Annotated in this window: 54 protein-coding genes and 1 riboswitch (1 of these 55 only partly in view); of the genes, 12 read left to right on the top strand and 42 right to left on the bottom strand. The window is 39.4% G+C overall.

What is annotated here, in order from left to right; genetic code table 11:
* Positions 1 to 68: 68 nt before the first annotated feature.
* Positions 69 to 701: a LysE family transporter gene (locus tag J7E81_RS27825; RefSeq protein ID WP_215047415.1), complete on the bottom strand. Its 633-nt coding sequence runs from the start codon at positions 699 to 701 to the stop codon at positions 69 to 71.
* 171 nt (positions 702 to 872) lie between these two features.
* Here J7E81_RS27825 and J7E81_RS27820 point away from each other — a divergent pair, with 171 nt between their 5' ends.
* Entirely contained in the window at positions 873 to 2,546 is a 1,674-nt protein-coding gene (locus tag J7E81_RS27820) for a ribonuclease J (RefSeq protein WP_215047414.1), read from the top strand.
* Between the two features lie 50 nt (positions 2,547 to 2,596).
* Here the strand turns inward: J7E81_RS27820 and J7E81_RS27815 are convergent, their stop codons facing one another.
* The 6 genes from J7E81_RS27815 to J7E81_RS27790 form a co-directional block, all read right to left on the bottom strand.
* Positions 2,597 to 3,451 carry a manganese catalase family protein gene (locus tag J7E81_RS27815; protein WP_215047413.1) on the bottom strand — a complete coding sequence of 285 codons (855 nt, stop codon included), beginning with the start codon at positions 3,449 to 3,451 and terminating at the stop codon, positions 2,597 to 2,599.
* Between the two features lie 125 nt (positions 3,452 to 3,576).
* On the bottom strand, positions 3,577 to 4,047 hold the full coding sequence (gene bcp / locus J7E81_RS27810; protein WP_215047412.1) for a thioredoxin-dependent thiol peroxidase: 471 nt from the start codon (positions 4,045 to 4,047) through the stop codon (positions 3,577 to 3,579).
* A gap of 112 nt (positions 4,048 to 4,159) precedes the next feature.
* Positions 4,160 to 4,549: an ion channel gene (locus J7E81_RS27805; protein WP_235742602.1), complete on the bottom strand. Its 390-nt coding sequence runs from the start codon at positions 4,547 to 4,549 to the stop codon at positions 4,160 to 4,162.
* 179 nt (positions 4,550 to 4,728) lie between these two features.
* Positions 4,729 to 5,514 (bottom strand): ABC transporter permease, encoded by a 786-nt coding sequence (locus J7E81_RS27800; protein WP_215047411.1) that lies wholly within the window; start codon positions 5,512 to 5,514, stop codon positions 4,729 to 4,731.
* A gap of 3 nt (positions 5,515 to 5,517) precedes the next feature.
* The gene (locus J7E81_RS27795; protein ID WP_215047410.1) at positions 5,518 to 6,309 is read right to left on the bottom strand and encodes an ABC transporter permease; all 792 of its coding nucleotides are present in this window, start codon (positions 6,307 to 6,309) and stop codon (positions 5,518 to 5,520) included.
* On the bottom strand, positions 6,302 to 7,318 hold the full coding sequence (locus J7E81_RS27790) for an ABC transporter ATP-binding protein (protein WP_215047409.1): 1,017 nt from the start codon (positions 7,316 to 7,318) through the stop codon (positions 6,302 to 6,304). Before J7E81_RS27790 ends, J7E81_RS27795 begins: the two co-directional genes overlap by 8 nt.
* A gap of 162 nt (positions 7,319 to 7,480) precedes the next feature.
* On the opposite strand from J7E81_RS27790, the gene J7E81_RS27785 reads away from it, so the two are divergent.
* The 3 genes from J7E81_RS27785 (at position 7,481) to J7E81_RS27775 (ending at position 14,822) form a co-directional block, all read left to right on the top strand.
* Entirely contained in the window at positions 7,481 to 8,776 is a 1,296-nt protein-coding gene (locus tag J7E81_RS27785; RefSeq protein WP_374104108.1) for a glutamate-1-semialdehyde 2,1-aminomutase, read from the top strand.
* A 314-nt stretch (positions 8,777 to 9,090) separates the two neighbouring features.
* Positions 9,091 to 13,560, top strand: coding sequence for a glutamate synthase-related protein (locus J7E81_RS27780; RefSeq protein WP_215047408.1), 4,470 nt, complete (start codon positions 9,091 to 9,093; stop codon positions 13,558 to 13,560).
* Between the two features lie 188 nt (positions 13,561 to 13,748).
* Positions 13,749 to 14,822, top strand: a complete 1,074-nt coding sequence (locus tag J7E81_RS27775) for an FUSC family protein (protein WP_215047407.1) — start codon at positions 13,749 to 13,751, stop codon at positions 14,820 to 14,822.
* Between the two features lie 38 nt (positions 14,823 to 14,860).
* Here J7E81_RS27775 and J7E81_RS27770 read toward each other — a convergent pair whose 3' ends face one another.
* The 5 genes from J7E81_RS27770 to fabL form a co-directional block, all read right to left on the bottom strand.
* Positions 14,861 to 16,651 carry an ABC transporter ATP-binding protein gene (locus J7E81_RS27770; RefSeq protein WP_251028923.1) on the bottom strand — a complete coding sequence of 597 codons (1,791 nt, stop codon included), beginning with the start codon at positions 16,649 to 16,651 and terminating at the stop codon, positions 14,861 to 14,863.
* A gap of 87 nt (positions 16,652 to 16,738) precedes the next feature.
* On the bottom strand, positions 16,739 to 17,269 hold the full coding sequence (gene ntdP, locus J7E81_RS27765; RefSeq protein WP_101647593.1) for a nucleoside tri-diphosphate phosphatase: 531 nt from the start codon (positions 17,267 to 17,269) through the stop codon (positions 16,739 to 16,741).
* A 191-nt stretch (positions 17,270 to 17,460) separates the two neighbouring features.
* On the bottom strand, positions 17,461 to 17,718 hold the full coding sequence (locus tag J7E81_RS27760; RefSeq protein WP_215047406.1) for a YgaB family protein: 258 nt from the start codon (positions 17,716 to 17,718) through the stop codon (positions 17,461 to 17,463).
* Between the two features lie 178 nt (positions 17,719 to 17,896).
* Entirely contained in the window at positions 17,897 to 18,214 is a 318-nt protein-coding gene (locus J7E81_RS27755) for a gamma-type small acid-soluble spore protein (RefSeq protein WP_215047405.1), read from the bottom strand.
* A gap of 82 nt (positions 18,215 to 18,296) precedes the next feature.
* Positions 18,297 to 19,046, bottom strand: a complete 750-nt coding sequence (gene fabL / locus J7E81_RS27750; protein ID WP_215047404.1) for an enoyl-[acyl-carrier-protein] reductase FabL — start codon at positions 19,044 to 19,046, stop codon at positions 18,297 to 18,299.
* A gap of 140 nt (positions 19,047 to 19,186) precedes the next feature.
* Here fabL and J7E81_RS27745 point away from each other — a divergent pair, with 140 nt between their 5' ends.
* Entirely contained in the window at positions 19,187 to 19,411 is a 225-nt protein-coding gene (locus J7E81_RS27745) for a hypothetical protein (RefSeq protein ID WP_215047403.1), read from the top strand.
* A 36-nt stretch (positions 19,412 to 19,447) separates the two neighbouring features.
* On the opposite strand, the gene mutY is transcribed toward J7E81_RS27745, so the two are convergent.
* Positions 19,448 to 20,548 (bottom strand): A/G-specific adenine glycosylase, encoded by a 1,101-nt coding sequence (mutY, locus tag J7E81_RS27740; protein ID WP_215047402.1) that lies wholly within the window; start codon positions 20,546 to 20,548, stop codon positions 19,448 to 19,450.
* 249 nt (positions 20,549 to 20,797) lie between these two features.
* Here mutY and J7E81_RS27735 point away from each other — a divergent pair, with 249 nt between their 5' ends.
* The gene (locus J7E81_RS27735; RefSeq protein WP_215047401.1) at positions 20,798 to 21,778 is read left to right on the top strand and encodes a metal-dependent hydrolase; all 981 of its coding nucleotides are present in this window, start codon (positions 20,798 to 20,800) and stop codon (positions 21,776 to 21,778) included.
* A gap of 27 nt (positions 21,779 to 21,805) precedes the next feature.
* Here the strand turns inward: J7E81_RS27735 and J7E81_RS27730 are convergent, their stop codons facing one another.
* A complete protein-coding gene (locus tag J7E81_RS27730) occupies positions 21,806 to 22,057 on the bottom strand; it encodes a YfhJ family protein (RefSeq protein WP_215047400.1) in 252 nt (83 codons plus the stop codon).
* Between the two features lie 128 nt (positions 22,058 to 22,185).
* Between J7E81_RS27730 and J7E81_RS27725 the strand changes: the two genes are divergently transcribed.
* Positions 22,186 to 22,365, top strand: coding sequence for a small, acid-soluble spore protein K (locus J7E81_RS27725; RefSeq protein WP_215047399.1), 180 nt, complete (start codon positions 22,186 to 22,188; stop codon positions 22,363 to 22,365).
* 175 nt (positions 22,366 to 22,540) lie between these two features.
* Here J7E81_RS27725 and J7E81_RS27720 read toward each other — a convergent pair whose 3' ends face one another.
* Positions 22,541 to 22,864 carry a YfhH family protein gene (locus J7E81_RS27720; RefSeq protein ID WP_215047398.1) on the bottom strand — a complete coding sequence of 108 codons (324 nt, stop codon included), beginning with the start codon at positions 22,862 to 22,864 and terminating at the stop codon, positions 22,541 to 22,543.
* A gap of 323 nt (positions 22,865 to 23,187) precedes the next feature.
* On the opposite strand from J7E81_RS27720, the gene J7E81_RS27715 reads away from it, so the two are divergent.
* A complete protein-coding gene (locus tag J7E81_RS27715) occupies positions 23,188 to 23,790 on the top strand; it encodes a hypothetical protein (protein ID WP_215047397.1) in 603 nt (200 codons plus the stop codon).
* 6 nt (positions 23,791 to 23,796) lie between these two features.
* Here J7E81_RS27715 and recX read toward each other — a convergent pair whose 3' ends face one another.
* Positions 23,797 to 24,615 carry a recombination regulator RecX gene (recX, locus tag J7E81_RS27710; protein WP_215047396.1) on the bottom strand — a complete coding sequence of 273 codons (819 nt, stop codon included), beginning with the start codon at positions 24,613 to 24,615 and terminating at the stop codon, positions 23,797 to 23,799.
* A gap of 175 nt (positions 24,616 to 24,790) precedes the next feature.
* On the opposite strand from recX, the gene J7E81_RS27705 reads away from it, so the two are divergent.
* Positions 24,791 to 24,928 carry a YfhE family protein gene (locus tag J7E81_RS27705; protein ID WP_098527985.1) on the top strand — a complete coding sequence of 46 codons (138 nt, stop codon included), beginning with the start codon at positions 24,791 to 24,793 and terminating at the stop codon, positions 24,926 to 24,928.
* Between the two features lie 121 nt (positions 24,929 to 25,049).
* Positions 25,050 to 25,229 (top strand): YfhD family protein, encoded by a 180-nt coding sequence (locus tag J7E81_RS27700; protein ID WP_215047395.1) that lies wholly within the window; start codon positions 25,050 to 25,052, stop codon positions 25,227 to 25,229.
* A gap of 66 nt (positions 25,230 to 25,295) precedes the next feature.
* Here the strand turns inward: J7E81_RS27700 and J7E81_RS27695 are convergent, their stop codons facing one another.
* From J7E81_RS27695 to J7E81_RS27605, 19 genes are all read right to left on the bottom strand, one after another.
* Complete coding sequence (locus tag J7E81_RS27695) at positions 25,296 to 26,516, bottom strand: homoserine dehydrogenase (RefSeq protein WP_215047394.1); 1,221 nt, start codon at positions 26,514 to 26,516, stop codon at positions 25,296 to 25,298.
* 91 nt (positions 26,517 to 26,607) lie between these two features.
* A riboswitch (SAM riboswitch) is annotated at positions 26,608 to 26,719 on the bottom strand.
* Positions 26,720 to 27,096: 377 nt separating this feature from the next.
* Positions 27,097 to 28,473, bottom strand: a complete 1,377-nt coding sequence (gene argH / locus J7E81_RS27690) for an argininosuccinate lyase (protein WP_215047393.1) — start codon at positions 28,471 to 28,473, stop codon at positions 27,097 to 27,099.
* A gap of 211 nt (positions 28,474 to 28,684) precedes the next feature.
* Positions 28,685 to 29,896, bottom strand: a complete 1,212-nt coding sequence (locus J7E81_RS27685; RefSeq protein WP_215047392.1) for an argininosuccinate synthase — start codon at positions 29,894 to 29,896, stop codon at positions 28,685 to 28,687.
* Between the two features lie 86 nt (positions 29,897 to 29,982).
* Entirely contained in the window at positions 29,983 to 30,957 is a 975-nt protein-coding gene (argF, locus tag J7E81_RS27680) for an ornithine carbamoyltransferase (protein WP_215047391.1), read from the bottom strand.
* Positions 30,941 to 34,177 carry a carbamoyl-phosphate synthase (glutamine-hydrolyzing) large subunit gene (gene carB, locus J7E81_RS27675; RefSeq protein WP_215047390.1) on the bottom strand — a complete coding sequence of 1,079 codons (3,237 nt, stop codon included), beginning with the start codon at positions 34,175 to 34,177 and terminating at the stop codon, positions 30,941 to 30,943. The genes argF and carB overlap by 17 nt, the downstream gene beginning before the upstream one ends.
* Positions 34,164 to 35,240: a carbamoyl phosphate synthase small subunit gene (locus J7E81_RS27670; RefSeq protein ID WP_215047389.1), complete on the bottom strand. Its 1,077-nt coding sequence runs from the start codon at positions 35,238 to 35,240 to the stop codon at positions 34,164 to 34,166. The genes carB and J7E81_RS27670 overlap by 14 nt, the downstream gene beginning before the upstream one ends.
* A gap of 5 nt (positions 35,241 to 35,245) precedes the next feature.
* Complete coding sequence (locus tag J7E81_RS27665; RefSeq protein WP_215047388.1) at positions 35,246 to 36,445, bottom strand: acetylornithine transaminase; 1,200 nt, start codon at positions 36,443 to 36,445, stop codon at positions 35,246 to 35,248.
* The gene (argB, locus tag J7E81_RS27660; RefSeq protein WP_215047387.1) at positions 36,445 to 37,242 is read right to left on the bottom strand and encodes an acetylglutamate kinase; all 798 of its coding nucleotides are present in this window, start codon (positions 37,240 to 37,242) and stop codon (positions 36,445 to 36,447) included. The genes J7E81_RS27665 and argB overlap by 1 nt, the downstream gene beginning before the upstream one ends.
* A 12-nt stretch (positions 37,243 to 37,254) precedes the next feature.
* Positions 37,255 to 38,484 carry a bifunctional glutamate N-acetyltransferase/amino-acid acetyltransferase ArgJ gene (gene argJ / locus J7E81_RS27655; protein WP_215047386.1) on the bottom strand — a complete coding sequence of 410 codons (1,230 nt, stop codon included), beginning with the start codon at positions 38,482 to 38,484 and terminating at the stop codon, positions 37,255 to 37,257.
* 70 nt (positions 38,485 to 38,554) lie between these two features.
* Positions 38,555 to 39,592: an N-acetyl-gamma-glutamyl-phosphate reductase gene (gene argC, locus J7E81_RS27650; protein ID WP_215047385.1), complete on the bottom strand. Its 1,038-nt coding sequence runs from the start codon at positions 39,590 to 39,592 to the stop codon at positions 38,555 to 38,557.
* Between the two features lie 220 nt (positions 39,593 to 39,812).
* Positions 39,813 to 40,589 (bottom strand): type I 3-dehydroquinate dehydratase, encoded by a 777-nt coding sequence (gene aroD / locus J7E81_RS27645; protein WP_251028922.1) that lies wholly within the window; start codon positions 40,587 to 40,589, stop codon positions 39,813 to 39,815.
* A complete protein-coding gene (locus J7E81_RS27640) occupies positions 40,586 to 41,080 on the bottom strand; it encodes a shikimate kinase (RefSeq protein ID WP_215047426.1) in 495 nt (164 codons plus the stop codon). The genes aroD and J7E81_RS27640 overlap by 4 nt, the downstream gene beginning before the upstream one ends.
* A gap of 272 nt (positions 41,081 to 41,352) precedes the next feature.
* Positions 41,353 to 42,222 carry an ABC transporter permease gene (locus tag J7E81_RS27635; RefSeq protein ID WP_215047424.1) on the bottom strand — a complete coding sequence of 290 codons (870 nt, stop codon included), beginning with the start codon at positions 42,220 to 42,222 and terminating at the stop codon, positions 41,353 to 41,355.
* 45 nt (positions 42,223 to 42,267) lie between these two features.
* Entirely contained in the window at positions 42,268 to 43,275 is a 1,008-nt protein-coding gene (locus J7E81_RS27630; protein WP_215047384.1) for an ABC transporter permease, read from the bottom strand.
* Positions 43,276 to 43,347: 72 nt separating this feature from the next.
* On the bottom strand, positions 43,348 to 44,964 hold the full coding sequence (locus J7E81_RS27625; RefSeq protein ID WP_215047383.1) for an ABC transporter substrate-binding protein: 1,617 nt from the start codon (positions 44,962 to 44,964) through the stop codon (positions 43,348 to 43,350).
* A gap of 46 nt (positions 44,965 to 45,010) precedes the next feature.
* Positions 45,011 to 45,979, bottom strand: a complete 969-nt coding sequence (locus J7E81_RS27620; protein ID WP_215047382.1) for an ABC transporter ATP-binding protein — start codon at positions 45,977 to 45,979, stop codon at positions 45,011 to 45,013.
* Positions 45,960 to 46,967 carry an ABC transporter ATP-binding protein gene (locus J7E81_RS27615; protein WP_215047381.1) on the bottom strand — a complete coding sequence of 336 codons (1,008 nt, stop codon included), beginning with the start codon at positions 46,965 to 46,967 and terminating at the stop codon, positions 45,960 to 45,962. The genes J7E81_RS27620 and J7E81_RS27615 overlap by 20 nt, the downstream gene beginning before the upstream one ends.
* Positions 46,968 to 47,196: 229 nt before the next feature.
* Positions 47,197 to 47,961, bottom strand: coding sequence for a MerR family transcriptional regulator (locus J7E81_RS27610; RefSeq protein ID WP_215047380.1), 765 nt, complete (start codon positions 47,959 to 47,961; stop codon positions 47,197 to 47,199).
* 118 nt (positions 47,962 to 48,079) lie between these two features.
* Complete coding sequence (locus tag J7E81_RS27605) at positions 48,080 to 49,009, bottom strand: sensor domain-containing protein (protein ID WP_215047379.1); 930 nt, start codon at positions 49,007 to 49,009, stop codon at positions 48,080 to 48,082.
* Positions 49,010 to 49,314: 305 nt separating this feature from the next.
* On the opposite strand from J7E81_RS27605, the gene J7E81_RS27600 reads away from it, so the two are divergent.
* Entirely contained in the window at positions 49,315 to 50,811 is a 1,497-nt protein-coding gene (locus J7E81_RS27600; protein ID WP_215047378.1) for a peptide MFS transporter, read from the top strand.
* Positions 50,812 to 50,874: 63 nt separating this feature from the next.
* On the opposite strand, the gene J7E81_RS27595 is transcribed toward J7E81_RS27600, so the two are convergent.
* Positions 50,875 to 51,105 carry a hypothetical protein gene (locus J7E81_RS27595; RefSeq protein ID WP_215047377.1) on the bottom strand — a complete coding sequence of 77 codons (231 nt, stop codon included), beginning with the start codon at positions 51,103 to 51,105 and terminating at the stop codon, positions 50,875 to 50,877.
* A gap of 178 nt (positions 51,106 to 51,283) precedes the next feature.
* On the opposite strand from J7E81_RS27595, the gene J7E81_RS27590 reads away from it, so the two are divergent.
* The gene (locus J7E81_RS27590; protein ID WP_215047376.1) at positions 51,284 to 52,111 is read left to right on the top strand and encodes a DegV family protein; all 828 of its coding nucleotides are present in this window, start codon (positions 51,284 to 51,286) and stop codon (positions 52,109 to 52,111) included.
* Positions 52,112 to 52,173: 62 nt separating this feature from the next.
* Here the strand turns inward: J7E81_RS27590 and J7E81_RS27585 are convergent, their stop codons facing one another.
* The 6 genes from J7E81_RS27585 to dmpG all read right to left on the bottom strand — a co-directional run.
* Positions 52,174 to 52,917, bottom strand: coding sequence for an amino acid ABC transporter ATP-binding protein (locus J7E81_RS27585; protein WP_251028927.1), 744 nt, complete (start codon positions 52,915 to 52,917; stop codon positions 52,174 to 52,176).
* Between the two features lie 15 nt (positions 52,918 to 52,932).
* Positions 52,933 to 53,592: an amino acid ABC transporter permease gene (locus tag J7E81_RS27580; protein ID WP_215047375.1), complete on the bottom strand. Its 660-nt coding sequence runs from the start codon at positions 53,590 to 53,592 to the stop codon at positions 52,933 to 52,935.
* 98 nt (positions 53,593 to 53,690) lie between these two features.
* A complete protein-coding gene (locus J7E81_RS27575) occupies positions 53,691 to 54,467 on the bottom strand; it encodes an amino acid ABC transporter substrate-binding protein (protein WP_215047374.1) in 777 nt (258 codons plus the stop codon).
* 288 nt (positions 54,468 to 54,755) lie between these two features.
* Entirely contained in the window at positions 54,756 to 55,670 is a 915-nt protein-coding gene (locus J7E81_RS27570) for a ketopantoate reductase family protein (RefSeq protein WP_215047373.1), read from the bottom strand.
* A 10-nt stretch (positions 55,671 to 55,680) separates the two neighbouring features.
* Complete coding sequence (locus J7E81_RS27565; RefSeq protein ID WP_215047372.1) at positions 55,681 to 56,751, bottom strand: branched-chain amino acid aminotransferase; 1,071 nt, start codon at positions 56,749 to 56,751, stop codon at positions 55,681 to 55,683.
* 367 nt (positions 56,752 to 57,118) lie between these two features.
* Positions 57,119 to 57,671: the 3' portion of a 4-hydroxy-2-oxovalerate aldolase gene (gene dmpG / locus J7E81_RS27560; protein WP_215047371.1), read on the bottom strand. 476 nt of this gene lie beyond the right edge of the window; 553 of the gene's 1,029 nt are visible here — the last part of the coding sequence; its start codon lies off the right edge, out of view — the gene reads right to left on this strand; its stop codon occupies positions 57,119 to 57,121.

Here is a 57,671-nt window from a genome sequence, read left to right as displayed (position 1 = left end):
ACGCTTTTATTGCATTGGACAAATGCCTTTTCTTGAGAAAATAGGCTTTCTTTCGAGTATGTAAATGATTATCCCCAAAGAGCATCGATTCCTTGATATCCGAAATAAATTCCAAAAATAACTAGCGATGCACCGGAAATAATGGATATGGCTATTAAGCTTTTAGAACTGAGAAGTTTTCGGAACCCTGTTGTTAGTGCCGCCACAAATAGATCCCAAAAGGTCAAGCCGAGAAAGATCATACTGCTATAGATTAAAAGTGACTCCGTACCGTTTGTTTGGGCTGTTTTCGCAAGAACAGATCCATAAATCCCAAGCCAAAATAGGATCGATAAGGGACTTGTAATCGATAACATAAACCCAGTCAAGAAACATTTGTATAGAGGCTCTTTATTCCGGCTATATGACAGTGTGATCGTATTGGCGTTTTTTATACTTTCAAATCCCGAGTAAATGAGAACAAAACCACCAAACAGCCATAGGAAAATTTGTACGATAGGGATGCCGAGAAACTGAACCATCCCAAGGTATACCAAAAGCATGAAAATTCCATCTGCCATCATGGAGCCCAACCCAACAATCCAAGCATGCCAAAATCCATTTTTTATTCCTTTATCCAGACGCGCTGAGTTAACCGGACCAATCGGAGCTGCTAAGGTAAATCCTAGAATGATATAACTGATTAGTATGTTAGCGCTCAATAAAACCACTCCACCCACTTTTTAATCAACTTGTACATATTATGTAAGAAGTTGCTAAGTCATGTCCAAAATAGATGTGCATAGGGTAAGAAATTACATACTCCTGCTCCTGCATCAAAATGATACAGAAAGGAATAATAAAAATATTTAGTTAGGATTGGAGGAAAAAAGATGGTATCCACTGAAAACGCGTTATCCATTTTTGCTCTTGGCGGAATTAATGAAATTGGAAAAAACATGTATGTTGTTCAGTATGAAGACGATATTTTTATTATTGATTGTGGTGGTAAATTCCCTGATGAAAGCTTACTGGGGATTGATTTAATTATTCCTGACATTACCTATTTAGAGGAGAATCAGGACAAAATTAGAGCCTTAATTGTAACTCATGGACACGAAGACCATATTGGCGGCATTCCCTACTTTTTAAGGAAATTAAAAGTTCCTATTTATGCAACTCAGTTTACACTTGGATTAATTGAGTTAAAAATTGATGAACATAGACTAAGAGGGGATTCCAAACTAATTACGATCGACTCCAATTCAAAACTGGAATTCGGAAAGGTTGAGATTTCCTTCTTTAAAGTAAGCCATAGCATACCCGACTGCCTCGGAATTGTCTTTCATACACCTGAAGGGAATGTGGTACACACAGGTGATTTCAAATTCGATTTAACACCTGCCAATAATCAATATTCCGATATACATAAAATGGCAGATATCGGTCAAAAAGGTGTTTTAGCTTTAATATCGGAAAGTACCAATGCAGAGAGGAAAGGATTAACCCCTTCTGAACAAATGGTTGGTTCCCATATGGATGAAGCCTTTATCAAGGCAAGAGGAAAAATTTTCATTTCAACTTTTGCATCGAATGTCAATCGGGTTCAGCAAGTAGTGGAATCAGCATTAAAAGTAAATCGGAAGCTGGCATTATTAGGCCGAAGTATGGTGAATGTTGTTAATGTAGCGATAGAACGGGGTTATTTAACTGTGCCCGAAGGAATGTTAATTGACGCAGGTGAGGTTGATAAACTTCCTGCCGAGAAGGTTGCCATTCTTTGTACTGGCAGTCAAGGCGAACCAATGGCCGCACTTTCTAGACTTGCAAGTGGAAATTACCGCGATGTTGCCATATATCCTGGCGATACGGTGGTTTTAGCAGCTTCCCCGATTCCAGGAAACGAAAAGGATGTTTCAAAAATTATCGATAATTTATTTCAGCTGGGTGCTAAGGTCATCTACGGTTCTGGCAGCACGACCGGAATGCATGTTTCAGGACATGGATATCAGGAAGACCTCAAGCTGATGCTCACATTAATGAAACCGACCTATTTCATTCCAATTCATGGTGAATATCGCATGCTTCATCATCACCGTATGTTAGCTGAATCGGTTGGAGTGGAAAAAGGCAATACCTTTATTATTAAAAATGGTGAGGTTGTCGATATTAAAAATGGTGTTGCCCGGCAGACACGATCCGTTCCAGCTGGAGATACTTACGTGGATGGAATTGGAGTAGGGGATGTTGGGGATATAGTTTTACGGGACAGAAAACAGTTATCTGAAGATGGAATGCTCGTTATTGTCATCACTATTAGCAAGGGAGACCGGAAAATTATTTCTGGACCAGATACGATTACTCGCGGGTTTGTTTATGCAAGAGACTCGGATGAACTGCTAAAAGAGGTAAACCGCCTTGTTAAAAAGACAGTAAATGATATGCAAGCCGGAAATATACGCCAATGGAATGTGATGAAACAAAACATTAAAAAGTCGGTTGGACAATATTTATTTACTCAGACCAAACGAAAGCCAATGATTCTTCCGATTATTATTGAAATCTAATGAGGGCACAAAAAAAGGATGATCACAGCTGTGACGCATCCTTTTTTCATTTAATTATTTAAATCATATAATCCCGGGCTATGTTCATTTGGCATTTCAGGCAGGACTGGAACTGGATACCCATTTGGAGGCGGTACAACTTGAAGGGTGCCATCATTCCTGCTTGGAGACTCACCTTGGAAGATTTGACCAATTTGTGTCTCATCCAATCTGAAATTGAATTGAGCATTATGGAAGCCCATTTCAACATATTTACGGCATTCTGGATACTTATTAATATCGTAATTAGGTACTGGAAAGACTTTTGCCCAATCAACACCTAATGTTTCTAATGCTTTCGCAAATGCATTTTGGTGTGCGTTATCTCTGACAATCAAGAAAGCTAAAGTTTCTCTAAATGTCTTATTAGAACTCATTTCATAAATGCGGGACTTTTGCAGAACCCCTGTAGACTCCAAGACTAGATTGTCCAATAAATCGCTAATTAAGTTTCCGTGACTATAAACATAATTTCCGTTCCACGGATTACCAGCAGCATCTACTGGCAAAGAGCTTTGTGCCCCCATAATAAAGTGATGTGGGTTCGCATGCTTAATAGCTTCCTCAAGTGGAGCGCCAGTACTTCCCCCTGCCCCTACAGCTTCTTCACCAGAACCGTTTAAGAGTTGATTGATGGTCGTTTGAACAAGCTCGACGTGGCTGATTTCCTCTAGGAAAACACCTCTAATTAGATCACGATATTGCTTTTGGTTTCCACGGAAATTCGAACTTTGGAAAAAGAATTGCATCATCGTCCGCATTTCCCCGAATCTTCCGCCCAAAGTTTCTTGAAGTACCTTTGCTGCGGATGGATCTGGTTTATCCGGGACGATCATGTTTATTAAATCTTCTTTATAAAAGTACAAAATAATACCCCCTAAATAGTTCATTCGAATACCTATTTAGCATTTCCTATCCATTACCACTTAACCAAACATTAAGGTGTTTTTTGTGTAAAATGCTGAAACGAATAAACTTTTAGGGGGAAGAATTAAATTAAATTTTCTTTTACATACTGCAAGGCTTCCTCTACATGTCCCTTAACCTTTACCTTGCGCCACTCTTTAACTAGCTTACCTTCCTTATCAATAACAAATGTCGACCGTTCAATTCCCATATATTCTTTTCCAAAGTTTTTCTTTAGCTTCCAAACTTCATACATTTCTGCTGCTTTATGTTCTTCATCAACTAAAAGCAGGAACGGCAGATTATATTTTTCAATAAATTTCTCATGCTTTTCTTGAGGGTCTGGGCTAATTCCAATAATCACGCAATCTAACTCGGAAAAGCTTTGATGGTAATCGCGAAAATCACATGCCTGTGTAGTGCAACCCGGCGTCATATCTTTCGGATAGAAATACAAGACTATGTTTTTCCCTCTAAAATCTGCTAAGCTCACTTTTTCTCCATTTGGATCTTTTAATTCAAAGTCTGGTGCTAGGTTGCCTATTTCAATCGTCATTTTTACCTCTTCCTTTGCTTAGTTATCGATTGTACTTTTGCGGTTTGGTACTATTGCTTATCCATAGCGTAACCAAACTCAACCAATAACACAATTACTACTAACAGAGCGGTTACTTTTCACTATTTAACACAACTCTAGCAACAAATGCCGCCGGTAAGGTATAGCCAATTAATGCCTCGATCACAGCAATCATTCTACCTAAACCTTGTGGAAGCACATCACCGTTTCCAACTGAAAAAAGCGTCATCGCACTAAAATAAAAGCTTGTTTCAAAAATATTATGATCAGGGTGATTCACCTCACGAAGCAGAGTAATACCAATTAAATTAAACAGGATGTAGATCATACCAAAACCTAGGATAATTGTTAAATAGACAGCTCCTAAATATAAAAAATTCTCAACCGAAGCAAATTTCCCTCGAAGCGTGTTCGGAATAAATAGGGTACGCAGACTCATGAAAATGCAAAATATGACAATCGGGAGCAAGAAATAGAACACAGAAACCACCCCTAATAGAAATACGCGTTATTCTATTCCTATGCAGGCTTGGACCATAAAATATCAAAAACCGGGCATAGGCCCGGTTAATAGAAAAACGGAAGCGCCTTGACCAGGGGCTTATGACCCCGAGCCCCTAGGCGCTGGAGCTGGACAATTATCAGTGTTGGATGCTTATTTTAATTCCCCGCACCCCGATATTTTTTTACTCCTTGATTCCAAAGGATAATTGAAAGAATAAAGAAAATAACTCCAATGACTGGGGTGAAAAATGAATACCAGTACCATTCTTGTTTTCCTAGAAAAAAAGCCGCAGGGTACACACCCACAAACGCAAACGGTAATATCCACGTTAAAACAAAGCGGATTAATTGATTATAAATATTTACCGGATATCTGCCGTAACTGCTGATATTATACATCATAGGCATCAGGGACGTCCTTGCATCAGCCCAAAAGCTAATACAGGCAAGCAAGATAAAGATGCCCCCATATACAAGTGCACCACCTATGACAAAAATAATAAACAAGATCGGGTCATACCAATCTATATCTAAATGAAGCCTGCTGCCGGCATAAAACATGATGACAAGTCCTGTTATTGCCCCTAACAGTGCTTCAAGTTCAAGCCGTTCCAATATAATTTGAAAGAGGCTGTGGATAGGCCTTGTTAAAATTCGGTCCAATTCTCCCTTTACAATGTAGCGCTCGTTAAAATCCCAAATATTAAAAAAGGCTGAAAAAACCGCATATGGGACTAAGAAAAAACCATAGATAAAAATAATTTCATCTCTTGTCCATCCATGCAGTAATTGAGTATGACCAAAGACAACTAAGATGAAGACAAGATTAATGGCTTGCGAAAGTAAATCGGAGAAAAATTCTACCAACACATCTGCACGGTATTGGAACCTTGTTTTTAGATATTGTGATAGGTATTGAAAAAACATAGATAGATAAAACACAGATTAACCCCCTTGAATAATCAACTGTTTTTTCGCTAGATGCCAAAGTAAATAAATTGGCAGCAGTAAGATGATTACCCAAATAAATTGCTGGCCGATAGCTGATATCGCCTGATCATGAGAAAAACCTTTAGTAAAAATCATACTCGGCGTATAACTAATTCCCTGAAATGGCAAAAAGCCCATTATGGTTTGTGCCCATCCCGGAAAAAAACTAATCGGCAGAAGAAGTCCTGAAAACAAATCAATCACAACTCGTTTTGCACGAATTAGACCGGCGTTATTATATAAGAAGAAAGTGGTTATTCCCGTTAATAAATTAAGTTCCGTATTTATAAAAAAACTCAATATAATAGAAATCGCGAATAATCCCCAAACACTTAAATCCCAAGTGAAATGAATCGGGAAAATAAAATAAACGATAATAAGCCCCGGAGCTGAAAAGAAGAACAGCCTAAAAATTCCTTCTCCCAAGCCCTGCATCGTTTTCATCCCTAAATAGTTGTAGGGTCTGATTAGTTCAATCGCTACTTTCCCTTCCATGATTTCCTGAGCCATTTCACGGTCAAGATTATTAAAATAAAAGGCCCTTGCCATCCAAGAAACAGCTACATACGTAGTCATTTGGATAACAGAAAGTCCTTGGATCTGTTCTTTCCCGCCATAAATAGCCGTCCATAGAAAATAATAAACCCCAATATTAATACTATAAATCAGAATACCCGTGTAATAATCTGACCGGTAGGCCATCATCATTAAAAAACGGATTCTAATCATCTCTAAGTATTTATCCAATTTCCACAGCACCCTTTTCATAGATTTTTCGAATGATTTCTTCTGTTGAAGTTTCGTTTATTTTTACATCTTTAATTTGAAATGAAGCCACGATTCGGGCGATTACCTGTGAAATTAATTCTTCTCGATCCTCTACTGTAGCAGTAAAAATTTGGTCTTTCTGATTTAGCTCCCATACCACCGGCAAGCCGCTGGTAATTTTTTGTACAGCAGGCATGTCGACTGCCTCAAGAAATTGGAATTGCAATTCTTTCTGATCGCCCCATTTTTCCTTCAGTTCCCTCAAGGCCCCATCATATATTACTTTTCCTTCATCAAGCATGACAACGCGCTCACACAATGCCTCAATATCAGATAGGTCATGAGTTGTCAGTAGAATGGTAGTATTATACTTTTCATTTATTTCCTTTAAGAATTCTCTGATTTTTAACTTTACCAGCACATCTAACCCGATGGTCGGTTCATCTAGAAATAGCAAGGGCGGATTATGAATTAAAGCAGCTGCAAGCTCACAGCGCATTCTTTGACCCAATGACAACTTTCGAACAGGCTTGTCCAAAAGTGGTTCAATATCCAAAGTTTTAATGACATGATTCATATGCTGATCATATTGTTCGTCAGATACTTTATAAACTTTTTTCAACAAGCGGAATGACTCTTGCACAGCAATATCCCACCATAATTGCGAGCGCTGCCCAAAAACAACGCCAATCGTTTGTACAAATCGTTCCCGCTCCTTATGAGGATTCATCCCATTCACTACGATTTCTCCGGATGTTGGCGTTAGTATTCCGGTCAGCATTTTAATTGTGGTCGATTTCCCTGCACCATTTTCGCCAATGTATCCCACCATCTCTCCTTTTTTAACTGAAAAATTAATATCATTTACAGCGGGGACCACTTTATAATTACGAGTAAATAAATCCCGGAACGCACCTTTCAAACCAGAACGGCTGGAATAGGCTTTAAACTCTTTTCGTAAATTTTTAACTTGTATGACATTTTCCATTATTCTTCCTCCTGAAACATTGCCCTAAATAATAAGTTTAGCCAAATATACTCATTTAAACAACTATCCTTAATTACAGCAAATTTCCGAAAATATAAAACAGATAGAAGTCACCTTAAAAAGTGTTAAAATAAAGAGATACGTAAATAAGGAGGAAAGATTGTGCGATTTATTAATTCAGAAAGATTACATAACGAAGCATTAGAACACATCGTAGGCGGAGTTAACAGCCCCTCAAGGTCTTACAAGGCAGTTGGCGGCGGTTCTCCTGTGGTAATGGAACGTGGACAGGGAGCTTATTTCTGGGACGTCGACGGAAACCAATATATCGATTTTCTCGCTGCTTATGGTCCAATTATCGCAGGACATGCCCATCCACATATTACCGAAGCGATTAAACGTGCCGCTGAGACCGGAGTCCTCTACGGAACTCCAACCCCTCATGAGGTAAAATTCGCCAAAATGCTAAAGGAAGCCATTCCATCCTTAGATAAGGTTCGATTTGTTAACTCCGGGACAGAAGCCGTAATGTCCACCATTCGTGTTGCCCGTGCCCATACCGGTCGTGATAAAATTATTAAATTTGCCGGCTGTTATCACGGACATTCAGACCTTGTTCTAGTTGCCGCAGGTTCAGGCCCATCAACGCTTGGGACTCCAGATTCAGCAGGTGTGCCAAAGAGCATTGCCCAAGAAGTCATCACTGTTCCATTCAATGATATCGAACCATTTAAACAGGCATTAGAAAAATGGGGCGATCAGGTTGCAGCTGTATTAGTAGAACCAATTGTTGGAAACTTCGGGATTGTTGAACCGAAACCAGGATTCTTACAGCAGGTGAATGACCTCACCCATGAAGCCGGTGCACTGGTTATCTATGATGAAGTCATAACAGCCTTTCGTTTTATGTATGGCGGTGCTCAGGATTTATTAGGGGTACAGCCGGATTTAACCGCGTTAGGTAAAATTATTGGCGGCGGACTCCCAATCGGGGCATATGGCGGCCGCAAAGAAATTATGGAAAAGGTTGCACCATTAGGAACTGCCTACCAGGCTGGTACAATGGCTGGGAACCCTGCCTCCATGCTTTCTGGAATTGCCTGCCTTGAAGTATTAAAGCAAGACGGAGTTTATGAGTACTTGGACCAGTTAGGAGCTATGCTTGAAGAAGGTATCATCGATGCTGCTAAGGAGAATGGAATTGAGATTACCATTAACCGTTTAAAAGGAGCTCTAACGGTTTATTTTACAAATGAAATAATTGAAAACTATGAGCAAGCAGAAAAAACGGATGGAGAAATGTTCGGGAAATTTTTCAAGCTTATGCTTCATCAAGGTATTAATCTTGCTCCATCAAAATATGAAGCTTGGTTTTTAACCATTGCTCATACAAAAGAAGACATTGAAGCTACACTACACGCGGTTAGAAATGCATTTTCTTCACTAAAATCCGAATAATTATGCATTTTTTATGCACCTAAGGGAGTGGGAAACACTCCCTTATATTTTTTAAATGTTGATGAAAACGGTTACATAAACATCTTTCTTCCTAAATTTGCATAATTTTTTGTACACTTTTTTATCCAAAATAATGTATATTTATTTGATTTCTGAAAATTCTTGTGATAATATAAGCTTATTATTTCTTTCTTGAATCTTTAACTTTCACCTAAATAAAAAGTTAATAAATTCATTCTGCAAGTAGACTCATAATCCAAAAGTTTCATAGGAGGTGAAACGGCTTTAACGGTGACCCGATGAAGCCAAGAATAATGTCACAAAACTGGACCCCTTCCCTATTTAAAGATTTCCATAAGCAAGAACATGATGCCTGTGGAATTGTTGCTTGTCTTGAAAAAAGCAAAATCCCAACAAGAAAAAATATTTTTGACTGTATAGAAGCCCTTGTTACAATGAACCATCGTGCTGGTTTTATTAACGGCGAAGGTGATGGTGTTGGGATCCATATGGATATTCCAACGAAGCTTTGGAAACAAAAACTCTCCGCAGCAGACATTGAGGCAAACCTTGTAGACCAAAAGAATTTTGCTGTTGGTCATGTTTTCATCAGCCAACAAGTTAACTGGGAGTCTACCAAACAAGAACTACAAAAAAAGCTAGAAAAATACGAGCTTACCTTAGTTTTTGAAACTGATAAAGTTACTGACTCTTCAGCACTTGGTCCAATTGCCATCCAAGAAAACCCTGTGTTCTGGCAATTCGCCTGTGTTTCTACAAAAGAAGGCCAAGAACTGACCAAGAACCTTTTTGATGCCCTTATTGACTTTGAGACAAACGAGAATGTTCATGTCGCATCACTTAGTCAAAATCATGTCGTTTATAAAGTAATGGGTGCAGGAGATATTTTGCCTCGTTACTATCATGACTTAGCGAATCCACTTGTCGCTTCAACTATGACACTAGGACATAATCGTTATTCAACTAATACGCTATCAAGCTTTTTCCGGGTGCAGCCATTTAGTGTACTAGGTCACAATGGCGAGATTAATACTATTGCCAAGCTTCGTGACGAAGCACGAATGATCGGAGTACCTTTAGTAAAAGACGGAAGTGACTCCCAAGATTTAAGCCGTACAATGGAAACCTTAATCTCTCGTCACGGATATTCTTTATTTGAAACAATGGATCTTTTGTTCCCGCCAATCATAAATGAAATTAAGGCATACCCTGAACATCTTCAGGATTTATATACGTATCTTCGTGAAGCATGGGGACATTTTGCTCAAGGACCTGCAGGCATTATCTCACGTTATGGCGATGAAGCAGTATTTAGTGTAGATGCTTTAGGATTACGGCCACTATGGATGCTGGAAACTGAAAGCTCTTATCTCTTCTCTTCTGAACCTGGGATTATTCCTTCAAGTGAATATGTGAATGACCCAAAACCGTTAGCCCCTGGTGAGAAGGTTGGATTTAAATGGAATGGTGATACATTAGACGTTTACGAGCAAAACCGTTACCAAAACGAAGTATACAACCGTTTCAATAACCGCTTAAGCTTAAGTGAATCAAGAGTAAGACTTCAGGCTCCAACATTAAATAAAACTGTTACAATGAGTTATCCAGATAAAATTCACAATGGACAATATAAAGCATTTGGCTGGGAACGTGATCATATTCAACTCATTGAACAAATGGCCGAAAAAGGTATAGAGCCTATTCGTTCACTTGGTCATGACGCACCGCTTGCAGCACTAAACCCTGAACGTGTTAATATCGCTGACTATATTAAAGAAAGTGTTGCCGTGGTAACGAACCCTGCTATTGACCGTGACCGTGAAACAGAGCACTTCTCTACCCGTGTTATCATTGGGAAACGGCCAGTTTTGTTTTCTGATGAGAAAGCAAATGCAGTTATTGAGCTTACGACTCCTTTATTATTGGAAGGAAAAGCTGGTTTCACCTGTGCAGAAGACCTAGGACAGCCTAGCTTTGATCAGTTAGTCCACTATTTCCAAGAACAGAAATTAGCTGCCTTTATTTCTACTACCTTTGCATCAAACGAAAAATTAGATGAGGCATTAGAAAGACTGGCAAATGAAGCGGTTCAAGCGGTTCAAGCTGGTAAAACACTGCTGATCCTTGATGATGCGAAAGCACACCAAGAAGATTCCTTCTGGATTGATTCACATTTAGTAACATCTGCAATTGATCAAGCATTAGTAAAAGCAGAGTTAAGAAGAGACTGTTCTTTACTACTACGTTCAGCATCGATTCGTTCGCTTCATGATGTTATTACAGTATTCGGTTTAGGAGCAGATTTGATTAGCCCATATTACATGTTCTTAACGGTTCAAGATGAAACAACTAAGCCGTTAATAAACCTTTATAGTGCTTTAACAAAAGGATTAGAAAAGGTTATTTCTACGATTGGGATTCACGAGCTGCGCGGATACGGCAGACTATACTCAAGTATTGGGTTACATGATGAAGTTGCCAAAGTATTAAACATCGTAAACTTCTTTGGATCAAATGAAATCAAAATGGATTTTGAAGCAATGAAGCAGGATGCTATCAAAAGAGCAGCAGATTACCAGAATGATAAAGAAAGAGTCGGCAAAACGTTCCACCTCTTCCCTCGTATTTGGAAAGCCATTGGGGAAGTTGCTTCTACCGGTGACTATAACGCATATCGCGATAAAATTACTGAGCAGGAAGAGCAAAACCCGACGACAATTCGTCATTTGGTGTCACTTAAAAAGAGTAACAAACAAGTATCACCAGAAGAAGTGGATCTTCGTGTTGGAGAACATGATTTACCATTCTTAATTTCTTCCATGTCATTTGGCTCACAAAACGAAATTGCCTTTAGAGCATATGCCGAAGGTGCTGATCGTTTGAATATGGTGAGTTTGAATGGTGAAGGCGGCGAAATTAAGGATATGCTGGGTAAATATCCTAAAACAAGAGGACAGCAAATTGCTTCCGGCCGTTTTGGAGTAAATGCGGAACTGTTAAATTCTTCAAATCTATTAGAAATTAAAATTGGTCAGGGTGCAAAGCCTGGTGAAGGCGGACACTTACCTGGATCTAAGGTTACAGCAAAGGTTGCAGCCGCACGTAACGCAACGCTTGGATCTGATTTAATCTCACCATCTAATAACCATGATATCTATTCGATTGAAGATTTGGCACAAATGATTTTAGAATTAAAAACAGCCAACGACCAAGCTAAAATTGCGGTTAAAGTACCTGTCGTACCTAATATCGGTACTATTGCAGTCGGTATTGCCAAAGCTGGTGCAGATATCATCACACTAAGCGGCTTTGATGGCGGTACAGGTGCAGCTAGAATCCATGCCCTTCAATATGTTGGTTTACCTGTTGAAATCGGGGTTAAAGCAGCTCACAATGCCCTATTAGAAAGCGGACTTCGCCAAAAAGTAGAAATTTGGGCAGATGGCGGTATGAAGAGTGCAAATGATGTTATCAAAATTATGCTTTTAGGCGCTAACCGTGTTGGATTCGGTACATTAGCGATGCTTTCAATTGGTTGTACAACTTGCCGCGGCTGTCATTTGGATACTTGCCATGTTGGTATTGCTACCCAGATTGAAACAGAAGCTCAGGCAAAAGACCATGGACTACGTCGTTTTGTTCCTAGACAATTCGATTTAGCTGTTCAAGGAATTATGAATCTCTTTACTGCATTTGGTTCCGAATTAAAAGCCCTTGCTGCTTCATTGGGAATTAAAAATTTACAAGATGCAGTTGGCCATTCAGAACTACTAGAACAGATTAAGGGAGATAATCAACTTGACCTTTCTTACCTGTTAAAATCACTTGAAATTGGTCAATTTGCAAAAGTTGAAGCTTCGAAATCAATGGAAGAAGTTCAAATGCAGGTGGCTGCAGGTGCGGAATATCTTGATGCAAGTGTAGATCAACTTCATTCATCACGTGAGTTCTTAAGTGTAACATCTGAACAAAGAGTATTAGGCAGCCGGGTATCCTGCCACCGCGTCCGCGGCAGATTAGATGGTTCCTATAAGCAGCTGGCACCTGTTCAGCTCAAGTATAAGGAAGGCTCTATCCCTGGTAACGGACTAGGTGCTTATAATAGTGAAGGAATTGAAATTACTGTCAATGGCGGAGGTCAAGATGGTGTCGGAAAAACTTCCTTCGGCGGTAATATTCATGTTCTTAAGTCTAAAGGTAAAAATGGCCGTTATCTCAATGGTTCAGTTGGTAAAGGGTTCGGTTACGGTGCTCAAAAAGGTCTTCTTGTTGCTCAAGGAAATGCTGATGCCCGAGCAGGAATCCGTCTCTCTGGAGCTGATTTAATTATTGGTGGTGCTCTAAAGAAGCCTCTTCCAGAGAAAGAAGCTGGAAATATTGGAGCAAATGCAAATATCAAAGGTTTTGCCTTTGAATATATGACAAATGGCCGCGGCCTTGTTCTCGGTGACCCAGGACCATGGATTTGCGCAGGTATGACTGGTGGAGTGGTATATGTCCGTCAACAGCCTGAAATGGGTCTAACCAAAGAGGCAATTCAACGCCGTGTTGCAAAAGGTGCCAAAGTTTCTGTAGTTAATTTAGACGGAAATGGCAAAAAAGATATTAATGAACTATTAGGTCAATATACTGCTCTACTGGCTCAAAATGGTCAAACTGAAGAGGCAGAACAGCTTAGAAACCTTCTAGTAAATCCAGAAAATCACTTTGTACAAATTCTTCCTGTAAAAGAGCAGGCCGATCCATCTGTTTCTACAGAATGATTTCTAATTAAGCAAAAAACGTCCGCTGATTCCCAGCGGACGTTTTTTTACGTTTTTTTACATTTTTTTAATATAAACTGAATATATAAATTGATATAATATCTCTTGATAATATGGGATAAACATTGTATAGTACATATTTGTTATCAATTGAACAGACAAACGAACATTTGAAAGGAACTAATTAAATGAAGTTAGGTGCCCGCATCTTAAAAACGGGAATAGCCATTGCATTATCCCTTTTCATCGGCCAGCTGCTGCATTCACCATCACCTGTCTTAGCCGGGATTTCTGCAATCTTTGCGATTCAACCAACTATATATCGCTCCTATTTGACGATTATTGAACAGATTCAAGGAAATATTATCGGGGCTTTGTGTGCTGTCATTTTTGTTCTACTATTAGGAAATCACTTTATTGTGGTTGGATTAGCCGCTATTATAGTCATCTTATTAATTCTTAAACTTAAATTAGAGAATACAATTGGCTTGTCACTGGTTACCTTAATTTCTATCATGGAATTGCAAAGCGGTAATTTTATTCAGTTTGCCGGTATCCGTTTCTCTACGATTATGATTGGGGTATTTTCAGCATTTTTGGTCAATTTAATCTTTATGCCGCCCAAGTATGAAAATAAACTTTATTCTAAAATTGTCAATACAACTGAGGAAATTATTAAATGGATTCGCTTAAGCACCAGACATGACTATGATCACCAATTACTTAAAGCAGATATTAAGACTTTTAAGGACAGCATCCAGTCCATGGAGCAGCTGTATACGATGTATAAAGAGGAGCGCAGTTATTTTAAAAAGGTGAAGCTTGAAAGGTCTCGAAAGCTGGTTATTTATCGACAATTAAATTTGACGGCAAAAAAAGCCTTGGATACTTTAAAAAGGCTGCATCGCTTTGAAAATGAACTTTTACAGCTTCCTGAGAACTTTAAACAGAGCATTCAAGATCAGTTAGACAGTTTAATCTATCATCATGAACAAGTTTTACTTCGCTTTATTGGTAAAGTCCCTATTCCTTCCTCATGTGACAAAGAAATAAATTACATCAATAAAAAAGAGTTATTCGATTTCTATATAAAGCATGTGAGAGAAAATGAAGATAATGATAGTCCGCACTTATATCATTCCATGCAAATAATCTCCACCATAATCGATTACGGAGAACATGTCGAGCATCTTGACACCTTAATAACGAGCTTTCATTCCTACCATCAAAACGAAGTGTCCGTTGAAGAGACACACGATTAAATCGAAAGAACCCAAGCATTTTCTGCTTGGGTTCTTTTTTAATTAGCTTGTCCTTGAAGCTCTTCACTCAGCGAGTTTTCTTTATTTTCAAGCTGTTGGACCTGAAATAACTTATAATAATTTCCTTGTTTAGTCATTAATTCTTCATGAGTACCAATCTCAACAATTTGACCATGCTCAATTAGGACGATCCGATTAGCATGGGTTATCGTCGATAAGCGGTGGGCGACAATAAAGGTGGTCCTATCCTTTGCAAGCTCCTCTAGGGCTCCCTGAATGAGATGTTCACTTTCTAGGTCTAAGGCTGATGTAGCTTCATCTAAAATTAAGATAGGAGGATTTTTTAAGAACACCCTTGCTATTGCAACACGCTGTTTTTGACCGCCTGAAAGCTTTACTCCCCGTTCCCCGACTTTAGTGTTATATCCTTCTGATAAGTTTAAGATAAACTCATGAGCGTTTGCGGCTATAGCAGCTTGATACACTTCTTCATCCGAAGCACCAGGCTTCCCTAATAAAATATTATCTTTAACGGATTCACTAAATAAGATATTATCTTGAAACACAACGCCTATGATGTCTCTAAGAGTTTGAACTTTAAATTCGCCGATATCCACTCCATCTAGAGTGATTCTCCCTTTTGTTACATCATAGAAACGAGGAATGAGACTAACAAGTGTTGACTTTCCTCCTCCGCTCATCCCAACTAGTGCAATGGTCTCCCCTTTTTTAACATGTAAGTGAATGTCCTTTAATACCATCTCATCCTCTTTATCGTAAGAAAAGAAAACATGTTCGAAAGATATATCACCTTTTACGTTAGCGCAGTCTCGTGCTCCAGGCTTATCGACTATGTCATATTTCTCGTCCAGAAATTCAAATACCCGGTCCATTGAGGCAAATGATTGAGTGATTGTAGTCGATGAATTCACAAGTCTTCTTAAGGGACTATATAATTTATCAATATAGGCAAAAAAAGCGACCATTGTTCCGAGTGACAATTGATGCTCAATTACTAGATAGGCCGAGTATCCAATTACAAGTAATGGTGCGATATCAGTAATTGTATTAACTACTGCAAATGACTTGGCGTTCCAGCTTGTGTGCTGTAAGGCTTTTTCTAAAAAGTTTTTATTCCGCTTATCAAACTGAGTTTGTTCAAACTTTTCGATTGCAAAGCTCTTAATCACTGGCATTCCCTGGACTCTTTCATGTAAATAACTCTGTACTTCGGCTAAGGCTTGCGAGCGATTCCTTGTTAATTTCCGAAGGTTTCCAAAAAAATACCTTACTGAAAAGGCATAAAACGGAAATAACAGAATGGATGCCAAGGTTAATTTAACGTTCATATAAAACATAAAAATAATGGCAATAACAATCGTGGCAATATCAAGCCATAGATTCATTAATCCTGAAATAACGAAAGTCTTCGTCTGTTCAACATCATTAATCACGCGGGAGATGATTTCTCCAGCACGGTTATTTGAAAAATACCGAAAACTAAGCTTTTGAATATGGGTGTACATCTGATCACGAATATCATATAAAATTTTACTTGAGGTCCATTGAGCAAAGTACTGACGGTAATATTCAATCGGTGGTCTTAGTATGACAAAAACCACAACCATAACGCCCAAAATGAGCATTAGTTTATTAAGCTTTTCGTCATGGGACAGCCTGTGATTCCCAATAATATCATCAACTACATATTTGATTAGCATAGGAATAATCAGCGGGATGGAAAATTTCACAAGACCGATAATGATCGTCCATAAGATTTGTAACCGATACGGCTTAACAAATTGCAGGTATCTGCGTATACTGCTCAAACAATTCCCCTCCATTTCAGCTAAAATATTTAAACAGATAAGAACCTGTTGCTCTCGGAACAACAGGCTCTTTTACAGTTGTGTCATTTACCGTCTGTAAGTTAAATAACGTTCATACCAAATATCAATAAAATCCGGTGCAAAAGGGCCATTACGCTGCCGAATCCATTGAATTAGTTTATCCACATTTCTTTTCAGAATTTTATCAATGACATCAGGATAGTTCATTTCACGACGATGCCGTTCATACTCATCTTCGTCTAGTAAGTTAAAGGTCATATCAGGATACACTTTGATATCGAGGTCATAATCAATATACTTTAGTGCTTCACCATCGAAAATAAAAGGTGAACTAATATTACAATAATAGTAAATACCGTCTTCACGGATCATTCCAATTACGTTAAACCAGTATTGTGAATGGAAATAACAGATTGCTGGCTCTCTGGTAATCCATGTTCTCCCGTCCGACTCTGTTACAAGTGTCCGGTCATTTCCACCAATAACCAAATTTTGTGACCCTTTTAAAACGGTTGTTTCTTCCCAGACGCGATGGATGTGCCCATTGTGTTTATAGCTATGTATTTGCATTGGTTCACCTTCGATGGGTACGACCATTTTCTCCCCTACCTTCATTTCTGAACGCTTTGAAACCTACTCTTAACATTTACATACGACAAAAGGTTACAAAGTAAAATTCCTATTTTCTATTATTATAACGGTTAAGACAAGAATTTAAAACAAAAGAGCCAGAATTCACTGGCTCTTTGTAAAAAATGTGTAATTTTTCCTTGTTTTTGGTTCAAAAACTACAGGGATGGAGTTAAATTCATTTCCCGATAGGAATTGATAACTTCTTCTGTTTGCTTTTCAAAAATAATTTGTATCTCTTTCAGCTCTTTTTTCATGGCCTGAATATCGTTTTGAACGCTCTCCAGATTGGTTGCATTTTGTAATGTCTGCAGCTCTTCCTCTATTTCCTGACATCGCTCAAGTTCTGCTTGCAGATATAACAATTTTTCCATGGTCGCCATTTGTTCGGAAACTAATCGGTTAAAATGATCCATTTCCCTCACCGCCTTATTTTTTAGCTATTATATGTATTCTGGAAAAACTCCTTTTTCCCTTTGACTACTTCTGTAAACATACAGGAAGTTTTGTCGAAAAAAAGAAAAGCGTAAGCGCCTTGAACAGGAAAGAAGACACTCTTACGAATGAAGAGTGCCTTCTTATTAAGTATGCCTATTAGCTTTGGCCGAATTGACCGCTATTTTGGTTCTTACGAGATTCAGCTTGCTGATTTTGTTGTCTTACTTCTTGAGCATTCGTTTCGCTAGCGAATTCAGTTCCGAAAGAACCTTGGGATCCTTGTGAACCGCCTTGTGCAGATTGAGCATTTTGCTGTCTTACTTCTTGAGCATTAGTCTCGCTTGCAAATTCAGTTCCAAAAGAACCTTGGGATCCTTGTGAACCGCCTTGTGCAGATTGAGCATTTTGCTGTCTTACTTCCTGGATGTTAGTTCCAGCAGATGTTTTGTTTGGCTGTTGATTGAAGTTTGCCATTGATATCACCTCCACGAAATTAATATGTCCAGGCTTCGTGGAGAATATCCAAAAAAATTATTGAAAAATAATTTTTTTAATTTTAAACCAGTAAAGAAATTCCTCCATCCACAATAATCGTTTGCCCCCTGATCATGCTGGCATCATCTGATAAAAGAAACATTACACTGTTAACGATGTCATCAATTTCCACCATTTTTCCTGCGGGCGTTTTTTCCCTAGCCTCTTGAAGAAGCTCCTCTCGATTAGGAAAGTGTTTTAATGCTTCGGTATCCACTGCACCGCCGGACACGGCATTAACAATGATATTTTTTTGCGCTAATTCTACTGCTAAATAGCGGGTTAACGCTTCTAGGGCTGCCTTCGACACACCTACTACTGTATAATTTTCTAAATAACGAATGGATCCAAGTGAGCTAATGCTGACAATTTTTCCGCCGCCGTTTCTTTCCATTAATTTTGCTGCTTCCTGGGCACAAAATAAGAGAGCTTTACTATTGATATTTAACGTCCAATCCCAGTGGGATTCTTCCAATTCCATTACTGGACGCTGAACACCCGAAGCTGCATTATTTACAAAGATATCTAAACGGCCAAATTCTTGGTCGATTTGAGCAAACATATCTTTTATTTTAGCCACGTCACCTACATTGGCCTTAACCACTAATACTTTCCTGCCCAATGCTTCAATCTTTTCCGCGACCTCTAAGGCAGACTTTTTACTACGTGCATAGTTAATTACAATATCGTAGCCCGCTTCTGCTAAGCGGAGGGCTGTGGCCTTTCCAATCCCTCTACTGCTACCTGTAATAAGTGCAACTTTTTGTGTCATATAAAAAAACTCCTTCTATGTAATTTTTTTAGAAAGCTTGAGACGCTTCACTTTTCTATTCATTTTATCTTTTCCATGAATAGAAGACAATTAATATAAAACACTAAAATGAAAGACAAGTTAGGGGGAATCTTAAGGATATGTATGTAGGACGAGATATGACAGAACTTTCAATGATGGCAAAAACGGATTGGAAGGATAGCGAATTAGCCTTTTATCATCATTCATTTCAACAAATTGCTCCATATCTTAATAGTGAGGGGCAGACGATTCATCGAGAAATTATTGAGGAAATTGAAAATCGCGGCGGGATGAAACGGCAAGAAGCTGATTATACCCATGGAACAAAAACCGTATACGATTAATATACTTAAAAGAGGAATAAACGCATGCAACAGCGTTTATTCCTCTTTGGAATTTAGATACATTTGGAAGATCTTCTGATAGGACACAGGAAAGGCGTATTCTTCCATTTGTTTAATGGAAACAAGCCTCCAATCCTCACTTTCCTGAAAATCTGTAGAAAGTGTTCCTGTATAAACCATAATGTTCCAAACCAAATGGGAAAAAACATGATCGATTTGACCAATAATCTTTTCGAGATATGGTTCTAACTGCAGCTCTGAGTTAAAAAGCTTAACGATCTGATCCCGTTCATTTTGCAGGCTATGATGCAGCTCAACACTTGGAAATTCCCACAAATTTGCAAGCAAGCCGCTAGTTGGACGCTTATGGATAAGGATTTTTCCTTCTGTGTTGGATAGAACTGCAGAGGCAAGTTGAACATTCCGGGATTTTGTTTTCTTGGTTTTAACAGGAAGCTCCTCATGTACTCCTTCGGAAAAAGCTTGGCAATGCTCTCGGACGGGGCATAAAAGACATGAGGGTGATGTAGGGGTGCAAATTAATGCACCAAGCTCCATCAAGGCTTGATTAAATGCTGATGGGTCATCATGTGAAATTAATGTACGGACTGCCTGTTCAAAAATTTTCCTCGATGATGGTTTTGCAATATCATCCCAAATTGAAAGGATCCGAGACAATACCCTCATCACATTTCCATCGACAGCAGGCTCAGGAATACCATAAGCAATACTTAAAATGGCACCAGCTGTGTAAGGTCCTACTCCCTTTAGTTCAGCGATTTCCTTTGGACTACTTGGCACTTCGCCATTATATCTTTCTCTTACTTCTTTTACCGCGGATTGAAGATTTCGCACACGAGAATAATAGCCAAGACCTTCCCATGCTTTCAGCACTTTGTCTTCATCCGCATCTGCCAATGCATCAATTGTCGGAAACCATTCGATAAATCGATTGAAATAAGGGATTACCGTATCAACTCTTGTTTGCTGAAGCATTATTTCTGAAACCCAAACTTTATAAGGATCCTGATCCTTTCGCCACGGAAGATCACGTTGTTCCCTTTTAAACCAGGTAATTAAATCAGTTTGAAATGCATTTATATTGATTTTTTCAGAATTTTCATGTTCAATAATCATAACTTTTGTTCCTCCAGATTGTTAAACACCTCGAAAAAAGGGAAAATAAAAAGAAAAGCGGAAGCGCCTTGACCAGGGGCGACAGGCATAAGACGGGCCGGCGAGAAGGTTGTTCTTTAACCTTCTTGACGGATCGGCTTATGACCCCGAGCCCCTAGGCGCTGCAGCTGGACATTTCTAACGTACAATTATTAACGATAAGCTAAATTACCTTTTTTGACAAGATTATTTTAAAGGGGGAATTTTCATTTGGATACTGGAACTCATGTAGTCATGGGTATTGCTTTAGGTGGTCTTGCAACGCTTGACCCAGTGGTTGCCGGCAGTCATGCTACGGCAGTAAGTGTATTAATTGGGACAATTGCAGGCTCGCAAATACCAGATATTGACACTGTATTAAAACTTAGAAACAATGCAATCTATATCCGAAATCATCGCGGAGTGACCCACTCCATTCCCGCAGTTATTTTATGGCCGCTCCTTATTACAATGGTTATCTATCCATTTTTCTCAGGTGCAAATTTATTGCATTTATGGGCTTGGACTTTTGCTGCAGTGTTTATCCATGTTTTTGTTGATATATTTAATGCCTATGGGACCCAAGCCCTTAGACCCTTCTCTTCTAAATGGGTAGCGCTCGGAGTTATTAATACATTTGATCCAATTATTTTTGCTATTCATGTGATCGGCATATTTATTTGGATATTAGGGGCAAAACCAGGAGTTACCTTTTTAATTATGTATGCTGTCGTCTTCGCATACTACATTCGGAGATATTTAGCGAAGATGAAAGTCTTAACGGATGTAAAAAGTCTAATTCCAGACGCCACAGAAGTGATTATTGCACCAACGATGCGATTTCATCAATGGAGAATTGCAGCAATGAATGAGAAGGAGTTTTTTGTAGGGAGATCTGTTAATCAACATGTCGAGATCCTTGACCGGTTTATCCGAGTCCCTGTTCCTAATACCCCTGTAATTGAAGCAGCGAAGAAGGATAAAAACCTATCAGCCTTCTTATCATTCTCCCCTGTCTATCGCTGGGAGGTTGATGAGTATAGCGATTTTTATGAAGTCCGGTTTATTGATTTGCGTTATCGAAGCAATGGTCACTACCCGTTTGTAGCGGTTGTTCAATTAGACTTTGATTTACAACCAATTAGCTCTTATACGGGCTGGGTGTTTAGTGAGAAGAAATTACGAAAGAAGTTGAGTATCATTCCCAGTTAAGAAGGGCTAACTTTATGCCCTTCTTTTTTATTGTGTAAGAAATTTTTTATACTTAGGATTTGTTGCGACAAACTCATGTAGTTTGTCACCATAATTTTGAATCCATTGGGTAACAATCCGCTCCGCCATTTCACTGCCCTTGTATTCCCGGCCAGCCTTCGCGTAAGTGGTTTCAAAATCATCCCATAATAACTCCACCCATGTCCGGGCCTGATCATAACTTAACTGTCCGTTTTTATCCATTAACAACTTAATAAGTCTTTCATGGTATTCATTCATCAACAACACCCCATTACCATTTTCTTATAACATATCCTTCAAGCAATAAGCCATACTAACGTTACGTGGTTAGCACGTAGAATATGATGCTTTTCACGTTTTTCTCATTCCCTAATTGGAGGTAAATCATGAGAAATAAGGCAACGAATTTCCCAAATCAAAGTAATAACAAACTTGAGGGAGAACCGCGCGCTAAAGCGGAATATGCTTCCACAAGAGCTGACGGCAGCATTAATACTCACCCGCAAGAACGTATGCGTGCTTCCGGGGAACGCGATGACGAATCACCGCAAGCAGTCTGGAAATAAACTGAAGAGCGGAAGCGCCTTGACCAGGGGTGACAGGCATAAGACGAGCCGGCGAGAAGGCTGTTCTTTAGTCTTCTTGACGGATTGGCTTATGCCCCCGAACCCCTAGGCGCTGAAACTTGCCAATTCTCAAAGTATAAGAGGACAAACCAGAAGTATACTCTGGTTTGTTGTTTTACTTTAAGGGCGTTAACACTGAGATGGGCAATGCTTCTTCTTTACCATTACCCTTTAAACGGTAGCCCCATGCAAAAACACCGTTCATATAATCAATTTTAAAATACTGTCCAGGGTCCCCCTCAATTTGATAAATTTCTCCAGGTAAAAACGCTGCGGGGTCCATCATATAAGCGCGCGCCATTTGTACCTTTCTTTCAAGAACAGCAAATTCATTAACCATACCCATTTGCTCCGCTTTTCTCGCTTTTTCCTTAAGATCGGCAATTTCTTGTCTTAGTTCAAACTCATTCATTTCACTATAGCGTTGCTCTTGCTGCATGTAAGACCCACTCTCCATTTCTCTTTATTCTAGTATATAAAAATCTGTACAATTCGTCTTGACTAGGTCCATTCGGACAACAAACACCGGAATTCGCCTTAAGCTGTCTGAACTATGACTTCCTTCGGACAACAAGCACCGGAATTCGCCCTTAAGCTGTCTGAACCTTGGCCTTCTTCGGACAGCAAGCACCAGAATTCGCCTTAAGCTGTCTGAACCTTAGCCTTCTTCGGACAGCAAGCACCCAATACCGACTTGGGCTGTCCGAACCTTGGCCTCCTTCGGACAGCAAGCACCAGAATTCGCCTTAAGCTGTCCGAACCTTGGCCTTCTTCGGACAGCAAGCACCCAATACCGACTTGGGCTGTCCGAACCTTGGCCTCCTTCGGACAGCAAGCACCAGAATTTGCCTTAAGCTGTCCGAACCTGGATCCACTTGGGACAGCAAGCACCGGATATTGACTTGGGATGTCCGAACCTTGACCTCTTTCGGACAGCATGCACCGAATACTGACTTGGGCTGTCCGAACCTTGGCCTCCTTCGGACAGCAAGCACCAGAATTCGCCTTAAGCTGTCCGAACCTGGATCCACTTGGGACAGCAAGCACCGGATATTGACTTCGGCTGTCCGAACCTTGACCTCTTTCGGACAGCAAGCACCGAATACTGACTTGGGCTGTCCGAACCTTGGCCTCCTTCGGACAGCAAGCACTAGAATTCGCCTTAAGCTGTCCGAACCTTGGCCTTCTTCGGACAACAAGCACCGGATATTGACTTGGGCTGTCCAAACCTGGACCTCCTTCGGACACGAAACACCAGAACTTGTTCTCCTCTATCTAAATTCTGCTCTAATCCAGACACGGACAGCAAGACTTGCTTTACTCTGTCTCGATTCTATCCTCTTCAAACATTTAATCCCTTCTTAGCTTACGTTATAAGTTTTCATCTTTCTCTGCTAAAAAACGCTCAATTAAATCCATCGTGAAACCTTTACGATACAATGCTTGCTTTATCTTCTGCTGATACTCAAATCCTTCAAGATGAGAATACTTTCTGTGAACCTTCTCGCCTTGAAATCGAACAGCTTCCATTTCCTCATCCACTTCTTTTGGTACCTCTACTTCATTAAACGCAATATTTATAACATCATAAGAATAACCTTTTCTCAGTAGTAACTGCTCAAGCTTTTGTTTTTGAACTTTAAATGAAAGCTTTGCATTTTTTTGATAAAACTTCACTGAAATTTTCATTACCTTTTCAACCTGCTGCTCCAAAGGAAATTCTTCAAGCGCCTTAAAGAGGAAAGCCTCTGCTATACCTTTCTCCCTCAAATCCATTTTAATCACATTTGGACCTTTATCGGTGGTATTTGCTTGGGTCCTTACGAAGGCTACAGCATATTCCTGATCATTAATATAATGTTGTGCAGTTAATCGATGAATAACCTCGTTAATCACCGGCTCGTCCACTTCTTTTTGACCCAGGTAGTCTACAATTTCTTTTTCCGATCTCATTCTTCTAGCCAAATAATTTATAGCCAGATTATAAGCCTTGCGGATGTCATCTTGGTATTGAATTTCTAAAAAGGAAAAATCATCAAGCTCCATTCCCTTTTTAAGTTGAAATTTAATTAATACATCACTGTCGACACTAAAAGCAAATTCCTCGCCTTTGCCTTTTCCATAATCCATAAACACGTTAAAGCGATCTTGGTTCTTCTGTTGTGTGGTGATTTTTGTAATAACGGCCATATCCTTCACCTCAAAATTACTTTACCATACGGAAGGACCCTTTTTTAAAAATATCTTGCAAAAAACAGTATCTTTTTTTTCGAACAGGTAAAAATGGAAATAAGTACATATTTAGTTATATGCATTTGCACTTAGGCTTTAAAATTTCAACTTAATTTCGAAAGGAATGAGCACAATGGGTGAAAAGAAAAAGAAGGACAGCAGAGGCGGAGGAAAGTATTCTTTAACAAGCATGCAAGAGGTACGCTATCAGCGTGATTTTAAGATGGCCGACCGTGCAGCTGGTTTCACGGATAAAAAGACTCGTATTTAAAAAAACATACAGAGAGTGAAAATTAAATTTTTCCATTAATGGACTCCTTTCAGACAGTAAAAACTATCCTTGAGAGCAATAATTGCTGCTCACTTTAGTTTAATTTGAAAGGGGTTTTTTCATGGGCCGCGCACAAGGACAAAAGCACAATAAAGGATCACTTCCACAAGTGCCTAAAAATTTAAAAACAGATGGAAAAGATGTTGAGTATTCTTCAGAGTTTGCAGATCATGCTGATCTAGAAGCACAGGCACGTGCTAATGCTGCTAACCAACGTGTGAAAAATAGAAACAGTAAATAACTTTCAGTTAAAATAATAATGAAGCAGGGCTGTCCTTGCCCTGCTTCTTATCTAAAAGATATTATGCTATCTTGCCAAGACATGCTCCCTTTCGTATTCCCCTATAATAGGGAAATACACTAGTTCTTCATTTAGTCTAGAGAGCGCGTCTATTTCTTCCCTTTTAGCCTTGGCAATCCATATTCCATCTGTAACCTGATCCATCAGTTTAACAAAATGATTCGTTACATTATAATACCCGGCTATGAGCCAAGTTTCTTCTTTCTCTCCTTGTTCCTGTCGTGCAGTATTAGTTTCACTTGTTGTTAGGAATCCTTGTCTTTCAGGTCGGTTCTGACAAACGTAGACTAAATCTTCGATGACTGCACTTGCAGTTGGCAGCATCCCGGCCCCTGGTCCTTGAAGGGTTATTTGACCCACAATATCCGAAGAAATATTTACTGCATTCTGGACCCCTTCTACATGATATAGTGGATGCTCATTTCCAACAAGAACTGGTCCAACCGATACCTTAAGTTGATTAACTGATTTCTTTATACTGGCAATATGTTTAAATCTTAATCCAAGCCTCTCCGCAGTGTCGATTAATTCACTTGTAATTGAAGTTATCCCAGTCCGCTCAACAGCATGCCAATTTGGTTCTTCACCGAAGGCAAGCCTGCTTAGTATCATCGCTTTGTAAAAGGCATCGAAACCTTCCACATCATTTGTCGGGTCGGCCTCAGCGAAGCCGTTTTCCTGGGCTGCACGTAAAGCGTGGGCAAAGGAGAGCTTTTTCTCCCTCATCTCCGTTAAGATGAAATTCGATGTTCCATTTAAAATCCCCTGAACTTGCTGAACACGATTTACATTTAATAATTGTCTTAAGGTTTGAATCACTGGTATTCCTCCAGCTACCGTTGCTTCATATCCAACCGAGACATGGTGCACTTGGGCAAGTTCAAGCAGCTCTGTTCCATAGTGGGCAAACATCTCCTTATTTGCTGTAATAATATGACAGCCCCGCTCAATGGCCTTCTTTAGATATATGTAGGTTGGATCCTTATCAACTATAGCCTCAACAACTACATCAAGCTGTGGAAGATGTAGGATTTCTGCAAATTCTGTTGTTACAAGGACATCCTTATTAATTTCCCTTTTCTTCTCCTTGTTTTTAATTAGAATGGCAGCCACCTCTACCTTCTTACCTAAAACGGCTGTTAGTTCTTCTGCATGAGATTGAATCGTCCGATAGAATCCTTCACCAACCGTGCCAAAACCAAGGATTGCCACTTTAATTACAGACATGCTGATATCCACCCTTCTACTTTTATTTGCATGATTCTTTTTTCTAATAAATAAAGAAAAGCCCTCTTAATAAGAAGAGGGCGAATTCCTCCTCTTATCTGTCAGGTTATATATAACCTGCAGGAATTAGCACCTTTTCAAGGAATACCTTGAAGGTTGCCGGGCTTCATCGGGCCTAGTCCCTCCGCCTCTCTGGATAAGAGTAATATTTTATTTTTATTAATTGCTGAGTTAAGTTATAAAAAGTATTCTAGTTTAATTATTTACAAATGTCAATATTTTCTTTCTATTCATACGAAAAGCGCAAGCGCCCTGGTCAGCGGCGTATGGCCTCCTCGGAAAAGCTATCGCTTTTCCTTCGTGCGATGCTTATGCTATCGAAGCGTTCCTTATGGAGGGCTCAAACTGAGATAAAGGAAACACGAAGAGCGGCAGCGATTCGATGTTGACTTATCGTAGGGCGGAGCGCGAAGGACACTAGCCGCTAGGGCGCTTGCGCTGGACAATTTTCAAAGTCTTAATTTTTATACTTACTTAATATTAAACAAGACCCGCCGTTAAGCGAGCCATGAAATTACTATTATCGATGGAGTTTTCCCTCTGCAAGCGCGATTTGATGCTCTACCTGTGATGGAGCGGTACCTCCAAAGCTGTTTCTGACTGCGACGACTTGTTCAGGAGCTAATACCCCATAAATATCCTCTTCAAATAAAGGACTGAAGCCCTGATATTCTTCAAAACTTAAATCCAATAAAAACTTATTTGATTGAATGGCATAGAGAACGATTTTTCCGATCACTTCATGGGCCTCACGGAATGGCAGACCTTTTCTAACCAAGTAATCAGCAATGTCGGTTGCATTGGAAAAATCATGATTAATTGCCTTTCGCATTACATCTTTATTGACTGTCATGGTTTCAACCATTGGGGCTAACAGCTTTAATGATCCTTCAAGCGTCTCTACGGTATCAAACATACCTTCTTTATCTTCTTGTAAATCTTTATTATAAGCAAGCGGCAGACCCTTTAATACGGTCAACAAGCCCATTAAGTTACCATAGGTACGTCCAGTCTTACCCCTCAGCAGTTCCGGTACATCCGGGTTTTTCTTTTGTGGCATGATACTTGAACCGGTACAGAAAGAATCGTCAAGTTCAACAAACTGAAACTCCTGACTTGACCAAATGACCAACTCCTCAGAAAATCTAGAGATATGTGTCATAATAATCGACCCGATTGATAAAAATTCTAATATAAAATCGCGATCACTCACGGCATCCATACTATTAGGATAAATCGTTTCAAAACCTAATAATTCTGCGACTCGTTCACGATTGATGGGAAATGTTGTCCCTGCTAATGCACCGGAACCAAGCGGAAGCCAATTAATCCGTTTGAGTGAATCCATCAGTCTCTCTTTATCACGTTCAAACATCCAAAAATAGGCCATAAGGTGATGGGCAAAAGAAACGGGCTGTGCTCGCTGCAAATGAGTGTAACCGGGAATCAAAGTATGAATATTCGCTTTTGCCTGCTCAATTAATGCCTGCTGGACATCTTCAATTAACTTAATCAGCTCGGTTGTTTTAGTTCGTAAGTATAAATGCATATCGGTAGCGACTTGGTCATTACGGCTTCGGCCAGTATGAAGTTTGCCGCCAACTGGTCCGATTTTTTCAATCAAGAGCTTTTCAATATTCATATGAATATCTTCATCTTCAACTAAAAACTCAACCTCGCCGGCATCCACCAATTTCCTTATTGCTAACAGGCCGTCCTTAATTTTAATGGCATCCTCGATCGGAATAATGCCGCATTCTCCCAGCATTTGGACATGGGCCATACTTCCGGCAATATCCTCTTTTGCTAACTTTTGATCAAAAGAAATCGATGCTGTAAACTCCTCTACCAGCTTGTTGGTTTCCTTTGTAAAACGACCGCCCCATAACTTCGACATTACTGGTTCCTCCCTAATTATAAAAAAGACAGCCCCCGAGTGGATTCGAGGGCAATCCGGATTATTTCTTCTTTTCACTTTAAGAATTGTCCAGCTGCAGCTCCCAGCGGCTAGTGGGCTTCGCTCTTCTCCCTACGATAAGTCAACATCGGATCGCTATCGCTCGCCGTGTTTCCTTTATCTCAGTCGAAGGGCTCCAGCCCATACTCCGCTAAACGGTCGCTTCGCTTTTCTTATTCACTTCAGAATAAACCTTTGTTGGAAGTCCCCAAAGTTTAATAAAGCCAACCGCTGCGTTATGATCAAAGGCATCACCTTTAGCATAGGTAGCTAGTTCTTCATTGTAAAGGCTGTGTGGTGATTTTCGGCCTACAACCGTGTGATTTCCTTTAAAAAGCTTAACACGAATTGTTCCAGAAACTACCTTTTGGGTCTCATTGATAAATGCATCAAGAGCAGGTTTAATTGGAGAATACCAAAGACCTTCATAAATAATCTTCGCCATTTGCTGTTCAACCTGTGTCTTAAATTGGGTAACCTCACGGGTTAGCGTTAAAAATTCTAGTTCTCTATGAGCATTAATCAAGATTAACGCAGCTGGGTTTTCATACACTTCTCTCGATTTGATTCCTACTAATCTATTTTCAATATGGTCGATGCGGCCAACCCCATGCTTGCCGCCAAGTGTATTAAGTGTCTCAATCAATTGAACAAGAGGCAGTTTTTCACCATTAAGGGCAACAGGAACCCCTTGTTCGAATTCAATTTCAAGATATTCAGGAACATCCGGTGTCAATTCAATCGGATTCGTCCAGTCAAACGCTGCCTCTGGTGCTTCTGCCCATGGATCCTCAAGAACTCCTGCTTCACAAGCACGTCCCCAGATATTAGCATCAATTGAAAATGGATTATCTAAATCAACCGGTATAGGAATCCCGTTTTCTTCCGCATATTTAATTTCTTCATCGCGAGTCATTCCCCACTCACGAACTGGTGCAACAACCTTTAAACTAGGATTCAATGCTTGGATTGATACCTCAAAGCGAACTTGGTCGTTTCCTTTACCTGTACAGCCATGTGCAACAGCGGTTGCTCCCTCTTTTTCCGCAACCTCCACCAATAATTTAGAAATAAGCGGTCTTGACAGGGCAGAAGATAATGGATACTTACCTTCATATAAACAATTAGCCTTTAAAGCTGGTAAAATATATTCTTTTGCCAACAATTCTTTTGCATCTATCATATAGGCCTTGATGGCGCCAACTTTTAATGCTTTATTTTTAATAGCCTCTAGGTCTTTCCCTTCTCCAACATCCAGCCCCAAGGCAATTACATCATAACCGTACTTTTCTTGGATCCATTTCACTGATACCGATGTATCTAAACCACCTGAGTATGCTAAAACAATTTTTTCCTTTGTCATTTTTATTCTCCTTGAACTTCATTGTGGATTTTTATTCATCTGATAGAATTATTATACAACATGTCTCATAGAAAATGAAACTATTTTTATAGTAAAAGTTTCAAAATTGCTTTTTGCGCATGCAGACGGTTTTCCGCTTCATCAAATACAACTGAATGAGGACCGTCAATAATCTCACTGGTTACTTCTTCGCCGCGGTGAGCAGGTAAACAGTGTAAGAAGATAAAGTCTTTATTCGCATGACTGCATAATTCCTCATTAACTTGGAAAGCTTGAAATGCTTTTAAGCGGATCGCAGTTTCTTCTTCCTGCCCCATACTGGTCCATACATCCGTAACCACAACATCAGCATCTTTTATGGCTTCATAAGGATTATTCGTAATCATAACGGAAGCGCCTGTTTGTTTTCCTGCTTGGATAGCCCTTTCGGTAATCTCCCCATTGGGCAGATATCCTGGAGGACTGGCAATACTGATATTCATTCCGACCTTCACGGCACCTTCCATTAAGGAATGGGCCATATTATTGTAACCATCACCAATATAGCAAAGCTTTAATCCGGCCAGCTTTCCTTTATGTTCTAGGATGGTTAATAAATCAGCCAGTACCTGGGTCGGGTGCTGTAGGTCTGTTAACCCATTAATGACCGGTACTGTTGCATGTGCGGCTAACACCTCAACCGATTCATGTGAAAATGTCCGTATCATCATTCCATCAACATAGCGCGACAAAACCTTCGCGGTGTCCGAAATGCTCTCGCCACGGCCGAGCTGAATATCCCTTGAGCTTAAAAAGATTGCATGTCCCCCTAGCTGCAGCATCCCCACTTCAAAGGAAACCCTTGTACGAGTCGAAGATTTTTCAAAGATCATTCCTAATACCTTTCCGTTTAAGTAAGGATAAGGTTTACCTTCTTTTTGCTGTTTTTTTAATTCGACGGCCTCATTAAGTAAATATAAGATTTGGTCGGAACTAAAATCATCCAGCTGTAAAAAATCCAGACCCTTAAATTGCAGGTTCTCCCCGATGCTTTTATCGTCCGTATTAATTGCTTCTAACATGAGTAGCACCTTCTTTCTCAAGTTTGTAATACTCGCTAACCGTCCGTACCTCAGAATTAGCTCCTAGCATCTTTTCCACTCTTAATGTGGTCTCAATTGTATCAAGATGTGTGAATACCGGTACCTTATAGCGGACTGCATACTCCCGCATCTGGAAACCAAACTTGTTTTTGTTCCGACCTTGGTTCGGTATATTTATAACAGCCTGAATCGGCTTGTTCCGGAAGATATCATTTAAATCCTCTTCATCCTTAACGACTAGGTCTACGGTAAAGCCATTGGATGTTAAGAACAAAGCGGTTCCTTCTGTTGCAGCCAGTTTGTAATTTTCTTTTACAATTTCCTGTAAAATGGCAAGACTTTCTGTTTTTTCCCTGTCAGAAATCGAACAAAGAATATAATTTTCTTCCTTGTTTCCATTAATTAAAGGAATGGATTTTTGCAGTGCTTGCTGAAAATTAGTTCCAATCCCAAGTACTTCCCCAGTTGACTTCATTTCCGGCCCAAGTACATGATCGACTCCCTTAAGCTTACTGGATGAAAATACAGGTGCTTTAACGGCAAAGTAGCCTGGTTCTCTTAGTAATCCTAAATCTTGGCTTAGCTCCGTTAGTGAATCACCTAATTGAACATTGGTTGCCCACTCGATCATTGGAACTCCAGTGACTTTACTAATAATCGGCACTGTTCGTGATGAGCGAGGATTTACTTCAAGCACATAAACCGTCTCATCATAAATGACAAATTGGATATTCATGATTCCTACAACAGGTGCTGACTTAGCAATTCTACCTGCATAATCAATTAATGTTTCTTTTATTTTGTCAGTTAGTGAAATAGGTGGAAACACCGTGATACTATCGCCAGAATGCACACCAGCTTTTTCGATATGTTCAAAAATCCCAGGAACAACAATCTGTTTTCCGTCACTAATGACATCCACTTCACATTCTTGACCAGGTAAAAATTTATCTACTAATAACGGCCACATCTCTGTATTTGAATTTTCTTCAAGCTGGGTAACATATTGTGCTAATTCTTGTTCTGAAAAAATTGTAAACATCGATTGACCGCCAATAACATAGGATGGACGGACAAGCACCGGGTAGCCCAAGCTCTGAGCTGCTTCCTTTAGTTCTTCTGGGTGAGAGACAGTTTTCCCTTCAATATGTGGAATAGCTAATTCATCTAGGAGTTGATAAAATTCCTTTCGATCCTCTAAACGATCCACATTCTTAACTGTAGTCCCTAAAATGGTAATTCCTTCTTCTTCTAAATCATGAGCAAGATTAATCGCGGTTTGACCACCAAACTGAATTAACACGCCGTCGACTTTTTCTTTTTCAATAACATGTAAAACATCTTCAGCAGCCAGTGGTTCAAAGTACAAACTGTCTGCAACCGAATAGTCCGTACTTACAGTTTCTGGGTTGTTATTAATTACAACAGCTTCATAACCTTTTTTCTTGAGAGCTTTAGCCGCGTGAACAGAGCAGTAATCAAATTCAATTCCTTGCCCGATACGGATCGGACCAGATCCAATAACAAGAATTTTTTTCTTGTCAGTGATTTCTACCTCATCACTGCCATGCCAAGTGGAATAATAGTAAGGCGTGACCGCATCAAATTCAGCTGAACATGTATCTACCATTTTGTAACCAGGCTTCCAACCGAGCTCTTTCCATTTGTTTCGAACTTGTTTTTCCGGAATTTGATAGATTTGCGCTAATAATTTGTCAGCCACATTATTTCGTTTGGCTCTTTTAAGCAGGTCGGTTGGAACTGTAGTCCACTGATAGGAAGCTAGTTCCTTTTCTAACGCAACGATTGAGCTAATTTTGTGTAAAAACCATAGGTCAATTTCAGTCAGTTGTTGTACTTTTTGGAGAGTAATGCCTCTTCTAAATGCTTCAGCAATGACAAATAGGCGCTTGTCATTTGCTACTTTAAGCAAATCAAACAAGGAAGACTCTTCTAATGACTCATAAGCTGTCTGACAGAGACCATAAACATTCATTTCCATGGAACGAACCGCTTTGTTAAGAGCTCCTTCAAAAGTTCGGTCAATTGCCATAACTTCCCCAGTTGCTTTCATTTGTGTCCCTAGTGTTCGATCGGCTTCAGGGAATTTATCAAATGGAAAACGAGGCAGTTTCACCACAATATAATCAATCGCTGGCTCAAAAGAAGCAAAGGTATTACCTGTTATCGGGTTCACAATCTCATCAAGATGGTAACCAATCGCACACTTTGCCGCCATCCTTGCGATCGGATATCCGGTTGCTTTTGAAGCCAGTGCCGATGAACGGCTTACCCTTGGATTTACCTCGATAATATAGTATTGATTTGATTCAGGATGCAAAGCTAACTGAATATTACATCCGCCAATAATCTCTAATTCTCTTATTACTTTTATCGAAACGTTACGAAGCATTTGATATTGAACATCTGATAATGTTTGTGATGGGGCCACAACAATCGAATCGCCAGTATGAACTCCTACTGGGTCCATATTTTCCATATTACAAACAATAATGCACGTATCATTTGCATCTCTCATTACTTCATATTCAATTTCCTTCCAGCCTTTAATGCTCTTTTCCACTAAGACTTGATGGATAGGACTCGCTGCTAGCCCTTTCTTTAGCACAATTTCAAGTTCTTCATCATTATAGGCAAAACCTCCACCCTCTCCTCCTAATGTATAGGCAGGGCGGATGATGACAGGGAACCCGATTTTTTGAACAAACTGGATTCCTTCTTCGTAACTATGAATAATTTCAGATTCAGGGATTGGTTCACCAATTTTTATCATTAAGTTACGGAACTTCTCGCGGTCCTCACCATTTTTAATGGATGCTACCGAAGTACCTAAAAGTTCAACATTGTATTTCTCTAAAATTTTCTGTTCAAATAGCTGAACAGTTAAATTTAATCCAGTTTGACCGCCAAGTGTACCGATTACCCCATCAGGTCGTTCCTTCTGGATAATCTTCTCAATCGTTTCTACATTTAATGGTTCTATATATACCTTATCCGCCACCGCTTCATCAGTCATAATCGTGGCTGGGTTGTTATTAATGAGAACAACTTCAATTCCCTCTTCTTTTAAGGCGATACACGCCTGTGTGCCGGCATAATCAAATTCTGCTGCCTGCCCGATCACAATTGGTCCTGAACCAATAACAAGTACTTTTTTTAGATTTTTATTTAACGGCATAAATGTTCTCTCCCAATGATGCAATCTGACTCACAAAATCTTTAAAAATATATTCCGTGTCGCTTGGTCCGGGATGTGCTTCCGGATGAAATTGAACGGTTTGAATTGGGTACAATTTATGTTGCAGCCCTTCAATTGATTTGTCATTTATATTTCGGTAGGTAACATTAAATACCTTTTGATCAATACTCTCATCTAACACAACATAGCTATGATTTTGTGCAGTTATTTTAACCTTTCCAGTCGTCAATTCTTTAACTGGATGGTTTCCGCCTCTATGTCCGTAGGCAAGTTTAGTCGTTTTTGCTCCATAAGACAGGGCAATTAACTGATGACCCAGGCAAATTCCGAGCGTTGGATAGGCCTGTGTTATTTTTTTTATTTCTGGAAACCATGCTTTTAACTGCATCGGATCTCCAGGCCCATTACTCAATAAAATCCCATCTGGATTTAAAGATTTTATTTTTTCGAATGTGGTGGTATAAGGAACGATCGTTACTGAACAGTTCTCTTCTAAAAGAGCATGAAGAATCGACTTTTTATAGCCAAAATCCATTAGGACTACGTGTGGACCATTATTTTTGAAATATTGAATTTTTTTGGTAGATACTTTATCCACCCACATAGTCGCTTTTGGATCGTTCGGAACAATATTTTTCTTTTCTTTTCCTAAATACCCTTTTACCGTACCACGGCTTCGAATGGTTTTGACAAGTCGTCTTGTGTCCACCCCGGCAAGCCCGGAAACTCCTGCAGACTTTAGCTTTTCTGAAAATTTATTAATAGATTGATAATGACTTGGCTCTTCACATAAATCACTAATTATAACACCTGCTAATGCTGGAGAAATGCTTTCATCATCCAATGCATTGATTCCATAGTTTCCAATAATCGGATAGCAGAAGGTAATAATTTGCCCGGCGTAAGATGGGTCTGTGATAATTTCCTGATACCCAGTCATACTTGTATTAAAAACCACTTCGCCAAGAGAGTCCTTATCTGCCCCAATTAGGACGCCTTCAAATATTTCTCCTGTTTCCAAAGTAAGATAACCCTTTTCCAAAATAGTCACTCGCCTTTCTCGATACTTTGGAATGTTTTTTCCAATGCTTTTGTAAATTCATTTATTTCTTCTTTCGTTACGGTTAATGGAGGTAAAATACGGACGACATTAGGTCCGGCAGTTAAAATAAGGAGTTGATTGGAAATTGCTTTTTGAACAATTTCTAATGCATTCATTTCGACGACTAATCCTTTTAGCAGCCCTTTACCGCGAATTTCTTTTATAAAAGAGTACTTCTGCTTTAAAAGGGTCAGCTGCTGATCTAGATAATCGGTCGCTTCCTTTGTCTGTTCAAGCAAATTACTTTCAATAATATGGGTCACAGTCGCAAGCCCTGCTGCTGTTGCCAGTGGGTTTCCGCCAAAGGTACTGCCATGGCTGCCCGGTTCAAACCCTTTTGCTGCCTCTTCTTTGGCAATGATTGCTCCAATTGGAAATCCTGATCCTAACCCTTTTGCAATACTTATGACATCTGGTTCGATCGAATATTGTTCATAGGCAAAGAATGTTCCTGTTCGGCCGATTCCTGTTTGAATTTCATCCACCATCAGCAGGATATCGTTTTCCTTACAAATTTGTGCTAATTTTGTTACCCATTGCTGATTGGCTGGAATAACCCCGCCTTCACCTTGGACAAGCTCGAGTAATACAGCTGCAGGCTTATTGGTAACAAGTTGTTCTAATGCCGCCTCGTCATTATATGGAAGGTAACTGAATCCTGGCATAAGCGGTGCAAAGCCCTGTTGGATTTTCTCTTGTCCTGTTGCTGTCAAGGTAGCTAATGTTCTCCCATGGAAGGACTGCCCAAAGGTGACAACCTCAGAAGAACTGCTTCCTTTTACTTTATTTGCATATCTTCTTGCCAGTTTAATAGCGGCTTCATTCGCTTCAGCGCCACTATTGCAGAAAAAAACCTGATCACCGCAGCTATTAGCGGTTAGCACTGCAGCAAGCTGCTGCTGATTCGGAATGTTATATAGATTGGAGCAATGCCACAAGTTTTGTAATTGTTCCTCCAGCTTTTCTTTAACTGGGTCAGGAACATGCCCTAAGTTACAAGTAGCAATACCTGAAGTGAAATCTAAAAATTGATTCCCTTGATCGTCCCACACGTAACTTCCTTTCCCCTTAACTAATGTGACAGGGAATCGGCTGTATGTGGCCATTACTGGTGTGGTCAGGGTGATGGAAGTATCGTTTACCATTACGCAATCTCCTCTTCTAGGACTATTTTTGTCCCAACGCATTTGCCGTTTGAATAATCTAGCAGACTATTTTTTTCAAAACCGTTAATGATTCCAACCTCTGGTATGTTATGAACAAGGCCGTCAATTGCAGCTTGAACCTTTGGAATCATTCCTCCATAAATGGTTTCGTCTTCGATCATCTGTTCAATAATGGCCTTTGAGACCTTATCAAGCTTAGTTTTTACTCCATCATGATTTACCAAGATACCAGGAATATCACTGATGAAACACAGGTTGGCTTCTAATGATTTTGCAACGGCAGAGGCAGCAATATCACCATTAATGTTATAACGCTGCCCACTTGCATCAATACCAACCGGAGAAATAACCGGGATAAACCCTTGATCGATGATACCCTCGATGATGCTGTGATTAACTTCGACTACTTCCCCAACAAAACCTAAAGTTTTCGCATTAGTTGTCGGAGCTGCCTTTAGCAGGCCGCCATCTACACCGCTAATACCGACCGCTTTCCCTCCAACTTCGACAAGGTTTCTAACTACTTGTTTATTAACCGATCCACTTAAAACCATTTCCACTACGTCTAACACTTGATGGTCGGTTACTCTAAGTCCATTTACGAATTTGGTTTCTACATTTAAGCTTTTTAATAATGAAGTAATCAGCGGGCCTCCGCCATGAACGATAATCGGTGTCCACTCACTGGAGGCATGCATTTTTACAATATCTTCATAAAAGGATCTTGGCAGATTTTCTAACACACTTCCGCCACACTTAATGACTAAATATTTCATTGTTGTCCTCCCTTAAGTGCGGTAGGATGCATTGATTTTTACATAGTCGTAAGTAAGATCGCATCCCCAGGCCGTTGCACTGTATTCACCTTGATTTAAATCGACATAGATCACAACATTCTCTTGTTCTAAGTAGCTTTTTACTTCCTCTTCAATGATTGGACACGGTAATCCTTTTTCAAACACTTTATATTGACCGATTGAGACCTCTAATAATTGGGGTTCAATGGGTACCCCGCTGTATCCCGCTGCTGTGACAATACGTCCCCAGTTAGGATCGGTTCCATATATTGCCGTTTTGACAAGATTTGAAGAAATGATGGATTTACCGACCGTTTTAGCATCATTTGTGCTGAAGGCTCCACTTACTTGGACTTCAACAAGCTTGGTTGCTCCTTCACCGTCTCTAGCAATTTTTTTGGCAAGTTCTTTACAAACAATCCCTAATGCAGTGACGAAGCTTCCCCAGTCAGGATGTTCTTTTGTAAGCTGTTCATTGCCCGCTAATCCATTCGCCATTACCAGTACCATGTCATTGGTACTTGTATCCCCATCGACAGTGATCATGTTAAAGGTTTGGTTTGTTACATCCTTAAGAGCTGCTAACAGGTCCTCTTGGGCTATGTTCGCATCGGTTGTCACAAAGCCGAGCATGGTTGCCATATTCGGATGGATCATCCCTGAACCTTTCGCAGCACCGCCGATTGAAATGGTATGCCCATCTATTTTTATTTGAACACCGATTTGTTTGATACATGTATCAGTTGTTAAAATGGATTGTTTAAAATTTTCCTCTTGTTCAAATTCGGATTGCAATATTTGTTTAATTCCAGTATTAATACATTCCATTGGAAGCAGTTCACCTATTACTCCAGTTGAGGTAACAGCAACAAGATGTGGCTGGATCCCTAACTCGTTTGCGAATCTTTTTTGCATCTCCGCTGCATCAAGTAACCCCTGCTCGCCTGTACAGGCATTGGCATTCCCAGAGTTAACAAGGATCGCTTGTATTTTATTTTCCTTTGCGATACTTTCTTGCGTTAGGATTAGTGGTGCTGCCTGGAAAACATTGGTCGTATATACACCCGCTACAGCCGCGGGTACGTCCGAGACGATATATCCCAAATCCAATCGCTTCTTCTTAATTCCGCAATGCATACCGCCTGCTTTATATCCTTCTGGTAAGGTTACACTTGCATTTTCAAGTACAACAATTTTGTTGGTTGATGTGGCTTGAGTCAATTTGTTCTTCCCCCTTAGTGATCCCTTGCAATTAACAGGGCTATTTAACTAGTAAATTATTAGTTTTAAATTATGGATACATTGGTATATCGGTGAGCCCAGTTTCTTCTTCCCAGCCATTCATTAGATTGGCGTTCTGAATCGCCTGGCCAGCTGCCCCTTTTACTAGATTGTCGATGACTGAGATGACTGTTAACAGATTGGTCCGTTCATCCACATGCAAACCAATATCACAAAAATTTGATCCCATTACTTCTTTTGTTGCAGGTATATTCCCTTCCGGCCGTACTCTTATAAAATGATTTTCTTGGTAAAATTGTTTATATAAATCAATAACTTTTTGGGTTGAAATTTTTTCTTTTAGTTTCACGTACATTGTGCACATAATTCCCCTAGTCATTGGAACAAGATGTGTTGTGAAGGTAACTGTTGTCCGTTTTCCACTCTCATCCGTAAGAACTTGCTCTATTTCAGGGATATGTTGATGTTTACCTAGTTTGTAAGCTTTAAAGTTTTCATTCATTTCCGAGTAATGGGATGTCAGTGAGACCCCTCTTCCGGCACCTGATACGCCTGATTTAGCATCGATGATAATTGAATTTTCATCAGCTAATTTGGACTTCATGATTGGTAAAAGTCCAAGAGTGGTTGCGGTGGGATAGCACCCCGGATTAGCAATTAAGGTTGACCCCTTTATTTCCTCTTTATAAATCTCACTCAAACCGTAGACTGCCTGTTTTAAGTACTTCTCCTCTGGTGAGGAGTGCTGATACCAGGTTTCATATTCTTCAGCAGACCGCAGCCGGAAATCTCCGGAAAGGTCAATACACTTTATTCCCTTATCCAGCAGCTGTGGTACAAGTTTGCTGCTTACACCTGAAGGGGTAGCTAGGAAAACAATGTCATTTTCTTCACTTAATCGATTTGCATTAAATGTTTCTAGAGGTTGAACAACCACATCGGAAAGATGTGGATACACATCGCTAAAATTAACCCCAGCTTGGGAGTTAGATACCACTGAACCTATCTCCAAGTTTGGGTGTTTATTAATTAACCGGACTAATTCAATTGATCCATAACCAGTTCCACCGATAATCGCAGCTTTCATTTCTTCAACTCCCAAGTTACTTTCATAATGAATTATTATACATATAGATATATAATTATTCAACAAGTAAATAGCCTTATTTTTTATTTTCACTGAAAATTACCACATTTTATTTTGGAAACGCTTTCATCCTAACTTGTAAGATTATACATTTTATATGCAAAAAAATAAGCTCCAGCTTATGCTGGAACTTCAAAATAGTTCACACAACGAGAATTTTTTAAAGACTTGTATGGAGCAAATTCAGTACGTTTCGCAGTTCCTTAACAGATACCTGTCCCGGAGCAGAAGCCTTCTTAGCAGCTCCAAAAGTAATCGCCGAGCCAAATAATTCCCCAGCTAAGCGGCTAATAACTCCCTTTCCGGCCATGGACATAGTAATAATCGGTCTGTCAGCGTACTGTTCATTCATTGTAGTTGTCGCATCAAGCAATGTTACTACATCAGCTGTACTAGCAGGCATAACAGCAATCTTTGGCAAATCCCCGCCTAATTCCTGTGCTTTACGCAATCGCGAAATAATCTCTTCCTTTGCTGGGGTCGCATGAAAATCATGGTTAGAAATAATGATATAAACATTTTGAGAATGAGCAGCTTCTATTAATACTTTAATATCGTTTTCATTATTAAATAACTCCACATCGACAATATCGACCAGGCCGGTTTCAGCAATAGCTTTATTCAACTCAAAGTAGAAAGAGGTACTAACCTCTTTTTCCCCGCCTTCCTTAGCGCTTCGGAATGTGAAAACAAGTGGAGTCTGCGGAAGAATCGTTCTAATCTCTCTTAAAACCTCTTTTACCTTTTCAATTTCTTCGACATGTTCAAAGAAATCAACACGCCACTCTACTAAGTCCAAATCAAGTGTTTTTAAATAGTTTGCTTCCTCTATTAAATGTGCAAAACTAGACCCTACCAATGGAACACAAATTTTTGGAGTACCTTCACCGATGATAACGTTTTTTACTGTAATCGTTTTTATATTTTTTTTAATCATTGCCTAACACCAAATTCCATTGATAACGTGTTGATGATTTGTTCTGCAATGTTATCAGCGCTCTGGTTGTCCGTACTGATTTTCAAATGATGCAGTGCATAGATTTCTTGCCGATTATTGTAGAGCTCCTCCATTTCATCAATTGACTTTCCATGTAAGACCGGTCTGCTGTCAAATATTAAACTGAGCCGTTCTTTCCAGCTTTCCAGGGATAAATCTAGATGAATGACAATACAGGAGGATAAACAAATCCTTCTTATTTCTTCCTGCAAAAAAGCACCGCCCCCGAGAGAAATGACTTTTCGCTCTTGTTCCGCTAATTCGGTAATAATCTGTTTTTCACGGTCTCTAAATGCTTTTTCACCAATCTCCTTAAAAATTTGCGAGACCGGCATTCCGAACTCTTTTTCAATTTCTTCGTCAATGTCAACAAATGGACGAAGAAGTTTTTGTGCAACAAGCTTTCCAATTGTCGTCTTTCCTACTCCCATAAAGCCAATAAAAATTATACTTTTTTCACTATTATTCAAAACCTTTCATCCCCCTAAAGGCTATGAGCTCTTTTATTTACATCATTATAATGCTTAATTGAAAATTTAGAAACCTTTGGTTATGAATGAATAGAAAAAAGACCCCTATTGGAGTCTAACTAGCATAAGGGATAATGGACCCTTTATATCTGTCGAATTTCTCTTTCACCTTGAGCTTCCGGGGTTATGAGCCACTCTTATCCATAGAACTACTCTTCCACTTGCCTTCGTTTCTAGTTTTTCATCTTTGGGTCAAGGACATCCCTTAGTCCATCACCCATTAAATTGAAACCCAATACCGTCAGCATGATGGCAGCCCCTGGAAAAAACAGTGTCCAAGGTGCCTGAGTAATATAATTCTTTGAATCTGCCAGCATTTTTCCCCACTCCGGTGTCGGCGCCTGTGCACCCATACCAAGAAAGCCAAGGGCCGCGGCTTCAATAATAGATGTGGCAATCGCTAATGTCGCTTGGACAATGACAGGTGAAACACTGTTAGGTAAGATATGATGGAAGAGAATCCGGGTATCCTTCATCCCCACCGCGCGGGCTGCCATAATATATTCTTCCTGTTTAACACTTAGCACCTTTGAACGGATAAGCCGGCCAAAGTTCGGAATATTAATAACAGCAATAGCTATTAAGGCGTTTTGTAAAGAGGGTCCAAGGATGGCTACAACCGCTATCGCTAATAGAATACTAGGGAAGGCAAGCATGATATCAAAAATTCTCGAGATAACAGAATCAATCCAGCGGCCATAATATCCTGCAACAATTCCTAAAATGGTGCCAAATACCACTGACCCTAGTACGGAGAAAAATCCAACCCACAAGGATATTCTCGCCCCATAAACAATCCGCGAGAAAATGTCACGGCCAAAATCATCCGTACCAAACCAATGATCACCTGAAGGCGGAAGCATTCGATCTGTTAGCACTTGCTCTTTATAACTGTAGGGTACTATAACCGGTGCTAGAATGGCAATAATGATAAAAAAAGCTACAATCCCCAGGCCAGCTAGGGCTAATCGGTTTTTATAAAAGGATATCCATGCTTCCTTCCAAGGAGGAGTCAGCTTTTCTTCAACAAATACAGGCTCCATATTAGCAGTTTTTTTTACAAGTTCCGCCACCTAAATTCTCCTCCTTTATTTCGTGTATTTAATTCTTGGATCAACAAAGACATACAATATATCCACAATTAAATTAATAAAAACAAAGATGGCAGCAATTAATAAAATACCTGATTGAATCACTGGATAATCCCGATACCCGATTGCATCATATAAATATCGGCCAATTCCCGGCCAGCCAAAGATGGTTTCTGTTAGGATGGCTCCCCCCAATAGCAGGCCTGTTTGTAATCCGATAATGGTCAGAACTGGAATAATCGCATTTTTTAAAGAATGCTTATACACGACCCAAAACATGCTCAGACCTTTTGCCCTTGCTGTACGGATGTAATCTGACTTCATTACCTCAAGCATGGTGGCACGAGTCATTCTGGCGATTATGGCCATAGGTATGGTAGCAAGTGCTACACTTGGTAATATCAAATGCTTTATGACCACAATAAATTGATCAAATCTTCCTTGTAAAAGCGTATCGATTAAATATAGATTGGTAATGGCGGATACGGGATCTCTAACATTCTCTCTTCCTGTGGTCGGAAGCCAGCCTAAATGGATAGAGAACACCCATTGTTCCATTAAACCAAGCCAAAATATTGGCAGTGATACCCCAATTAAGGCAAGGACCATCGCGGCATAATCAAACCATGATCTCGAGAACCAGGCACTGACTATCCCTGCATTTACACCAATAATAACTGCGATAAACATAGCCACAAGCGTTAATTCCGCTGTTGCCGCCAAGTACGACCAAATTTCCTCATTAATAGGGCCTCTAGTCCTTAGTGAGATCCCTAAATCTCCATGAAGTAATGCTTTAATATAATCTACATATTGTATGTACCATGGGCGGTCCAATCCTAATTCCTTTGTTAAGGTCGCAATGGATTCTGCAGTTGCTCTTTGACCAAGAATGACTTGAGCTGGATTACCAGGAATAGCATGGATAATAGCAAAAACCACCACTGTCATCCCAAATAAAACCGGTATGAGAGAGAACACGCGGCGGACTGTGTAAGTAAACAAATTTTTCACCTCTTTTGAAAATGAACTTTAAGTTACCAAAAGGGAGGAAAGTCCCTCCCCCTTGTACAGATATTATTTAAATTCTACTTTTGTCAAAGCCTCTGAGCCTGTTGGGTGCGGCAAATAGTTAACCACGTCTTTCCCTGCTGCTAATAATGGTGTGGAATGTACAAGTGGAACCCAAGGAGCATCATCATGGACGATAACTTGCGCCTGCTCATACAGCGCATTACGCTTAGCTTGATCTGTTTCTGTTTGAGCCTTAATTAGAATGTTGTGTAATTGGTCATTGCTATAATAAGAATAGTTATTGCTTCCAATGCTGTCTTTATCAAGCAGAGTGTATAAGAAGTTATCAGGGTCTCCATTGTCGCCTGTCCAGCCAAGCATAAACATATCAAACTCGCCTTTGGCCGCTTTGTCTAAATAAGTTGCCCAGTCAACAGACTGGATCTTGGCTTTAACTCCAATTTTACTTAAACTTTCTTGGATCACTTCTGCAACCTTTTGTGCTTCCGGCATATATGGTCTTGCTACAGGCATTGCCCATAGGTCAATCGTAAATCCTTTTTCGTAACCAGCTTCTTTTAATAATTGTTTTGCTTTGTTTAAATCATATGGGTATGGCTCAATCGACTTGTTGTAGCCTTCAATGGAAGGCGGCATTGGATTGACAGCCTCAAGTGCCTTTCCGCCATAAAACGCGTCGATGATTGACTTTTTATCAATAGCATAATTGATGGCTTGCCGGACGAGTTTGTTATCAAATGGTTTGCGAGTAGTTGTTAAACCAATATAGCCAACATTCATGGATGGACGTTCGATTACTTGGAGATTAGCATTTGCTTTAACAGTCGCTTCATCTGAATTGTTTAGGCCATCCATGACGTCAATTTCACCATTGGCAAGTGCGTTAAGACGTGCAGTATTTTCAGGAATGACACGGAAAATAACTTTGTTTAACTTAGGGTAGCCCTTTTTCCAGTAGTCAGGGTTTTTCTCAATCGTAATCCTATCGTTTTCTTTCCACTCGACGAATTTAAATGGACCCGTACCTACAGGATGCTGCCTAAATTTATCACCGTATTTCTTAACGGCTTCAGGGCTGGCAATTCCAAATGGAGACATCGCTAAGTTTTTCAGGAATGGTGCTTGTGGTCTTGTTAAGACAAATTGCACTGTATGGTCATCAATCGCTTTTACCTCTTTAATGACGTGCCCTTTTTCCCCTTTATAACCGCCAAACATTGTATAATAAGGGAAACTGTCGGCATTGCCATTCATCCAGCGGTCAAAGTTAAACACAACTGCTTCCGCATTAAAATCGGTCCCATCATGGAATTTAACTCCTTGTCGAAGTTTAAAGGTATACGTTAAACCATCGGGAGTAACTTCCCACGATTCAGCAAGTCCAGGATGTATGGTTGTATCTTGGTCGCCATATTCAAGTAATGTTTCAAATATGTTTTCGGTTACTTTAAATGTTTCTCCTTCAGTTGAGGTGATTGGGTCTAGTGAAGTAGAATCTCCTCCACGGCCATAGACTAGTGTGTCCTTTTTCGATGTGCTTCCAGAGGCCGGATCTTTCTTGCCCTCAGTAGTCTCATTTGTTTTACTGTTGCAGCCAGCCAAAAACATGCTGATGGCTAGTAGAGAAATCAGCAACAGTATAAAAGGTTTTTTCTTCATAAAAGTTTGTTACCCCCTGTAAATTTTTTATCATAAATGCAGCACATCACTTGTTAAATAAATGACACGCAACAAAATGACCGTTCACCTCTTGTTCTCGAGGTCTTGTTGTTTTGCAAATATCGAGCACCTGTGAACATCTAGTATGGAATGCACAGCCAGAAGGAGGATTGGCGGGACTTTGAATTTCTCCCTCTATTAAAATAGTTTCCTTCTTACTGTCCGGGTCTGGGATGGGTACCGCTGAGAGGAGTGCCTTGGTGTATGGATGGAAGGGACTTTGATATAGACTTTCACTTTCAGCTAACTCTATTAATCTTCCTAAATACATCACGCCAACACGATCGCTAATATGACGAACCACACCTAAATCATGTGCGATAAATATGTAGGTAAGCTGAAATTCTTTTTGAATATCCTTCATTAAGTTAAGTACTTGGGCTTGGATTGAAACGTCCAATGCTGACACTGGTTCATCCGCTATAATCAGCTTCGGCTTTGTCATCAATGCTTTAGCAATTCCAATTCGTTGACGCTGGCCGCCGCTGAATTGGTGCGGATATCGCTTGGCATAATTGCTGCTTAAACCGACTACCTCAAGCATTTCTCTCACTTGCTTTTTGCGCTCCGCTTTGGTTCCAATTTCGTGGACGATCAGCGGTTCTTCAAGAATTTGTTCAATCGAATGTCTGGGGTTTAAGGATGCATAGGGGTCTTGAAATACCATCTGTATATCGCGGCGGGTTTTTCTTAATTCTGATTTTGACATACTCGTAATCTCTTTATCTTCAAATACAATCTTTCCTTCACTTGCTTCAATCAAACGCATTAGCAGACGGCCAGTAGTCGATTTCCCACATCCGCTTTCCCCTACAATGCCCAATGTTTCTCCTTTTCTAACATAAAAAGAAATATTGTCTACTGCTCTCACTTCACCTTGTTTCCTTCCAAAAAGTCCTCCGGTAATCGGAAAGTACTTTTTTAACCCATTTACCTCAAGAAGTAACTCCGACATGCTTGTCTCTCCCCTCCTTTACTGTATAGAGAAAACAGCGAACTTCATGTTCGTCATTTTCCATTTTCCGTAGTTTTGGTTCCTCCTCTGGGCACCTGCTAAAAGCTTCAGAACAGCGTGGTGCGAATCGGCACCCATGTTGAATGGTACCCGGCATAGGAACGGTTCCTGGTATGCTATAGAGACGCTCCTTTTTCCCGCTTAATTCAGGGACCGATTTTAATAGACCTTTTGTATACGGATGCCGTGGATTTTTAAGGATGGTTCTCACATCACCTTGTTCCACAATTTGTCCAGCATACATAACGATTACTCGTTCACAAATTTCCGCTACCACGCCTAAATCGTGCGTAATCAAAATAATCGATGTATTTGTTTTTTTATTTAAATCCTTCATTAAGGCAAGAATTTGTGCCTGAATCGTTACGTCAAGTGCGGTTGTGGGTTCGTCCGCAATCAGTACCTTTGGATTGCACGCCATTGCCATGGCAATCATGATCCGTTGTCTCATACCACCCGATAACTGGTGCGGATACTCCTTAAGAATTCCCTCGGCTCTTGGGATTCCAACCAGTCTTAATAATTCAAGTCCTCGAACGAGTGCCTCTCTCTTTGAAAAATCAGTATGTAATCTTATCGCCTCTATCACCTGATTGCCGATGGTGAATAACGGATTTAAGGATGTCATTGGTTCCTGGAAGATCATCGATATCTGATTTCCACGAACTTTACGCCACTCTTTTTCGGTGTTGTTTCTTAAATCTTTTCCTTCAAATATAATTTGACCATTTTCCATTTTTCCAGGTGGTGAAGGAATTAATCCCATTGCAGCTAAGGAAGTTACACTTTTACCACTCCCTGATTCACCTACAATTCCAAGAATTTCTCCTTCTTTTAAATCAAAACTAATCCCATCAATTGCAGGTAAGAGCTTTTTCCCAGATTGAAACGATACTTTTAAGTCCTTAATCTGTAAAATATGACTCACATTACCACCTACCTCATAATCTATGATTTACAATTAATCTTTTCAAAATATTATAATATAGCAAATATTAAAATAATTATGGCATATACCACATGCCCGTTTTTATCGAAACTTGTCAATAACATAAAAAATAATAAAAAAGGCCTTACACCACACTGCATTAAAGCGTTACTGCAGGGTAGTTTAGGCACTAAACATCCAGATCCATTTTGATATTACTATATCACTATTACTTTTTTATACCTGTGTAAATGTTTATAGCATCTCGTAAAAACTTGGCCGTACCTGGCTGCACTTTATCATAATAGGCAGTAAATCTCTCATCATCTACATACATTTTCGCAAGCCCGGCATGGGCCTCCTTGCTGTATTTGGTCCAATAATAGCTTAGCCATTGTTTGTGCAGTTCTGCCGCCTTTTGGGCTAACTCCCCTCCGGGATCGCCTGTTTTAAACGCTTCTGCTAAGGTGACAGCAATAGTTTCAGCCAATGCAGTAACTTCATTGTGCTGTTCCTGCGTCATACCCATTACCTTTTCATTTGATTGGTCCACTCGATCATCGCCATATTTTTGGCGGATTTCTTCTCCAAACTTTTTCTCGTTTTCTTCAATCATTTTTTTCTTAAAGCCTTCGAACTTTTCTTTATTAGACATTTTCATTCTCCCCTCCGCTGATGCAATGGTTTTATCAAGATTAGCAATTAACACTTCTAATTGTTTCTTTTTCTCAAGGAGTTTTTCGCGGTGTTCTTTAAGTGCAGCCGCACCATCAAAGGCTGGATCAGTAACAATTTCTTTAATTCGTTCTAAACTGACCTCTAATTCCCTGTAAAAGAGAATTTGCTGCAGCCGATCAACTTCCGCTTGGCCATAGATCCGATATCCAGACGAATTGATTCTCGCCGGCTTAAGAATGCCAATCTCATCATAATATCTAAGCGTCCTCGTACTAATCCCCGTCAAACTCGCCAACTTTTGCACAGTATACTCCATTCGCTCACCTCCCCTTAAAATCAACGATACACCTTAACGCAACGTCAAAGTCAACAAAAAAAAATTGGTGCCTGACACCACTAAAAGACAATGTCCATTTGGGGTGTACAGGCACCGATTAGCCTTTGTATATCTGGTAGTTGCTTCTGCCTTTTTCTTTTGCTTTATAAAGGGCATGGTCTGCATGTTGTAGTAAGGTTTTTTCGTCATGGCTATGATGGGAGTAAAATGCAATACCGATACTTGTAGTTATTTTAATTTTTGTTTCATTTATTTTCCATTCGTTTTTACTTGAGGCTATTATTCGCTTGGCGATTTGAATGAAGTTTTCTTCTGACAATCCTGACAGTAGAATGACAAATTCGTCTCCTCCCAGCCTTGCAAGCATATCCTCATCCCGAATACAGGCTTTTACCCGCCGTGAGAAATCCTTTAATAGTTTATCGCCCATATCATGCCCCATCGTATCATTAATCTTTTTAAAATGATCGACATCAAGATAAAATACAGCTAATGTTGTTTGCGTCTGTTTTGATAATTCCATTTCCTCCTTTAGCCTTATAAAAAAGTAAGTCCGATTTGGCAGTCCTGTTAAGTTGTCATGGTGGGCCAAATGATTTAATTGCTTCTCATACTTTTTCCGCTCTGTTACATCACGAACCACAGCCAGTAAATGTGTACATCGACCTTCCTGATTAACCACTGGTGTAACCGTTGATTCCCAATAAACCACATAGTTCTTTGAATGGTTCATTGGTGTGGAAAGAACGATTTTATCTTCATATTTGACTGGTTTCTTAGTAGCCAAGACTTGTAAGTATTTATCTTCAATGACAGTATAAACCTCTGGTTGAAGCACCTCTTTAATCGGCTTTCCATAGCAGTCTGATGTTAGTCCTGAGAAATTTTTGGCCGGCTCATTAGCTAGAACATACCTAAATTGACCATCCTCTTCTACACTCGTCAAATAGACCAAATCAGACATATTATTAAATAACTTAAAAAATAAATCTTTATTTAAAAAGTCAAGATTATCTTTACTCACCATATATAAGTCACCTGTATTCATTAATTTTAATAAGCCTCTGTGTTTACCCACTAGCGGATAGATATAAAATGCCCTTTGAGTTTAAATTAAAACCTAATTGAGTTTCTATCAATCCATTTGTGCGAAAAATCATTTTAATCTGAAAAAAATTATTATTTTAAAAAAACTTTCTTTTTAAAACCAACAACTCAAATATATTGAATTATCAAGGTTTTCAATAACCATTCTCTCTATTACCAAAAAAAGTTTTTGACAATTCAATCTTAGAAAAAGTATCATAGAATAATGTAAAAGGAGGTAATGTAATGTCAAATCTAAATAAACAGAAAATTGTGGATAGTGTACCTCAGAAAGGATTCTTTGGACATCCTAAAGGTTTATTTACACTTTTCTTTACAGAATTCTGGGAGAGATTCTCTTATTACGGAATGAGAGCTATTCTTGTTTACTATATGTATTATAGTGTAACCAAGGGCGGTTTAGGAATGGACCAAACCTTGGCATTATCGATTATGTCGATATACGGATCCCTCGTTTATATGTCAGGGATTATTGGGGGCTGGTTCGCTGACCGGATCTTCGGAACCTCAAAAGCAGTATTTATTGGGGGCATCCTCATTATGCTCGGTCATATTGCCCTTGCCATCCCAGGAAGCATCGCCTTTTTCTTTGTTTCCATGGTACTGATTGTCTTGGGTACAGGTTTATTAAAACCAAACGTTTCAACCGTTGTTGGTGAAATGTATGCTGAAAATGATAATCGCCGTGATGCTGGATTTAGTATTTTTTATATGGGGATTAACGCCGGCGCCTTCCTATCACCGTTAATCGTTGGATCCAAGACCATCATGAATACTAGCTTCCACTTAGGTTTCGGTATTGCCGCTGTGGGGATGTTCCTAGGATTAGTTGTCTTTTTAATGACAAAGAAGAAAAATCTTGGTCTTGCAGGAACTACCGTATCAAACCCGCTTACAGGTTCTGAGAAGAAAAAAGTTTACACATATTTTGCAATTGCGATCATTGTCATTGCTATTATTTGTTTTATGACAATTCCAAATGGAGTTTTAACATTCGAAGGGTTTATTAACATTGTAAGTATTCTTGGTATTTTAATTCCTACTATCTACTTTATTCGCATGTATGCAAGCCCTAAAACGACATCAGATGAGAAATCACGTGTTATTGCTTATATTCCATTGTTTATTGCATCCGTCATGTTTTGGGCCATTCAGGAGCAGGGTTCAACCATCCTAGCCAACTATGCGGACAAGCGTACACAATTAGATTTTGCTGGAATAACTATTTCTCCAGCATGGTTCCAATCACTAAACCCATTATTCATTATTGTATTAGCTCCTGTATTCGCTGCAATATGGATGAAATTAGGAAAGCGCGAGCCTTCCATTCCACAGAAATTTTCTCTAGGTCTATTGTTTGCTGGTCTATCATTTATGGTTATCCTTGTTCCTGCCTATTTCGGTGGAACAAATTCATTGGTAAATCCATTATGGCTAGTTCTTAGTTACTTAATTGTTGTATTAGGTGAGTTATGTTTATCACCTGTAGGACTTTCAGCAACTACTAAATTAGCTCCGGCAGCTTTCTCTGCACAAACGATGAGTTTATGGTTCTTATCCAGTGCAGCTGCTCAGGCATTAAATGCGCAGGTAGTTAAATTCTATACACCGGAAACAGAAATGACCTACTTCGGTGTAATCGGCGGTGTTTCGATCGTCCTTGGTTTTATTCTGCTAGCACTTGCACCAAAAATTCAAGGATTAATGAAAGGCATACGCTAATGATAAAAAGGTGAAGGAACTCTTTTTTAAAGAGAACTTTCACCTTTTTCTTTTACTCATTTTTTACTTATCTGTAAGATCATTTAATTCATCGATTAATTGTTTTGTCCGTTTTGCGTTTCCTTCGGCAAAATTTTCGAGGCGTTCTTTTAATTCATCATTATCATGAATCCGCTCTGCTGTAATCAAATAAGTTCGCATTAAATCTTCTTCTATTTCTTTTGAGTTTTCCAGAATCACTTCAAGGTTTTCCTCTTCTTCTTTGTCCTTTCGGTTGAACAGATGGTAATCCATGAGCGGGACCTCCTTTTACTTTTTATCCTTCTCTAACCTAACGATATTTATGTTACCTCTTTTGTTCGTTATCACTCTTCGTCTTCCAACTCAGGTTTGATGTCCTAATTTTCTCAAAAACGAACGATAAACTGTTATATTTATTACAATCTATTTAAAATAGAAGGTGAAGAGTAAAATGATTAAAATTATAACCGATAGTTCAGCAGACCTCCCACAGGAATTAATAGAAAAATATGATATTACGCTGGTTCCATTAACCGTATCGATTGGAGGGCAGGACTTTTTAGAAAAGGTCAATCTTACGCCTCAAGAGTTCTTCAATAAAATGTTCTCTAGCGATATCCTGCCGAAGACTTCTCAACCTTTGCCGGCTGCTTTTGCTGAGGCCTTTTCCAATTATAGTAATGAGACTGAGATTCTTTGTCTTACTATATCATCTGGATTAAGCGGTACGTACCAATCAGCTTGTATAGGAAAAGAATTGTCTAATGCCAATTTTACGGTCTTTGATACATTGGCAGGTTCACTTGGTCATGATCTGCAAATTATTCGGGCCGCAGAACTTGCCGAGCAGGGGCATTCGCTCGAAACGATTATAAAAAACTTAACTGATTATAGGGATAAGATGAATATACTTGTTCTCTTAGACACATTAGAAAACATTGTAAAAGGTGGACGTTTAAGTAAATTTCAGGGTTCATTAGCCAAAATTTTAAATATCAAGGTCATTTTAGAGAGAGTAGACGGGGGTAAGGTTGAGATTTTAGAAAAAATACGCGGGAAAAAGAAATTTCGAAAAAGAGTTCTTGAGATTATCCAAGAACGGGCGGATGATTTTTCTAATTTAACATTTGGAATCACACATACAGGTAATATAGAAGACGCGGAAACGATAAAAAGTGAATTAATAGAGCTATTCCATCCAAAAGAAGTCCTTGTCAGTTATATGGGTGCAACAATGGGCACATATGCCGGCAAAGACGGAATGATTATCTCCTTTTAAAAAATTAAAAAGCTCATCTTATTGAAAAAGGAAGATGAGCTTTTTAACTTTCTTCTATTTAATCAGAGACTCCGGTTTAAAAAGGCCTTTGTTCGATCAAACTGCGGTCTAGTAAGAACCTCTGACGGGTTACCGGATTCAATGATCTCACCATTGTCCATAAAAATTACCCGGTTTGCCACTTCTTTCGCAAATCCCATTTCATGTGTAACCACAATCATGGTCATTTTCTCTTCTGCCAGCTCCTTCATTACTTGAAGAACCTCCCCAGTTAGTTCCGGGTCGAGGGCAGATGTAGGCTCATCAAACAACAAGATTTCGGGGTTCATCATAAGAGCCCGCGCAATGGCAACCCGTTGTTTTTGACCGCCAGATAAATTAGCGGGATAGGCTTTTGCACGATTAGATAAGCCTATTTTATCAAGGAGTTCTGAGCTTCGCTGATGCAGTTCTGCCGCTGATTCCTTTTTCACCAATTTAGGAGCAATGATCAAATTTTCCTGAACGGTAAGATGGGGAAACAAATTAAAATGCTGGAAGACCATTCCCATTCTAGCTGTAATCTGCTTAATCTCGGACAGTTTTGGATAGATTCCATCCTTGACCAAATATTCACCGGAAACACTGATACTTCCAGCGTCGACTTGTTCAAGATGGACAAGACTGCGGAGCATTGTACTCTTTCCAGAACCAGATGGACCGATTACTGCTACTACATCATTTTTATTTACATCAAACGTAATCCTTTTTAATACATCTAATTTTCCATAAGACTTTTTGAGGTTTGAAACTTCAATGATCGCCATATTCACCCATACCTTCTATTCAAATCTAAATCTATTTTCAACCCATTTAAACACTACTGTTAATACAAGTGTCATCAAGAGATAAATAATCCCGGCAACCAAAAAAGGCACAATAGTAAAGTCACGATTAACGGCTGTTTCGGCAAAATGTAATAATTCAGGCACTGCAACAGCATAAAGCAGAGCAGTATCCTTAATCAATGTAACCGATTCATTTGCTACAGCAGGAAGAGCAATTCGAAACATTTGCGGCATGATAATTCTAGTTGTCATATGCCACCTATTTAACCCCAATACCTGTGACGCCTCGTATTGTCCCTTATCAATCGCAAGGATCCCTCCACGAAAAATTTCTGCAAAGTATGCTGCGTAATTCAAAATAAACCCTAAACAGGCCGCAACAAAGCGATCCAAAACTAAATATTCTCCAATGACAGGAATCATTGGCAGCCCAAAGCAGATGAATAATAACTGCAATAACAGCGGAGTGCCGCGCATCACATAGATATAGGCTTGAGCAAGCCATGATAATGGTTTAATTTGGCTTCTTACCGCCAATGTTAATAAAAAGCCCAATGGAATAGAGACTATAATGGCAATGATGAATAATAGCACAGTCATCTGAGCCCCTTCAAGCATTGGCTTCAGAATCGAAATAATGTAATTTATAGACATTCTTAATTTTCCTCCAATTAGAAAAGCGTTAGCACCAATACCAATTAACACAACAAAACAGGCTTCCCTATGGAAATCCTGTTTTGTCAACTATTATTTTACTTCAATACTTTATCTTCGCCAAACCACTTAGTTGAAATTTTTGATGCTGTTCCATCTGTATTCATGTCATCAAGGGCTTTTTGAAGATTTTTAAGTAATTCTTCATTCCCCTTTTTCACGCCGACTCCATATTCCTCAGGAGCAAGTGATTCATCCAATATTTTAAAAGTATCTTTCTCTTTGGTCATATAATAATTAATAACAACCTCATCAATTACTACTGCATCCAAACGGCCGCTCTTTAGGTCATTTAAAGCTAATACATTGTCCTTAAATTCTGTGACGGTTTTAATTTTAGATTTAATTGGATTTGCATCTAAGGCATCTGATGCAGAGGAAAGAGATTGAAGTCCAACATTCTTACCCTCTAAATCCGATAGTTTAGTAAGTTTTGAATCAGTTCGCGTTACAACTACTTGTGCATTTTTTAAGTAAGGTTTTGTGAAGAGTACTTTTTTCTTTCTGTCATCGGTAATAGTATATCCATTCCAAATGAGGTCAATCCGTCCGCTGCTAAGTTCAGACTCTTTTGTCTTCCAATCGATGGGCTGGAACGTAACCTTTTTCCCCATTTTATCAGCCGCAGCTTTTGCCAGGTCAATATCAAAGCCCACAATTTTATTGTTTTCATCCCTGAATCCCATTGGAGCAAATTTATCGTCGATCCCAATAATTAGTGTATCTTTATTAGTACTAGATGTTTTGCTTGAGCAGGCTGTTAGCAATGAAAAAACAGCCGCAATTGCCAGGACCACAGTTGCTATACGTTTCATCCTATTTTACCACCTTTTACAAGATAATTTTATAAGTCCTTTAGTACGTTACCATATTATCATACTAGCACATTATAACATTATAACATTTTAAAATACAATCACTTTTCTACTAAAACGAAAAAAGTCTCTCTTTATGTAGAAAAATAGACTTTTTTTCATTTATGAATGTTTCTAATATAAATAATTTTGTTATTTATTAAACTAATTTAATCGAATTAGCCTAAATTTGTAATCCATAAAAACAAAGGCAACTACCTAAAACGGGCAGTTGCCTTAAGTCTTTCTTTATGCCATTGTGTACTTGTTCTCAGCCGACTTTATCCGTTGATACAACTCTTCATTAACCGGTGTTGGCACATCATACCTTTTCCCCAATTTTACTACGGTACCGGAGAATAACTCAACTTCACTAAATCGTCTTGCCTCAACATCCTGGGCCATGGAGGGTTTTCCATCTGGACTTAATGTACCTAACACTCTTAACCAATAATCTAAATCCTCTTCCGATAAACGAACCCCTACCTTTTTCGAGAGCGCTATTACCTCTCTCATAGCCGAAATCATCATCGTTCTGGCTGGGCCATCAAGCTGAACAACGCCATAATTACCTTTAAAAACAGCAACAGTTTGATTTACCCCCACATTAAGCATGAATTTCCCCCACAGCCTTTTTAACATACCGGGGTCAACTTCATATGGAACTTCCGCTTGTTCAAAAAACTCAGATAGGCTATTTACCTTTTCTGTATCATTTCCTCCAAAGCAAATCATCCCCATATGGTCGTATGTCAGTTGGTTCTCGACCTTAACCGCATCCATGCCTTGGGCCACACTATATAGTATTTTATCCCTCCCATATGCCTCACCAATGATTTCCTCACTAGTGATCCCATTCAGGAGTGATAGTATAATCGTTTTCTCACCAACATGCTGTTTTACCGCTTGAATGGCATCATCTAAGCCATTATATTTCACCGCAATAATCAGTAAATCGGCAGGCTCGCAAGCTTCTTGAGGCATTACATAGTTGAAATCGCAGCGCTCACCATTACAAAATACCCCGGCCTCTTTATAGCGATGAATACGGCCAGGATCCGCAATTATTCTTAAATCAGTACGGGGCAATTTCTTGGCTAATTGGTTCCCAAATAAAATCCCTAAAGCCCCCAGACCGATAATAGAGACCTTTTTTATGACCATCACTATTCACCTAAACCCTTAATGACCATCCAAAAGGATCTTCTTTTGTACCATTTTGGATACCGGTTAATGTATCGTATAATTGCTTCGATAATGAACCAATCTCTCCATTATTAACAACCATTTTCTCATTCTTCCATAGGAGCTCCCCAATTGGCGAGATAACCGCGGCGGTTCCTGTTCCGAATGCCTCTTCTAATAGCCCATCCTGATAGGCCTGCTGAATTTCACGAATAGAAATTCTTCTTTCTACCAGTGGAACATTCATATAATTTAATAGTTCAATAATAGATTTACGGGTTATCCCTTCGAGAATACTTCCATTTAACTCTGGAGTAATAACCTCGCCATTTATTTTAAAGAAGACGTTCATACTGCCAACCTCTTCAATATATTGATTTTCTCTGCCATCAAGCCATAACACCTGAGAATAACCATTTTGCTCGGCAATCTCGGACGCCTTTAAACTTGCTGCATAGTTCCCTGCCGTTTTGGCATTCCCTGTTCCGCCAGTAACAGCACGAACATACTCGCTTTCAACGGCAATTTTAACAGGATTGATTCCTTCTTTGTAATAAGCACCTACAGGTGAAAGAATGATCATAAACTGATAGGTTTTTGCAGGATGAACCCCCAAAAAGGCTTCAGTCGCAATCATAAACGGACGAATATAGAGGGAAGTTCCTTCACCAGATGGGATCCAATCACGGTCTATTTGAATTAATTGCTTCAAGGCACTTAATGCCCCTTCTTCATCCAGCTTCGGCATACATAACCGGTCATTTGAACGGTTAAATCTTTTCATATTTTCTTCAGGTCTAAATAATAATACCTGTTCATCTTTTGTTAAATAAGCTTTCAGTCCTTCAAAAACCGTTTGCCCGTAATGAAATACGGTAGCTGCAGGGTCTAGCATAATAGGCTGATACGGAATAATTCGTGCGTCATGCCATCCTTTGCCTTCAGTGTAATTCCAAATAAACATGTGGTCAGTAAAGTGCTTTCCAAACTCCAAGTGATCAAACGATGGCTTTTGTTTTTTTTCTGTGCTTAAAGTTACGTCAATTTTTAACTCCTTCATGATTGTGGCTCCCATCCTAAATTTCTATATACTTTCCTTAAAAGATATAGTTGCATAATTTTAATACTATTTTGACTATTTTAACATATTTTCTGAAGAATAGGGTTATTTTTGCTAGAATCTAATAAAAATAGGAAAGAACTTTTTGGCAAAGAAAAAGCAAGTAAACTTGTCTGATTAAAGACATCGTTTACTCGCCTAGTCTACTCCCATTACTTCTATTAAACTAGTCCTGTTACTAAATAAACACCAATTTCATTTAATACTTCAGTGATTCAAAAAAAATATATTCTTGCGTCAGTATGCTGGCGAAAAGGGTAATGTTCCCCTTTTCGCCCATTCTTAGAAGTTATGAATCTTTAACTATTTAGCTTAACGCCACTTTACTATTATTTTTAGCAATCTCAGCCGCCACTTCGACAATCATATCCTCTTGGCCGCCAACGACTTTACGCTTACCTAATTCTATTAGAATATCTCGTGAATCAACACCAAATTTCGCAGCAGCACGTTTGGCATGAAGGGCAAAGCTTGAGTATACGCCCGCATATCCTAATGTTAAACTATCTTTTGTAATTTCCTGTGGAACTTGTAAGATCGGAGCAACAATGTCCTCTGCTAAGTCCATCATTTTATATAAATCTACCCCGGTTTTAATTCCCATCCGTTCACAAACGGCAACCAATACCTCTGTTTGTGTATTTCCTGCACCCGCACCCAGGCAGCGTACACTTCCGTCAATTCGCGTTGCCCCTTCTTCAATTGCTGCAAGAGTATTGGCCATTGCTAGTGATAAGTTGTTATGACCATGGAAACCGACATTGATGCCAACTGATTCTTTCAAGGCATGAATTCTTTCACGTACTTGGTTTGGCAGTAAATACCCTGCAGAATCGACAACATAAACTGTATCAGCACCA

It is taken from the genome of Bacillus sp. ISL-18, assembly GCF_018613415.1.
Lineage (GTDB): Bacteria > Bacillota > Bacilli > Bacillales > Cytobacillaceae > Neobacillus.
Note: the sequence above shows the minus strand (reverse complement) of the source record. Positions and strands in the feature narration are given on the sequence as shown.

Bases quoted from the DNA above. Each gene is read 5' to 3' on its own strand.
- J7E81_RS27685 (WP_215047392.1), bottom strand. From the start codon at position 29,896: ATGACAAAGGAAAAAATTGTTTTAGCATACTCAGGTGGTTTAGATACA.
- J7E81_RS27695 (WP_215047394.1), bottom strand. From the start codon at position 26,516: ATGTCTGTAATTAAAGTGGCAATCCTTGGTTTTGGCACGGTTGGTGAA.
- J7E81_RS27700 (WP_215047395.1), top strand. From the start codon at position 25,050: ATGGGCCGCGCACAAGGACAAAAGCACAATAAAGGATCACTTCCACAA.
- J7E81_RS27565 (WP_215047372.1), bottom strand. From the start codon at position 56,751: ATGAAGGAGTTAAAAATTGACGTAACTTTAAGCACAGAAAAAAAACAA.
- J7E81_RS27570 (WP_215047373.1), bottom strand. From the start codon at position 55,670: ATGGTCATAAAAAAGGTCTCTATTATCGGTCTGGGGGCTTTAGGGATT.
- J7E81_RS27720 (WP_215047398.1), bottom strand. From the start codon at position 22,864: ATGCAGCAAGAGCAACGCTATAGTGAAATGAATGAGTTTGAACTAAGA.
- J7E81_RS27585 (WP_251028927.1), bottom strand. From the start codon at position 52,917: ATGGCGATCATTGAAGTTTCAAACCTCAAAAAGTCTTATGGAAAATTA.
- J7E81_RS27575 (WP_215047374.1), bottom strand. From the start codon at position 54,467: ATGAAACGTATAGCAACTGTGGTCCTGGCAATTGCGGCTGTTTTTTCA.
- J7E81_RS27665 (WP_215047388.1), bottom strand. From the start codon at position 36,445: ATGGTAAACGATACTTCCATCACCCTGACCACACCAGTAATGGCCACA.
- argB (WP_215047387.1), bottom strand. From the start codon at position 37,242: ATGAAATATTTAGTCATTAAGTGTGGCGGAAGTGTGTTAGAAAATCTG.
- J7E81_RS27760 (WP_215047406.1), bottom strand. From the start codon at position 17,718: ATGGATCATTTTAACCGATTAGTTTCCGAACAAATGGCGACCATGGAA.
- J7E81_RS27755 (WP_215047405.1), bottom strand. From the start codon at position 18,214: ATGGCAAACTTCAATCAACAGCCAAACAAAACATCTGCTGGAACTAAC.
- J7E81_RS27790 (WP_215047409.1), bottom strand. From the start codon at position 7,318: ATGGAAAATGTCATACAAGTTAAAAATTTACGAAAAGAGTTTAAAGCC.
- J7E81_RS27725 (WP_215047399.1), top strand. From the start codon at position 22,186: ATGAGAAATAAGGCAACGAATTTCCCAAATCAAAGTAATAACAAACTT.
- carB (WP_215047390.1), bottom strand. From the start codon at position 34,177: ATGCCGTTAAATAAAAATCTAAAAAAAGTACTTGTTATTGGTTCAGGA.
- J7E81_RS27705 (WP_098527985.1), top strand. From the start codon at position 24,791: ATGGGTGAAAAGAAAAAGAAGGACAGCAGAGGCGGAGGAAAGTATTCT.
- recX (WP_215047396.1), bottom strand. From the start codon at position 24,615: ATGGCCGTTATTACAAAAATCACCACACAACAGAAGAACCAAGATCGC.
- argH (WP_215047393.1), bottom strand. From the start codon at position 28,473: ATGTCGAAGTTATGGGGCGGTCGTTTTACAAAGGAAACCAACAAGCTG.
- fabL (WP_215047404.1), bottom strand. From the start codon at position 19,046: ATGACACAAAAAGTTGCACTTATTACAGGTAGCAGTAGAGGGATTGGA.
- argC (WP_215047385.1), bottom strand. From the start codon at position 39,592: ATGAAAGCTGCGATTATCGGTGGAACTGGTTATGGATCAATTGAATTA.
- J7E81_RS27620 (WP_215047382.1), bottom strand. From the start codon at position 45,979: ATGTCGGAGTTACTTCTTGAGGTAAATGGGTTAAAAAAGTACTTTCCG.
- J7E81_RS27595 (WP_215047377.1), bottom strand. From the start codon at position 51,105: ATGGATTACCATCTGTTCAACCGAAAGGACAAAGAAGAAGAGGAAAAC.
- J7E81_RS27580 (WP_215047375.1), bottom strand. From the start codon at position 53,592: ATGTCTATAAATTACATTATTTCGATTCTGAAGCCAATGCTTGAAGGG.
- aroD (WP_251028922.1), bottom strand. From the start codon at position 40,589: ATGATTAAAAAAAATATAAAAACGATTACAGTAAAAAACGTTATCATC.
- argF (WP_215047391.1), bottom strand. From the start codon at position 30,957: ATGTTAGAAGCAATTAATACGGACGATAAAAGCATCGGGGAGAACCTG.
- J7E81_RS27590 (WP_215047376.1), top strand. From the start codon at position 51,284: ATGATTAAAATTATAACCGATAGTTCAGCAGACCTCCCACAGGAATTA.
- mutY (WP_215047402.1), bottom strand. From the start codon at position 20,548: ATGATTATTGAACATGAAAATTCTGAAAAAATCAATATAAATGCATTT.
- J7E81_RS27625 (WP_215047383.1), bottom strand. From the start codon at position 44,964: ATGAAGAAAAAACCTTTTATACTGTTGCTGATTTCTCTACTAGCCATC.
- ntdP (WP_101647593.1), bottom strand. From the start codon at position 17,269: ATGGTCGTACCCATCGAAGGTGAACCAATGCAAATACATAGCTATAAA.
- J7E81_RS27820 (WP_215047414.1), top strand. From the start codon at position 873: ATGGTATCCACTGAAAACGCGTTATCCATTTTTGCTCTTGGCGGAATT.
- J7E81_RS27610 (WP_215047380.1), bottom strand. From the start codon at position 47,961: ATGGAGTATACTGTGCAAAAGTTGGCGAGTTTGACGGGGATTAGTACG.
- J7E81_RS27640 (WP_215047426.1), bottom strand. From the start codon at position 41,080: ATGGGAGTAGGAAAGACGACAATTGGAAAGCTTGTTGCACAAAAACTT.
- J7E81_RS27780 (WP_215047408.1), top strand. From the start codon at position 9,091: ATGTCACAAAACTGGACCCCTTCCCTATTTAAAGATTTCCATAAGCAA.
- J7E81_RS27635 (WP_215047424.1), bottom strand. From the start codon at position 42,222: ATGGAGCCTGTATTTGTTGAAGAAAAGCTGACTCCTCCTTGGAAGGAA.
- J7E81_RS27605 (WP_215047379.1), bottom strand. From the start codon at position 49,009: ATGGTGAGTAAAGATAATCTTGACTTTTTAAATAAAGATTTATTTTTT.
- J7E81_RS27600 (WP_215047378.1), top strand. From the start codon at position 49,315: ATGTCAAATCTAAATAAACAGAAAATTGTGGATAGTGTACCTCAGAAA.
- J7E81_RS27730 (WP_215047400.1), bottom strand. From the start codon at position 22,057: ATGAATGAATACCATGAAAGACTTATTAAGTTGTTAATGGATAAAAAC.
- J7E81_RS27745 (WP_215047403.1), top strand. From the start codon at position 19,187: ATGTATGTAGGACGAGATATGACAGAACTTTCAATGATGGCAAAAACG.
- bcp (WP_215047412.1), bottom strand. From the start codon at position 4,047: ATGACGATTGAAATAGGCAACCTAGCACCAGACTTTGAATTAAAAGAT.
- J7E81_RS27775 (WP_215047407.1), top strand. From the start codon at position 13,749: ATGAAGTTAGGTGCCCGCATCTTAAAAACGGGAATAGCCATTGCATTA.